The 52,148-nt window shown below is 70.0% G+C and carries 60 protein-coding genes and 6 pseudogenes (2 of these 66 only partly in view); 34 read left to right on the forward strand and 32 right to left on the reverse strand.

Annotation, left to right across the window (positions count from 1 at the left end; genetic code table 11):
* Both murJ and ABD366_RS31620 read left to right on the forward strand, forming a co-directional pair.
* A protein-coding gene (murJ, locus tag ABD366_RS31615; protein WP_324772121.1) for a murein biosynthesis integral membrane protein MurJ crosses the window boundary here: on the forward strand, positions 1 to 782 show its final stretch. It extends 901 nt beyond the left edge of the window; only the last 782 of its 1,683 coding nucleotides appear in the window; its start codon lies off the left edge, out of view; its stop codon occupies positions 780 to 782.
* 64 nt (positions 783 to 846) lie between these two features.
* Positions 847 to 2,325, forward strand: a complete 1,479-nt coding sequence (locus ABD366_RS31620) for a hypothetical protein (RefSeq protein WP_324772122.1) — start codon at positions 847 to 849, stop codon at positions 2,323 to 2,325.
* 74 nt (positions 2,326 to 2,399) lie between these two features.
* Here ABD366_RS31620 and ABD366_RS31625 read toward each other — a convergent pair whose 3' ends face one another.
* Positions 2,400 to 2,849: a spore-associated protein gene (locus tag ABD366_RS31625; RefSeq protein ID WP_324772123.1), complete on the reverse strand. Its 450-nt coding sequence runs from the start codon at positions 2,847 to 2,849 to the stop codon at positions 2,400 to 2,402.
* 179 nt (positions 2,850 to 3,028) lie between these two features.
* Between ABD366_RS31625 and ABD366_RS31630 the strand changes: the two genes are divergently transcribed.
* Positions 3,029 to 3,484, forward strand: coding sequence for a VOC family protein (locus tag ABD366_RS31630; RefSeq protein ID WP_324772124.1), 456 nt, complete (start codon positions 3,029 to 3,031; stop codon positions 3,482 to 3,484).
* Positions 3,485 to 3,657: 173 nt separating this feature from the next.
* On the opposite strand, the pseudogene ABD366_RS43580 reads toward ABD366_RS31630, so the two are convergent.
* Positions 3,658 to 3,984 (reverse strand): annotated as a pseudogene (locus ABD366_RS43580) (EamA family transporter); the annotation flags it as partial.
* On the opposite strand from ABD366_RS43580, the gene ABD366_RS31635 reads away from it, so the two are divergent.
* The gene (locus tag ABD366_RS31635) at positions 3,983 to 4,243 is read left to right on the forward strand and encodes an Lrp/AsnC ligand binding domain-containing protein (RefSeq protein ID WP_324772125.1); all 261 of its coding nucleotides are present in this window, start codon (positions 3,983 to 3,985) and stop codon (positions 4,241 to 4,243) included. The pseudogene ABD366_RS43580 and the gene ABD366_RS31635 overlap by 2 nt on opposite strands.
* Before the next feature lie 133 nt (positions 4,244 to 4,376).
* Here ABD366_RS31635 and ABD366_RS31640 read toward each other — a convergent pair whose 3' ends face one another.
* A complete protein-coding gene (locus tag ABD366_RS31640; protein ID WP_324772126.1) occupies positions 4,377 to 5,324 on the reverse strand; it encodes an alpha/beta hydrolase in 948 nt (315 codons plus the stop codon).
* Positions 5,325 to 5,399: 75 nt separating this feature from the next.
* On the opposite strand from ABD366_RS31640, the gene ABD366_RS31645 reads away from it, so the two are divergent.
* Both ABD366_RS31645 and ABD366_RS31650 read left to right on the forward strand, forming a co-directional pair.
* A complete protein-coding gene (locus tag ABD366_RS31645; protein ID WP_324772127.1) occupies positions 5,400 to 5,981 on the forward strand; it encodes a helix-turn-helix domain-containing protein in 582 nt (193 codons plus the stop codon).
* A 121-nt stretch (positions 5,982 to 6,102) separates the two neighbouring features.
* Entirely contained in the window at positions 6,103 to 7,200 is a 1,098-nt protein-coding gene (locus ABD366_RS31650; RefSeq protein ID WP_324772128.1) for a M4 family metallopeptidase, read from the forward strand.
* Here the strand turns inward: ABD366_RS31650 and ABD366_RS31655 are convergent.
* A complete protein-coding gene (locus tag ABD366_RS31655; RefSeq protein ID WP_324772129.1) occupies positions 7,195 to 7,941 on the reverse strand; it encodes a methyltransferase domain-containing protein in 747 nt (248 codons plus the stop codon). The genes ABD366_RS31650 and ABD366_RS31655 overlap by 6 nt on opposite strands.
* Before the next feature lie 20 nt (positions 7,942 to 7,961).
* On the opposite strand from ABD366_RS31655, the pseudogene ABD366_RS31660 reads away from it, so the two are divergent.
* A pseudogene (locus tag ABD366_RS31660) lies at positions 7,962 to 8,621 on the forward strand (aminotransferase class I/II-fold pyridoxal phosphate-dependent enzyme); the annotation flags it as partial.
* Here ABD366_RS31660 and ABD366_RS31665 read toward each other — a convergent pair.
* Positions 8,622 to 8,993 carry an NUDIX hydrolase gene (locus ABD366_RS31665; protein ID WP_324772130.1) on the reverse strand — a complete coding sequence of 124 codons (372 nt, stop codon included), beginning with the start codon at positions 8,991 to 8,993 and terminating at the stop codon, positions 8,622 to 8,624.
* A gap of 172 nt (positions 8,994 to 9,165) precedes the next feature.
* On the opposite strand from ABD366_RS31665, the gene ABD366_RS31670 reads away from it, so the two are divergent.
* From ABD366_RS31670 to ABD366_RS31680, 3 genes are all read left to right on the forward strand, one after another.
* A complete protein-coding gene (locus ABD366_RS31670) occupies positions 9,166 to 9,684 on the forward strand; it encodes a hypothetical protein (RefSeq protein ID WP_324772131.1) in 519 nt (172 codons plus the stop codon).
* Between the two features lie 175 nt (positions 9,685 to 9,859).
* Complete coding sequence (locus tag ABD366_RS31675) at positions 9,860 to 10,375, forward strand: GNAT family N-acetyltransferase (RefSeq protein WP_324772132.1); 516 nt, start codon at positions 9,860 to 9,862, stop codon at positions 10,373 to 10,375.
* Positions 10,376 to 10,476: 101 nt separating this feature from the next.
* The gene (locus tag ABD366_RS31680; protein ID WP_324772133.1) at positions 10,477 to 11,073 is read left to right on the forward strand and encodes a hypothetical protein; all 597 of its coding nucleotides are present in this window, start codon (positions 10,477 to 10,479) and stop codon (positions 11,071 to 11,073) included.
* Positions 11,074 to 11,095: 22 nt separating this feature from the next.
* Here ABD366_RS31680 and ABD366_RS31685 read toward each other — a convergent pair whose 3' ends face one another.
* Positions 11,096 to 12,121 (reverse strand): DNA topoisomerase IB, encoded by a 1,026-nt coding sequence (locus tag ABD366_RS31685; RefSeq protein WP_324772134.1) that lies wholly within the window; start codon positions 12,119 to 12,121, stop codon positions 11,096 to 11,098.
* Between the two features lie 20 nt (positions 12,122 to 12,141).
* A complete protein-coding gene (locus ABD366_RS31690) occupies positions 12,142 to 12,330 on the reverse strand; it encodes a hypothetical protein (RefSeq protein WP_324772135.1) in 189 nt (62 codons plus the stop codon).
* A 280-nt stretch (positions 12,331 to 12,610) separates the two neighbouring features.
* On the opposite strand from ABD366_RS31690, the gene ABD366_RS31695 reads away from it, so the two are divergent.
* Positions 12,611 to 13,351 carry a dienelactone hydrolase family protein gene (locus tag ABD366_RS31695; RefSeq protein WP_324772136.1) on the forward strand — a complete coding sequence of 247 codons (741 nt, stop codon included), beginning with the start codon at positions 12,611 to 12,613 and terminating at the stop codon, positions 13,349 to 13,351.
* 120 nt (positions 13,352 to 13,471) lie between these two features.
* On the opposite strand, the gene abc-f is transcribed toward ABD366_RS31695, so the two are convergent.
* Complete coding sequence (gene abc-f / locus ABD366_RS31700) at positions 13,472 to 15,127, reverse strand: ribosomal protection-like ABC-F family protein (protein ID WP_324772137.1); 1,656 nt, start codon at positions 15,125 to 15,127, stop codon at positions 13,472 to 13,474.
* A gap of 304 nt (positions 15,128 to 15,431) precedes the next feature.
* On the opposite strand from abc-f, the gene ABD366_RS31705 reads away from it, so the two are divergent.
* The gene (locus tag ABD366_RS31705; protein WP_324772138.1) at positions 15,432 to 16,103 is read left to right on the forward strand and encodes a class I SAM-dependent methyltransferase; all 672 of its coding nucleotides are present in this window, start codon (positions 15,432 to 15,434) and stop codon (positions 16,101 to 16,103) included.
* A gap of 80 nt (positions 16,104 to 16,183) precedes the next feature.
* On the opposite strand, the gene ABD366_RS31710 is transcribed toward ABD366_RS31705, so the two are convergent.
* Positions 16,184 to 16,579 (reverse strand): VOC family protein, encoded by a 396-nt coding sequence (locus ABD366_RS31710; RefSeq protein WP_324772139.1) that lies wholly within the window; start codon positions 16,577 to 16,579, stop codon positions 16,184 to 16,186.
* A gap of 141 nt (positions 16,580 to 16,720) precedes the next feature.
* On the opposite strand from ABD366_RS31710, the gene ABD366_RS31715 reads away from it, so the two are divergent.
* The 3 genes and pseudogenes from ABD366_RS31715 to ABD366_RS31725 all read left to right on the forward strand — a co-directional run bounded on the left by ABD366_RS31715 (position 16,721) and on the right by ABD366_RS31725 (position 19,083).
* Positions 16,721 to 17,182, forward strand: coding sequence for a hypothetical protein (locus ABD366_RS31715; protein ID WP_324772140.1), 462 nt, complete (start codon positions 16,721 to 16,723; stop codon positions 17,180 to 17,182).
* Positions 17,183 to 17,337: 155 nt separating this feature from the next.
* A pseudogene (locus ABD366_RS31720) lies at positions 17,338 to 17,784 on the forward strand (glycoside hydrolase family 25 protein); the annotation flags it as partial.
* A gap of 138 nt (positions 17,785 to 17,922) precedes the next feature.
* The gene (locus ABD366_RS31725) at positions 17,923 to 19,083 is read left to right on the forward strand and encodes a glycoside hydrolase family 3 N-terminal domain-containing protein (RefSeq protein WP_324772141.1); all 1,161 of its coding nucleotides are present in this window, start codon (positions 17,923 to 17,925) and stop codon (positions 19,081 to 19,083) included.
* A gap of 62 nt (positions 19,084 to 19,145) precedes the next feature.
* Here ABD366_RS31725 and ABD366_RS31730 read toward each other — a convergent pair whose 3' ends face one another.
* The 3 genes from ABD366_RS31730 to ABD366_RS31740 form a co-directional block, all read right to left on the reverse strand.
* Entirely contained in the window at positions 19,146 to 19,973 is an 828-nt protein-coding gene (locus ABD366_RS31730; RefSeq protein WP_324772142.1) for an SCO6745 family protein, read from the reverse strand.
* A gap of 107 nt (positions 19,974 to 20,080) precedes the next feature.
* Positions 20,081 to 20,707 carry an ATP-binding protein gene (locus ABD366_RS31735; protein ID WP_324772143.1) on the reverse strand — a complete coding sequence of 209 codons (627 nt, stop codon included), beginning with the start codon at positions 20,705 to 20,707 and terminating at the stop codon, positions 20,081 to 20,083.
* A 60-nt stretch (positions 20,708 to 20,767) separates the two neighbouring features.
* Positions 20,768 to 22,054, reverse strand: coding sequence for an oxygenase MpaB family protein (locus ABD366_RS31740; protein WP_324772144.1), 1,287 nt, complete (start codon positions 22,052 to 22,054; stop codon positions 20,768 to 20,770).
* Positions 22,055 to 22,140: 86 nt separating this feature from the next.
* Here ABD366_RS31740 and ABD366_RS31745 point away from each other — a divergent pair, with 86 nt between their 5' ends.
* The 3 genes from ABD366_RS31745 to ABD366_RS31755 all read left to right on the forward strand — a co-directional run bounded on the left by ABD366_RS31745 (position 22,141) and on the right by ABD366_RS31755 (position 23,391).
* The gene (locus ABD366_RS31745) at positions 22,141 to 22,791 is read left to right on the forward strand and encodes a TetR/AcrR family transcriptional regulator (protein WP_324772145.1); all 651 of its coding nucleotides are present in this window, start codon (positions 22,141 to 22,143) and stop codon (positions 22,789 to 22,791) included.
* A gap of 142 nt (positions 22,792 to 22,933) precedes the next feature.
* Positions 22,934 to 23,194 carry a hypothetical protein gene (locus tag ABD366_RS31750; RefSeq protein WP_324772146.1) on the forward strand — a complete coding sequence of 87 codons (261 nt, stop codon included), beginning with the start codon at positions 22,934 to 22,936 and terminating at the stop codon, positions 23,192 to 23,194.
* Entirely contained in the window at positions 23,191 to 23,391 is a 201-nt protein-coding gene (locus tag ABD366_RS31755) for a hypothetical protein (protein ID WP_324772147.1), read from the forward strand. The genes ABD366_RS31750 and ABD366_RS31755 overlap by 4 nt, the downstream gene beginning before the upstream one ends.
* Before the next feature lie 73 nt (positions 23,392 to 23,464).
* On the opposite strand, the gene ABD366_RS31760 is transcribed toward ABD366_RS31755, so the two are convergent.
* Both ABD366_RS31760 and ABD366_RS31765 read right to left on the reverse strand, forming a co-directional pair.
* On the reverse strand, positions 23,465 to 23,833 hold the full coding sequence (locus ABD366_RS31760; RefSeq protein WP_324772148.1) for a VOC family protein: 369 nt from the start codon (positions 23,831 to 23,833) through the stop codon (positions 23,465 to 23,467).
* 170 nt (positions 23,834 to 24,003) lie between these two features.
* On the reverse strand, positions 24,004 to 24,777 hold the full coding sequence (locus ABD366_RS31765; protein WP_324772149.1) for an oxidoreductase: 774 nt from the start codon (positions 24,775 to 24,777) through the stop codon (positions 24,004 to 24,006).
* A gap of 81 nt (positions 24,778 to 24,858) precedes the next feature.
* Here ABD366_RS31765 and ABD366_RS31770 point away from each other — a divergent pair, with 81 nt between their 5' ends.
* Positions 24,859 to 25,437 carry a TetR/AcrR family transcriptional regulator gene (locus ABD366_RS31770; RefSeq protein WP_324772150.1) on the forward strand — a complete coding sequence of 193 codons (579 nt, stop codon included), beginning with the start codon at positions 24,859 to 24,861 and terminating at the stop codon, positions 25,435 to 25,437.
* A 136-nt stretch (positions 25,438 to 25,573) separates the two neighbouring features.
* Here the strand turns inward: ABD366_RS31770 and ABD366_RS31775 are convergent, their stop codons facing one another.
* Complete coding sequence (locus ABD366_RS31775; RefSeq protein ID WP_324772151.1) at positions 25,574 to 25,816, reverse strand: hypothetical protein; 243 nt, start codon at positions 25,814 to 25,816, stop codon at positions 25,574 to 25,576.
* Between the two features lie 180 nt (positions 25,817 to 25,996).
* On the reverse strand, positions 25,997 to 26,365 hold the full coding sequence (locus ABD366_RS31780; protein WP_324772152.1) for a VOC family protein: 369 nt from the start codon (positions 26,363 to 26,365) through the stop codon (positions 25,997 to 25,999).
* Between the two features lie 63 nt (positions 26,366 to 26,428).
* Between ABD366_RS31780 and ABD366_RS31785 the strand changes: the two genes are divergently transcribed.
* Entirely contained in the window at positions 26,429 to 26,887 is a 459-nt protein-coding gene (locus ABD366_RS31785) for a MarR family winged helix-turn-helix transcriptional regulator (protein WP_324772153.1), read from the forward strand.
* Between the two features lie 98 nt (positions 26,888 to 26,985).
* Here ABD366_RS31785 and ABD366_RS43585 read toward each other — a convergent pair whose 3' ends face one another.
* From ABD366_RS43585 to ABD366_RS31800, 3 genes are all read right to left on the reverse strand, one after another.
* The gene (locus ABD366_RS43585) at positions 26,986 to 27,306 is read right to left on the reverse strand and encodes a hypothetical protein (RefSeq protein ID WP_411293805.1); all 321 of its coding nucleotides are present in this window, start codon (positions 27,304 to 27,306) and stop codon (positions 26,986 to 26,988) included.
* Positions 27,307 to 27,470: 164 nt separating this feature from the next.
* Positions 27,471 to 28,673, reverse strand: coding sequence for a cytochrome P450 family protein (locus ABD366_RS31795; RefSeq protein WP_324772154.1), 1,203 nt, complete (start codon positions 28,671 to 28,673; stop codon positions 27,471 to 27,473).
* Between the two features lie 289 nt (positions 28,674 to 28,962).
* Positions 28,963 to 29,511, reverse strand: coding sequence for a TetR/AcrR family transcriptional regulator (locus ABD366_RS31800; protein ID WP_324772155.1), 549 nt, complete (start codon positions 29,509 to 29,511; stop codon positions 28,963 to 28,965).
* 104 nt (positions 29,512 to 29,615) lie between these two features.
* Here ABD366_RS31800 and ABD366_RS31805 point away from each other — a divergent pair, with 104 nt between their 5' ends.
* The 3 genes and pseudogenes from ABD366_RS31805 to ABD366_RS31815 form a co-directional block, all read left to right on the forward strand.
* Complete coding sequence (locus ABD366_RS31805; protein ID WP_324772156.1) at positions 29,616 to 30,323, forward strand: MBL fold metallo-hydrolase; 708 nt, start codon at positions 29,616 to 29,618, stop codon at positions 30,321 to 30,323.
* 238 nt (positions 30,324 to 30,561) lie between these two features.
* Positions 30,562 to 31,290: an SDR family oxidoreductase gene (locus ABD366_RS31810; RefSeq protein WP_324772157.1), complete on the forward strand. Its 729-nt coding sequence runs from the start codon at positions 30,562 to 30,564 to the stop codon at positions 31,288 to 31,290.
* Positions 31,291 to 31,377: 87 nt separating this feature from the next.
* Positions 31,378 to 31,629, forward strand: a pseudogene (locus tag ABD366_RS31815) (PNPOx family protein); the annotation flags it as partial.
* An 83-nt stretch (positions 31,630 to 31,712) separates the two neighbouring features.
* Here ABD366_RS31815 and ABD366_RS31820 read toward each other — a convergent pair.
* Positions 31,713 to 32,657 (reverse strand): threonine/serine dehydratase family protein, encoded by a 945-nt coding sequence (locus tag ABD366_RS31820; protein ID WP_324772176.1) that lies wholly within the window; start codon positions 32,655 to 32,657, stop codon positions 31,713 to 31,715.
* A 168-nt stretch (positions 32,658 to 32,825) separates the two neighbouring features.
* Positions 32,826 to 33,053: pseudogene (locus ABD366_RS31825) on the reverse strand (aldo/keto reductase); the annotation flags it as partial.
* 147 nt (positions 33,054 to 33,200) lie between these two features.
* Here ABD366_RS31825 and ABD366_RS31830 point away from each other — a divergent pair.
* Positions 33,201 to 33,677, forward strand: coding sequence for a Pycsar system effector family protein (locus ABD366_RS31830; protein WP_324772158.1), 477 nt, complete (start codon positions 33,201 to 33,203; stop codon positions 33,675 to 33,677).
* A gap of 110 nt (positions 33,678 to 33,787) precedes the next feature.
* On the opposite strand, the gene ABD366_RS31835 is transcribed toward ABD366_RS31830, so the two are convergent.
* Entirely contained in the window at positions 33,788 to 34,888 is a 1,101-nt protein-coding gene (locus ABD366_RS31835) for a nuclear transport factor 2 family protein (RefSeq protein WP_324772159.1), read from the reverse strand.
* A 150-nt stretch (positions 34,889 to 35,038) separates the two neighbouring features.
* Between ABD366_RS31835 and sigJ the strand changes: the two genes are divergently transcribed.
* Complete coding sequence (sigJ, locus tag ABD366_RS31840) at positions 35,039 to 35,980, forward strand: RNA polymerase sigma factor SigJ (RefSeq protein ID WP_324772160.1); 942 nt, start codon at positions 35,039 to 35,041, stop codon at positions 35,978 to 35,980.
* A gap of 69 nt (positions 35,981 to 36,049) precedes the next feature.
* Positions 36,050 to 36,466 carry an NUDIX hydrolase gene (locus tag ABD366_RS31845; protein ID WP_324772161.1) on the forward strand — a complete coding sequence of 139 codons (417 nt, stop codon included), beginning with the start codon at positions 36,050 to 36,052 and terminating at the stop codon, positions 36,464 to 36,466.
* A gap of 133 nt (positions 36,467 to 36,599) precedes the next feature.
* On the opposite strand, the gene ABD366_RS31850 is transcribed toward ABD366_RS31845, so the two are convergent.
* The gene (locus ABD366_RS31850) at positions 36,600 to 37,448 is read right to left on the reverse strand and encodes a class I SAM-dependent methyltransferase (RefSeq protein ID WP_324772162.1); all 849 of its coding nucleotides are present in this window, start codon (positions 37,446 to 37,448) and stop codon (positions 36,600 to 36,602) included.
* 345 nt (positions 37,449 to 37,793) lie between these two features.
* Here ABD366_RS31850 and ABD366_RS31855 point away from each other — a divergent pair, with 345 nt between their 5' ends.
* A complete protein-coding gene (locus ABD366_RS31855; RefSeq protein WP_324772163.1) occupies positions 37,794 to 37,994 on the forward strand; it encodes a Clp protease N-terminal domain-containing protein in 201 nt (66 codons plus the stop codon).
* A gap of 10 nt (positions 37,995 to 38,004) precedes the next feature.
* Here the strand turns inward: ABD366_RS31855 and ABD366_RS31860 are convergent, their stop codons facing one another.
* On the reverse strand, positions 38,005 to 38,796 hold the full coding sequence (locus ABD366_RS31860) for an ABC transporter permease (protein WP_324772164.1): 792 nt from the start codon (positions 38,794 to 38,796) through the stop codon (positions 38,005 to 38,007).
* Positions 38,793 to 39,821 carry an ATP-binding cassette domain-containing protein gene (locus tag ABD366_RS31865; protein ID WP_324772165.1) on the reverse strand — a complete coding sequence of 343 codons (1,029 nt, stop codon included), beginning with the start codon at positions 39,819 to 39,821 and terminating at the stop codon, positions 38,793 to 38,795. Before ABD366_RS31865 ends, ABD366_RS31860 begins: the two co-directional genes overlap by 4 nt.
* On the opposite strand from ABD366_RS31865, the gene cas5 reads away from it, so the two are divergent.
* Entirely contained in the window at positions 39,812 to 39,976 is a 165-nt protein-coding gene (gene cas5, locus ABD366_RS43590) for a CRISPR-associated protein Cas5 (protein WP_411293806.1), read from the forward strand. The genes ABD366_RS31865 and cas5 overlap by 10 nt on opposite strands.
* On the opposite strand, the gene ABD366_RS31870 is transcribed toward cas5, so the two are convergent.
* From ABD366_RS31870 to ABD366_RS31880, 3 genes are read right to left on the reverse strand one after another with little or no spacing between them, the layout of a single operon-like run.
* Positions 39,911 to 40,237 carry a DUF1048 domain-containing protein gene (locus ABD366_RS31870; RefSeq protein WP_324772166.1) on the reverse strand — a complete coding sequence of 109 codons (327 nt, stop codon included), beginning with the start codon at positions 40,235 to 40,237 and terminating at the stop codon, positions 39,911 to 39,913. The genes cas5 and ABD366_RS31870 overlap by 66 nt on opposite strands.
* Before the next feature lies 1 nt (position 40,238).
* A complete protein-coding gene (locus tag ABD366_RS31875) occupies positions 40,239 to 40,595 on the reverse strand; it encodes a DUF1048 domain-containing protein (protein ID WP_324772168.1) in 357 nt (118 codons plus the stop codon).
* Entirely contained in the window at positions 40,592 to 40,918 is a 327-nt protein-coding gene (locus tag ABD366_RS31880; protein ID WP_324772169.1) for a PadR family transcriptional regulator, read from the reverse strand. The genes ABD366_RS31875 and ABD366_RS31880 overlap by 4 nt, the downstream gene beginning before the upstream one ends.
* Positions 40,919 to 41,362: 444 nt before the next feature.
* Here ABD366_RS31880 and ABD366_RS31885 point away from each other — a divergent pair, with 444 nt between their 5' ends.
* Entirely contained in the window at positions 41,363 to 42,967 is a 1,605-nt protein-coding gene (locus ABD366_RS31885) for a cellulase family glycosylhydrolase (protein WP_324772177.1), read from the forward strand.
* A gap of 131 nt (positions 42,968 to 43,098) precedes the next feature.
* On the opposite strand, the gene ABD366_RS31890 is transcribed toward ABD366_RS31885, so the two are convergent.
* Positions 43,099 to 44,223 carry an amidohydrolase family protein gene (locus tag ABD366_RS31890; RefSeq protein WP_324772170.1) on the reverse strand — a complete coding sequence of 375 codons (1,125 nt, stop codon included), beginning with the start codon at positions 44,221 to 44,223 and terminating at the stop codon, positions 43,099 to 43,101.
* Positions 44,220 to 44,807 carry a nuclear transport factor 2 family protein gene (locus tag ABD366_RS31895; RefSeq protein ID WP_324772171.1) on the reverse strand — a complete coding sequence of 196 codons (588 nt, stop codon included), beginning with the start codon at positions 44,805 to 44,807 and terminating at the stop codon, positions 44,220 to 44,222. The genes ABD366_RS31890 and ABD366_RS31895 overlap by 4 nt, the downstream gene beginning before the upstream one ends.
* 107 nt (positions 44,808 to 44,914) lie before the next feature.
* On the opposite strand from ABD366_RS31895, the gene ABD366_RS31900 reads away from it, so the two are divergent.
* Together ABD366_RS31900 and fabV are read left to right on the forward strand one after the other, a co-directional pair.
* A complete protein-coding gene (locus tag ABD366_RS31900; protein ID WP_324772172.1) occupies positions 44,915 to 45,787 on the forward strand; it encodes a LysR family transcriptional regulator in 873 nt (290 codons plus the stop codon).
* Between the two features lie 195 nt (positions 45,788 to 45,982).
* Positions 45,983 to 47,191 (forward strand): enoyl-[acyl-carrier-protein] reductase FabV, encoded by a 1,209-nt coding sequence (gene fabV / locus ABD366_RS31905; protein WP_324772173.1) that lies wholly within the window; start codon positions 45,983 to 45,985, stop codon positions 47,189 to 47,191.
* A 190-nt stretch (positions 47,192 to 47,381) separates the two neighbouring features.
* Here the strand turns inward: fabV and ABD366_RS31910 are convergent.
* Positions 47,382 to 47,880, reverse strand: a pseudogene (locus ABD366_RS31910) (SDR family NAD(P)-dependent oxidoreductase); the annotation flags it as partial.
* A gap of 112 nt (positions 47,881 to 47,992) precedes the next feature.
* Between ABD366_RS31910 and ABD366_RS31915 the strand changes: the two are divergent.
* The gene (locus ABD366_RS31915) at positions 47,993 to 48,214 is read left to right on the forward strand and encodes a hypothetical protein (RefSeq protein WP_324772174.1); all 222 of its coding nucleotides are present in this window, start codon (positions 47,993 to 47,995) and stop codon (positions 48,212 to 48,214) included.
* Between the two features lie 111 nt (positions 48,215 to 48,325).
* On the opposite strand, the gene ABD366_RS31920 is transcribed toward ABD366_RS31915, so the two are convergent.
* Positions 48,326 to 49,555, reverse strand: a complete 1,230-nt coding sequence (locus ABD366_RS31920; RefSeq protein ID WP_344442933.1) for a hypothetical protein — start codon at positions 49,553 to 49,555, stop codon at positions 48,326 to 48,328.
* 240 nt (positions 49,556 to 49,795) lie between these two features.
* On the opposite strand from ABD366_RS31920, the gene ABD366_RS31925 reads away from it, so the two are divergent.
* Together ABD366_RS31925 and ABD366_RS31930 are read left to right on the forward strand one after the other, a co-directional pair.
* Positions 49,796 to 50,485, forward strand: coding sequence for a hypothetical protein (locus ABD366_RS31925; RefSeq protein WP_324774241.1), 690 nt, complete (start codon positions 49,796 to 49,798; stop codon positions 50,483 to 50,485).
* Positions 50,486 to 50,867: 382 nt separating this feature from the next.
* Positions 50,868 to 52,148: the 5' portion of a hypothetical protein gene (locus ABD366_RS31930; protein WP_411293851.1), read on the forward strand. The gene runs 78 nt beyond the window's last position; 1,281 of the gene's 1,359 nt are visible here — the first part of the coding sequence; its start codon is at positions 50,868 to 50,870; its stop codon lies off the right edge, out of view.

A 52,148-nucleotide genomic window follows, 5' to 3' on the forward strand; every position in this document is an offset into this window, starting at 1 on the left:
CCCAGGCCGGCGCGGGCTACTCGGCCTACACCTATGCGCAGACCATCTGGCTGCTGCCGCAGTCGATCGTGACCGTGTCGCTGGTGACCGCACTGCTGCCGCGCATGAGCCGGGCCGCCGCGGAGGGGCGCATCCCGGACCTGCGCGGGGACCTGTCCCGGGCCCTGCGGATCAGTGGCGTGATCATCGTGCCCGCCGCCTTCCTCTTCCTCGCCCTGGGACCGCAGATCTCCTCGCTGCTGTTCGCCCACGGAGCGGCGGACGCCGCCTCCTCCCGCCCCTTGGGGTACATGCTGCAAGCGTTCGGGCTGGGGCTGATTCCGTTCGCGGCGCAGTACTTGCTGCTGCGCGGCTTCTACGCCTTCGAGGACACCCGCACCCCGTTCTTCATGGCGGCCTGGATCGCGGTCGTGAACATCGCTCTGGCCACCGCCTGCCATCTGCTGCTGCCCGCCCGCTGGGCGGTGGTCGGCATGGCCGGGGCCTACACCCTCTCCTACGTGGCCGGCCTCGCCCTCACCGCGTCTTTGCTGCGCAAGAAACTCGGGGGCCGCATCGACGACGGCGGACTGCGCCGCACCTACGTGAAACTGTTCTGCGCCGCGGGCCCGGCCGCGGGGCTGGGCTGGGCGGCAGCGCAAGCGTGCGCCGGCCTGGGAAGCGGAACGTGGCCCACGGCCGTCGCGCTGGCTGCCGGAACACTGGTGACAGCCCTGGGATATCTCATCCTCGCCGGGCTGCTGAGAATCGAAGAACTGCGGCGCCTGCCCGGGATGCGTTGAGTATGGCCGGACGCCGCAGAGAGGTGTGCTTCATGAACGGTCCTGCGCGCGGGGAGGGGCGAACATGCTGAAAGATGTCGAGGACGGGGCGCGGGCAGCAGTACTGCTCGCGGGCGGTACGCCGCTTCACGACGCGATGGTCGGTGCCGACCCCGGCGACTGGCTCGCGCTGGACGAGGGCGTGCGCGAAGTGGCCTGCTACAGCTCGCAGTACGAGCCGGAGTGGGAGCGCGTCGCCCCGCTGACCGCGGACGAGGACCTGGAGCACGCCGATGAGTCCCGGCTCGCCCTGGCGCTCTGCCACCGGAAGGGCCGGATACGTCAGAAGGCGGTGCGCTGGTCGGTCCGGCATCCGGCGCTGCTGCCGTTGCTCGTCATCCGCTGCGCCGACTGGGCGGCCCCGGTGCGGGAGACGGCTCGGCGAGCGCTGCGCGAGGTCCTGGACGCGGAGTCGGCCGTCCACCTCGCTTCGCTGATCCTGCGCGTCGGGCGCCGCGACAGAGGGGACTTCGCCGTCGAGGTGCTGGGGGAGCTGCTGGGCGGGGCTTCCCGCACGCGGCTGGGCCCTCTCTTCGCCTCTCCGGACCGTACGGTTCGGCGGTTCGCCTACCGTCTGGCCGTCGAGCGCCGGTTGTTCACCCCCGCCGAGCTGGCCCGCGCGGCTGCCCGGGATCCGGACACCGTGGTCCAGGATCTGTGTGCCACGGCGGCACTTGCCGCTCTGCGCGACAAGGAGGCGTACGCGGAGACGGATGAGGTGGCGTACGCGGACACGTATGAGGAGGCGCACTCGGACACGTATGAGGACGTGCTGTCGCCCTTGCTGAACGCGCGCAACCCCCGTACCCGTTCGGCAGGTGTCACCGGGCTGCGCCGGGCGGGGCGTGCGGAGCAGGCGGAGGCTTTCCTCGGAGACCGGTCCGGGCTGGTGCGCGCCTGCGCCCGGTACGTCGTACGTCGGCATGGCGGCGATCCGACGGCCTGGTACCGGGCGCAGTGCACCGCCCCGGAGGAACCCGGGTTGCCGCCCGGTGCGGTGATCGGGCTGGCCGAGGGCGGGGACCGTGCGGATGCCGGACTGCTGCTGCCCCTGCTCGCACACCCGGCTGCCGGGGTACGGGCCCAGGCGGTGGCCGGACTACGGCTCCTGGAGCGCACGACCACCGAGCAGCTGCGCCCGTTCCTCGACGACCCCGCCGCCGGCGTCGTACGTGAGACGGTGCTCGCCTTGCTGCCGTCCGCGAAGGATCTGCCTGCCGACTGGCTGCTGGAACGCCTCGGTGCCGAGCGGCCGCAGCACGTCCGGCGCGCAGCGTTCCGGCTGCTCGACGCGCGCGGCGGAGCTGTGGCGCCGGGAGCGGCGGCCGGACTGCTGGACGACCCGGATCCGAAGCTGCGCATGTGGGCGGAACAGTCCGTACAGCGCCGGCGTCCGTCGATGGAGGTGCAGGTCGTACGTCCTGGTCCTGCCCCTACGGGAGAGCCGACGGAGTTGCTGGCAGACCAGCCGCTCCGGGAAAGCCGCTGGGCCCCCGGCCTGTGACAGGTCGGGGGCCCAGCGCGACAGCCTGCCGGAGGGGGTGTTCACGGCGCCGGCGTTGCTGCGGACGAACGCGGTCAGCGGATCGACGTCACCCGGTGCTCCTTCAGGGCAGCACAGTTGGAGCCGTACACCGAGACGTACACGTTCTTGATGTTGCCGCCCCAGTCGACGCAGTGGCCCTTGCCGTACGCGGAGACCGGACCCGCGTACGAGGTGAAGGCGCCGTAGTCCGAGTCGCCCTGCTCGGTGTCGGGCACGTAGAGATACGCCGACATGTCGACGGCGGTGCCCGGGGAGCTGCGGATGGTGGCCACACAGTTGCGGCCGGTGGCGGAGTTGTAGGTGAGGTAGACCGTGCCGAGCGACCCGACCGGCGCGGAGTTGACGGTCTTGTAGGCGCTCCCGCAGACCTTCTGCGGTGTGGTGTTGGGCGCGGCGGAGGCCGGTGAGGCCAGGACGGCCGTGGAGCCGGCGGTCAGGGCCGCTACTGCGCCCATCGAGAGAAGAGTACGGCTGAATCGCATTATTTCCCCCTTGTTGGTCTTGGAGTACTTCCTCCTGCTTGGTGTGACATCTCTGACTCGGGAAGGGTTGTTGTGCCTTCAGTTAACTGACTGAAAGCCGTTGGCATGGCCGGAAACCGCCCGGCCGGTGCCGGACCCGAATCGGCAACAAGTCCGGGCTTGATCAGTAGAGTTGGCCGATGACCATCACCCCGAGACTTCAGCTGACCGTCGACTGCGCCGACCCGGAGCGGCTCGCGAGGTTCTGGGCCGCTGCGCTCGGGTACCAAGTCGAACCGGCGCCCGCACCGTTCGCCACCTGGCGCGCCTACTGGCTGAGCGAAGGCCTTACGGAGGAGGAGTTGGGCGAAGGCGACTGCAGCGACTCCGTCATCGATCCGAAAGGCGCCGGTCCGCGCATCTGGTTCCAGCAGGTGCCCGAGGGCAAGGTCGTGAAGAACCGGCTCCACCTCGATCTGGGCGTGGGCGGAGGACGTAGCGTTCCCTTCGGCGTGCGCAGGGAGCGAGTGCTCGCCGAGGTGGCGCGGCTGGAGACCGAGGGCGCGTCCCAGGTGCGTATCGCGGACTCTGAGGAGTCGAACTCCTTCTCCGCCCTGATGCACGATCCGGAGGAGAACGAGTTCTGCGTCCATTGAGCACTTGAGCACTTGAGCACCTGAACGACTGGTCGCCGGCTGGTGCGCAGGCGGGGGTCCCAGAGACAGGCTCTGGCGTGGCGGTCGCGGGACATAGGAGGCAGGCACGCGGCGATCATTGCGGCGAGCACCAGCGCGCATCCCGCCCACGCCATGGGTGAGAGGTGCTCGTGGAGGAGCAGTACGCCGATCAGGGCCGCCGCCAGCGGCTCGGCGAGACTGAGTGTCCCTACGGTGGTCGCCCGCACGCGGACCAGACCGGCGGTGAACAGCCAGTACGCGGCAGCCGTCGTGGCCAGGCCCAGCCAGACGATCAGCCCCAGGGTGGAGCCGTCGCCCAGGGGCGCGGAGTCGGTGACCATCCAGGGCAGCAGGGGGAGTGCGCCTACCAAGAGGGAGAGCGCGGAGAGTGTGGGCAGTTCACCGGGGCGCGTGACAGAGGTCAGATGCTTGGCGAAAACGGTGCACAGGCCGTAGCAGGTGCCGGCGGCCACGGCCATGACCAGGCCCAGCAGATCGACCCCGGCGCTGCCCGGTGCCAGCAGCAGGACGCAGCCGGCGGTCACCTCGGGCGCTCACGACTTCCTCATCCATGTGGCCGTGCCGGAGGTGGACAGCGTCTATGCGTTCGTCATCGACCGTCTCACCGAGCGCCGCGAACTTGCCGATGCGCAGACGACGATGGTCTACGAGCACGTCCAGTCCCGCTCCATCGAGCCGTCCGGCCCCGCTCCCGGCCGATCGACAAGTGGCCGCTGACCGGACGTGAGCAAGCGCGACGGCTCGACGCAGTCCCGTCTCGACCGACAGCCGACCATTGCCGTCCGGCGTCCGTCCGGCGATAGTCGGCATCCGTCCGGCATCTGTCCGGCGTCCGTCCGGTATCCGTCCGTCAGGGCGAGGTGGTTCCCCGTGCGGTCGGCAACTCACCTGCGGACGCGCCGAGTTGCGTGGTGAGCCACTCCGCCACGAGGGACAGGACTCCGGGGTCCACAGGGGTGCGTACCAGACGCGGATACGAGCGGATGCTGTGCCGCCCGCGATCGAGACGCAGTACGTGGGTCAGGTCGGGGACACGGTAGATCTCGGCTCCGCCCGGCACCAGACGCCGGATCACCTCGAGGTCATCGGGGTCGATCTGGATGTCCTTGTCGCCGGTGACCGCCAGGACGGGTGCGCGAACGGCGGCGAGGTCGGCGCGGGTGTCGTGCACGAGCATCTCGCGCATCCAGCGGGCGTTGACCGGCGCGCCGGCGATACGCGCCACGTCCGTACGGGTCTTCTTGATGCGCGCGAGAATCCTGTCGCCCACCGCACCCAGCGGGCGCCGCAGGAGGCGGAGAGAGGCGGGCAGTCCGGCGACGACGGAACGCGCCTGCCAGCGCAGGGCATCCTCACCGACTCGGGCGAAGCCGGCCAGCAGCACCGCCGCCCGTACGTTCTCCTGCGTGGCCAGCGCCATGCCGTGCAGGGCGCCCTCGCTGTGTCCGACGACGGCGAGCGCGTCCGCGCGGATGTCGGGGCGGGCGCCCAGGGCGCGCAAGGCGGCGGCCGCGTCGCGCCGGTTGTCATCGAAACCGGCCGCTTGCCAGGCGCCGGGGGTGCCGGCGACACCACGCCGGTCGTAGCGCAGGGTGGCGATGCCGGCAGCGGCGAGGACATCGGCGAGCGGTCCGCCCAGGTTCATCCGCAGCTTCGGGGTGTTGCCGTCGCGGTCCAGCGGGCCGGACCCGTGCAGCAGCAGAACCGCCGGGTGCGGACCCGGGCCCGAAGGCAGGGTCAGGGTGCCGGCCAGCGGGGTGTCGTCGTCGGCGGTGACCGTCATGTCGATGTCGGGCAAGGCTGGTCTCTCGCTATCGTCGGTTCTCACTGATCTCAACTTCAAGAACGTTATCAGATATGAGATCATAGGGTCATGCCCACCGCGAACCTCCTGCTCCACCCGGTCCGAATGCGCATTCTTCAGACGCTGCTCGGCGCCGGGGAGCTGACCACCGCCCAGCTGCGGGACCGGCTGCCCGACGTACCCCCGGCGAGCATGTACCGGCACGTCGCCACGCTCGCGCAGGCCGGCATCATCGAGGTGGTCCGGGAGAGGCCCGTGCGCGGCACGGTCGAGCGCAGCTACCGGGTGCGACAGGAGCAGGCCGTCGTGGACGACGACGCCCGTACCGCCATGACCAAGGACGATCACCGGGACGCCTTCGCCGCGTTCACCGGCGCCCTGATGTCCGACTTCGAGCGGTACCTCGCGCGGGACGACGCCGAACCGGCCCGCGAGGGCGTCCTCTACCGGCAGGGCGCGGTATGGGTGACCGACGACGAATTCGCCGCGCTCGTACAGGAGTTGGAGGCCGTCGTTGCCCGCCGTACGCACGCCGGTCCCGGAGACGGTCGCACCCGCCACATCGTCAGCCTGGTGCTCCACCCCGACAAGGTGGCGGGCGGCGACAGCGCCGAAGACGGGGGAGTGGAGCACGGACGGGGACAGGACTAGGGCGGTCGAGGTCAGGGCCGGAGCGGCATCGCTGTCCAACGAATGAGGGCCAACCACTCGATGTTATGGATTGTGGAGCCAAGCAGTGACATGACGGTCAGGTGGTGTCACATTGCACGACATGAGCCACGACAAGAGTCACGTCATGAGCCAGGTCCAGAACCCCGCCACCCCTCCAGTGTTCTGCACGATCGTGCCTCCGCACGTTCTCGACAAACTCGCCCGGTCGGAGGACTCGGCGGTCGCCGAAGCCGCCCGGCGCACCCTGGAGCACGACTCCCTCCAGCGCACCCGGCGCCGGATCACCACGCTCCGTACCGCTGCCGCGCACTCGGGAACCGTCTCCGACAAACCACAGCGCACGATCTACGACGCCGGGCACCGCGAGACCCTGCCCGGCAGCAAGGTGCACGCCGAGGGCGACGCGCCGTCCCAGGACGCCACCGTCAACCGCGCGCACGCCGGGCTGGGCGCCACGTTCGACCTCTATCTCAAGGTGTACGGGCGGCACTCCATCGACGGTGCCGGTCTGCCGCTGGACGCCACCGTCCATTACGGAGAGAAGTACGACAACGCGTTCTGGGACGGCTCCCGCATGGTCTTCGGCGACGGGGACGGCGAGCTCTTCCTGGACTTCACCATTCCCGTCGATGTCATCGGTCATGAACTCACCCACGGCGTCACCCAGCACACGGCCAATCTGGAGTACTACGGCCAGTCGGGCGCGCTCAACGAATCCGTCTCCGATGTCTTCGGCTCGCTCATCAAGCAGTACGCGCTGGGACAGTCGGCCGACGAGGCCGACTGGCTGATCGGGGCAGGCCTGCTGGGACCGGCCGTGGACCGGGGCGAGGCGCTGCGCTCGATGAAGGCGCCCGGTACCGCCTACGACGACGACGTGCTCGGCAAGGACCCGCAGCCCGCCACGATGGACGACTACGTCAAGACGTCCCAGGACAACGGCGGCGTGCACATCAACTCCGGCATCCCCAACCACGCCTTCTACCAGCTGGCCACCGACCTCGGCGGCAACGCCTGGGAACGTGCGGGCAAGATCTGGTACGCCACGCTGACCGGCGGCGAGCTGGCGAGCGACGCCGACTTCGCGGACTTCGCCCGGCTGACGGCGGCGTCGGCCCGGACGCTCTTCGGCGACGACGGGGACGAAACGCGGGCCGTGCTCAAGGCGTGGTCGTCGGTGGGTGTGCCCGCTTCATAGAGCGGGGCTGCTCGTGGTGGCGGCACCGGACGGATTCACGGCGAGGGCCTTGAAGAACGTGTAGTGGAAGGTGCCGCCGGCCTGTGCGGTGCGGTACAGGTCCCTGATCCCCCGGTCCCAGTCGTCCGCCGTCATGAGACCTGCCGCGAGCGCGTCGTTCCGGACGGATTCGACCATGGCGATGAAGGTGTGGCGTGTGAAGCCGTCGACCAGTGCGGGCCGGGTCTGGTCGGCATACACCGTGTACGGACGAACCCCGACGCCGTCGTAGCCGGCCTGAGTGAGCAGGGGGTGCAACTGCCGACCGATCAGTGCGTTTCCGCCGGCGGCGGACTGCAGTCGGATCTGGCATTCGATCGCGGCGCGGGCGTACGCGCTGTCCGGATGGAAGACGGCCGATCCATGATCTCCGTCGATCACGGTGATGGTGCCCCCCGGCCGTAGCAGGCGCCGCAGGGCGGTCAGCGCCCGTCCGGGGTCCGACAGGTGCTCCAGGACGAAGCAGGCGAAGACATGGTCGAACCGCGCGTCGGGAAAGGGTAGTTCGAAAAGATCGGCGCAGTACCACTCCACTCGTGCCCCCGGTGCGTGGGCCGCGACCCGAGCGCGGGCCTGCGCAAGAGATTCCGGGGAGCGGCCGACCGCGGTGATGTGCGCTTCAGGGCTGGCCCGGGCCAGGTGAACCGTCTGGCCGCCGACCCCGCAACCGATCTCCAGCACCCTGCTGTCGGCCGAATACACCGTGCCCGCATGCAACAACGATCACCGAGGACGACTACGACGCGGAGCATCGCTACGACCGGTCTCCCGTGCCCGCTCTGCGCTCCATGCTGCCCGACCGCGTCTGCTACGCGGGGAGTGTCTCCAAGCTCCTCGCCCCCGCACTGCGCATCGGCTGGGTACTCGCACCGCCGAAGTACCGTGACGCTCTGCTCGCCGCCAAACGTTTCGCCGACCTGGGCAACGCGGCACTACCACAGCTGGCCCTGGCCCGTTTCATGGAATCAGGCGCGACGGAACGCCAGTTGAGGCACTTGCGCTCACGTCACCGCCGCCGCCGGGACGCCATGGTCGACGCCGTCACGACTCACCTTCCCGGCGCGGTCGTGCACGGCGCCGCGGCGGTCCTGCACCTGACGATCACCTTCGACACCGAGTTCGCCGACACCGACCTTGCCGCCGCCGCGCTCACACGAGGCGTAAAGGTGCAGCCACTCTCCTGGCACGGCCAACACCCGTCCCGCCCCGGGCTGGTCCTCGGCTACGCGGCGAGCACGCCCACCGACATCAGAGAAGGTGTGTCCATCCTCGGGGCGGCCCTACGACGCATGCTCTGCACCTTGCGCTACGTAGTCCGGCGGATGGCGGATGGGGGATGGGGGACAGCGAATGGCGGGCAGCGGTCGGGCAGGTCAGTGTGATCACGGTCGTGGTTGCAGGGCGACATAGCGCTCGAAGGCCTCGCGGGCATCGGGGACGAACGCCTCATGCTTCACCAGCGCGGCGAGTTCGTCCCCCGCCAGCCAGTCGTACCAGGCGATCTCTGCGGGGTCAGGGGTGAGGAGGCCGTCCACCACGGCTTCGTGCAGGCCGAGCCAGTACGGGCTGATTGCTCCCGTGCACCTGAACTTGAACACGAAGGCAGGGCGGCGGTGTACGAGGGTCCGGCCCCGGGCGTCACGGCACACGATCGTCGCGATGCGGTGCAACCAGCGCTGCCGGATGGCTTCGCTCCGGCCGACCACGGCCAGAACTTCATCGCGGTCATCCACGCGTTCGACAAGTTCACCCATGGAGCAGACGGTGCCACACGGCACTGACAGGCGCGGTCGACTTGGTCACGGCGCGGTCGGCCTGGTCACGGCGCGGTCGGTCAAGTCCTCCCTGAGCACATGTCCCCTCCGCCGCTGGGCGGAGAGGGTCCGCCGTAGCGGACGAAGCGGGACCGCCGTGCCCGGGGCTTTCATGTACGCCATGACGACAGCCGCCACCCCTCTCCTCGCCTCCGCACCCGCGCCCGTCTGGGCCCGCCGCGCCGCCCACGCCATCGCTCTGTGCGCCGTCCCGTCCGGCCTGTGGCGCATCGCCATGGCGTCCGGTGTCTATGTGGGCTACAGCGACCAGGTGTTGCGCGAGGTCTACGGCATCCCTGGCTGGGGCATCGCGTATGTCGTCGGGCTCTCCGTCCTCGCCGAGCTGGCCGCGCTGTTTCCGCTGCTGCTCGTCAGCGGCCGGTGGCGGCCCCTGCCTCCCAGGGTCCTCTCCTCGCTGGCCTGGACCGCGTCGGGCATCTTGGTCCTGGTGACACTGTGGCAACTCGCGGTCGCCTTCACCGCGGAGAGCCAGACGTACATGGCGAGCGGTACGGCACAGACCGTCTGGGGCGTCGTCTATGCCCCGCTGTTGGCCATCCCGGCCCTGATGACAGCGGTGACCTGGTCGTACGCGAAGCGGCACCGGACGGCACGGGGGAGGCGTCAATAACGTGTTGCCCGGTCGGATGAGCCGTTGTTATCGTCACGCCAGCGCGACCGACGCGTGATCACGGATGAGGAGGTTGATGAATATGGCTGCCGTCGGCCTTCATCAGCATGCCCTCATCCGGCCCGCGCGATAAGAAAGTGCGGCCCGGGTCGTTTCCGACGACCAGGAGAGACACGTGTCTTCCCCTTCTTCACCCGGCCACGCCGACCTGACCACCAAGCGCCTCGTCCTGCGGCCCTGGACCCTGAGCGAGGCCACCGCGGTCCTCGACGGCGGCCGCTCCGCGCAGTGGGCGGACGACTTTCCCGCCGAAGGCGATCGTGTGATCGCCAGTCTCTTCGAGCAGCACCCCGCCTGGCTCGGTCCCTTCGGCCACCGTCTGATCATCGAGCGCGAAAGCGGCTTGGTGGTCGGCTCGATCGGCCTGTTCTGGCCGCCCGGCGAAGGCGTTCTCGAGATCGGCTACGGCATCGTGGCCTCCCGCCGCGCCCAGGGCTACGCCACCGAGGCGACCCGGGCCCTGGCGGAGTTCGCCCTCACCGCACCTGAGGTGCACACCGTGTCCGCCACCGTGGAACTGTCGAATCCGGCCTCGGTCCGAGTGCTGGAGAAGGCCGGCTTCCATCGGTGGACCACCGAGGAGGAAACGGCCCGGTTCCGGATCACGTCTGCGGATCTCGACCTGCGGTAATTCCCCGAGGGCCCTGGAGGCGATGCCTCCAGGGCCCGTCGCGGCGGCCGGCCTGAGCCCCCGCGCAGCCGGGTGGCGGCGGTGTGCTCGACAATGAGGTCATGGACGTGCCCGAGCTGCTCGAGTCAGCTTCCCTGCTGGTTCCGGAAGCCACCGCGACCGGGAACGACCTCACGGTGCGGGACATCTGGGACCACCTCGTCCACGACGAGTGGGAGATCGCCCTGGGCGTGTTGGAGGAGCTCGGGGACGGCCACCCGCTGCCTCTCGCGTTCTGGGAGAAGCTCGCCGACGCGGCGGAGGAACTGCGGCTCGAGCGGAGCGCGGCCTGGTGCCATTGGCGGTGTGCCGAGATCCGCCACGGTGTGATCCGGGCAGAGCTGACGCTCCGTCCCGCCGCCGAGGCGCGACGCACGACGGCGATCTCCGGCGCCGGTGTCCTGCGGCCCATGTGGGACATCGGACACCTCTCGCCCACCGGTGAGCGTGCGGTCAGCATCGCCGCGCTCTGGGTCGAGGACATGCCCTGTCTGGAGCCGGGCGGGCGCGCCACGGTCCGACTCGTCCCCCTCACCCCGTCCCAGTGGACGCACGTCCGGCCCGGCCGGTGGATCACCATGTACGAGGACCGAACCGTGGCCGGCACCGCAGTCGTCCTGGAGGTTCATCGTCCGGCCGCTGCCGGACCCGCGGAATGACGCAGACCGGTCACCGACCGCCTCACGCCAGCAGCCGCAGTACCGCCTCCTCGATGGGCCCCTGGGTCGCAGGATGGCCGAACATGGCGCCGTCGCCCAGCTGATCGAGGGCACCGGCGATCGTGCGGCCCTGGTCGAACAGCTCGATGATCCGCGGGTTGATGTAGGAGGCCCGACACACCGCGGGCGTATTGCCCAAGTACTCGCTGACCTCGCGGACGGCGCGCGTGACGGCGCTCTTGCGTGCGGTACGGGACTCTTTGGCGACCCGGGCGGACACGGCGAGGGCGACTGCCGCGAGAACGGTGGCGTGCCAGGTGCGGAAGTCCTTGGCGGTGATGTCCTTGCCCGCGCTGTCGCGCAGATAGTCGTTGAGTTCGGCGGCGTCCAGCTCGTGCCAGGACCCGCCCTGCCAATAGGCGAACAGGCGTTGGCTGTCACCGCTCCGGCGCAGCAGGGCGCGCAGAACCTTGCAGGCGGGCGGATCGACGAACGCGCGGCTCTGCGTCTTGGAGTACTTCGCCGGATACGTGAGGCAGACCTCTCCCGTCTGGCAGGAGGCATGTTCCTTCAGCAGGGTGGTCAGCCCATACGTGCCGTTGTCCCGTCGGTAGGACTCATTGCCGATACGGAAGAAACCGAGGTCGAGGAGGCGGACCGCACAGGCGAGCACACGTTCCCGGCAGAGTCCGCGGCGGTCGAGGTCCTGCGTCACCTGCGCGCGCACATCGGGGAGTGCACGGGCGACCTCCAGCACGTGGTCGTGCTTCGCCAGCTCCTGCCGCTCGCGGAACTGCGGGTGGTACAGGTACTGGCGCCTGCCCGCGGCGTCGGTGCCGACGGCCTGCAAGTGACCGTTGGGCCACGGACAGATCCAGACGTCCTGCCAGGCCGGGGGGATGACGAGCTCCCTCAGGCGTTCCTTCTCCCCGGAGTCGGTGATGGGGCGGCCCGAGGCATCCACGTACCGAAATCCACGTCCCGAACGGACTCGGGTGATTCCGGGTCTTTCGATGTGGCTCGTCCGCAGTCGCGGCTTCTCACGCATGTTCCGCCCGGTCCTTCCCTTCAGGAGTCGGGGTGCGCGGCGTCCTTGAGTCTCCATCCGTGGCCGGTGCACCCCTCGGGCGGCGGCGGGAAGCGATGACCGCGTACGTCGGTGCTGTAGCCGTGATGCTGCCGGCAGTCGCACTCGTAGATCCCCGAATCGGGGACGATCTCGCCTGGGTGGTGCACCTGGTTCGGGTTCTCGTTCATAAGCCCGGTCTAAGGCCGAGCCCGCCCTTCGCGCGACCCGGGTGCGCCGGACGGGGACCTGTCCAAGTTTCCCGGGCCGGCGGTGTCCGGTGACCGGAGCGTCCGCAAAAGCTGTTGGCGGACCGCGGCGGCCGTTGTTAACCTCCCGGAGGCCGTGCGAGAGAACGAGGAGGTGGTACCCGTGAACGCAGTATCAACATGGGTGCTCCCCTCCGGGGTCACGGTCGGGCGGTAGGTCGTCCGGGAGCGCCGTTCATGGGCACTTCCGAAAGGCACGACCATGCAGTTCACCTCTGAAAAGCGTCTCGACGACGGCGTCATCGAGCGCGCATTCACCCTCGGAAAGATCCCCGGCATCCTGTGGACACCCGCATCCGCATCCGCAGCGGCTCCGACACCGCTGATCCTGCTCGGCCACCCTCCGCTCGGACTGGACACGATGTACCCCCGGCTGGTGGGACGGGCCCGAAGCGTCGCGGCGGACGGTTTCGCCGCAGCCACGATCGAGCTCCCCGGAAGCGGTGACCGGCCCCGCCGGCCCGCCGTCGAGCAGGCCCGCGCCGACCTGCGCCGGACGCTGGAGGCCGGGGAGCCGGTCGGCGACGAGATCATCGACGCCCTCATCCTCCCGCTCGTCGAGACGTCGGTCCCGGAATGGCGGACCGCACTCGACGCGCTCCTGTCGCTGCCCGAGATCGGCGGCCCGGTCGGCTACTCGGGCGGAGTGATCTCCATCGGCGTCCGCCTTGCGGCGGTCGAGCCGCGCATCGTGGCCGCCAATCTCTTCGCCGGGAGTTTCGTGCCGCGCGCCACGTTCGAGGAGGCCCGCCGGGTCACCATTCCGCTGCACGTCCTGTTGCAGTGGGACGACGCGGGGAACGACCGGCAGGCCGCCCTTGACCTGTTCGACGCCTTCGGCTCCAAGGAGAAGACGCTGCACGCCAACATGGGCGGGCACACCGGTGTCCCGCCGTACGCGGGGGAGGCCGTGGCCGGGTTCTTCGCCCGGCATCTGAGCTAGCCCCCCGGATCCCCCCCGGATGCCCCGCAAAGATCACAGCCCCGATCACCGCCCGCCGTCGATCCGGGAGCGGGCGGTAATCGGTGGCGGCCAGGCAGGCGCGGGAGCATCCCGCCCGTGTCAGCGCCTGCGGCCCGCATGCAGCTCCAGCCGTTCCCCCTCGAACCGTGAGCGGAAGCCGCGATCGTGCGAGACCGCGACCACCGCGCCCGGGTAGGCGACCAGCGCGCTCTGTAGGTCCTCGATCAGGTCGAGGGCGATGTGGTTCGTCGGCTCGTCGAGGACGAGGAGGTCCGCGGGCCGGGTCACCAAGGTCGCGATCTGCAGCCGTCGCTGCTGTCCCGCGGACAGGGCGGCAACCGGAACATGTAGGTCCGCCGCACGGAACAGCCCCAGTGCCAACAGCTGTTCGGCGTACTCGTCCGGCAGCCCGGGCCGCCCGGCGGCGAACGCGGCGAGCAGCGGGAGCCGGGTGGAGTGCACGGGCAGTTCCTGTGCGAGGTAGCCGATCCGCGCCCGGCGGCGGACCGCGCCCGCGTCCGGCTCCTGGTCGCCCGCCAGGACACGCAGCAGCGTCGTCTTGCCCGCGCCGTTCCCGCCCGTGATCAGCAGTCGCTGTCCGGGCGCGACGGTCAACAGTCCTTCCAGGCAGAGGCGTTCACCGACCTGTACGTTGTCGAGCTCGGCGAGAGGGCCCTGGACCGGGCCGCCCTCTGCCACCGACAGTGCCGTGGTGAAACGTAGCGGCGCCGTCGGCTCGGCCACCGGGTTGCGCCGCAGCAGGGCCAGGCGCTCCCTCGCCGAGCGCACCTGGCCGCCGAGCTTCGCCTCGCTGGACCGGCGGTGCTTGCCGAAGCCCTGCTTCGGGTCACGGCCGGTGGTGGCGAGCCGCCGGTCCGCGGCCGCGAGCAGCTCCTCCGTGCGGGCCACCTCCTCGACCCAGTCCGCATACCGCTGCTCCGCTCCGCGCCGGTCGGCGGCCTTCGCGGCGCGGTAGCCGGCCCAGCCGTCGCCGTAGCGGCGCACGGTGCGCTCGTCCCGGTCGACCTCGAGGATCGTGGTGGCGATGCGCTCCAGGAAACCGCGGTCATGGGTGACCGCGACGACGGTGCCGCGGTGGGCGCGCAAGTGGCCCTCCAGCCAGTGCACGGCCGCCGCGTCGAGGTGGTTCGTCGGTTCGTCCAGAAGCAGCAGTTCGGGGGCGGCCGCCAGGACGCAGGCGAGCGCGAGCCGGGACTGCTCGCCGCCGGACAGCGAGGCGAGCGGGCGCTCGCGGGTGATGCGGGCGAGTCCGAGACCGTGCATCGCGGCATCGACCCGGACGTCCGCCTCGTAGCCGCCGCGTTCCTCGTAGTCGGTCAACAGCTCGCCGTATGCGGCGAGTTCGGCGTCCGAGGCGTCGGTGAGCGACTCCTCCGCCGCCCGTAGCCGTTGTTCCATGTCGCGTAGTTCGGACAGGGCGAGGTCGACGGCCTCCTGCACGGTGCGGGACGCGTCCAGGTCGAGGGTCTGGGCGAGGTGGCCGACTCCGCCGGGGAAGTCGACGGTGATCTCCCCGGTGTCCGGCATCTCGGCCGCGGCGAGCAGCCGCAGCAGGGTGGACTTGCCGGAACCGTTCTCCCCGACGACGGCGGCCTTCTCACCCGGCCGGACGGTGAAGGAGACCTGGTCGAGGACGGTGCGGGTGCCGTAGGACTTGGTGACGTCGCGCACGGACAACTGCGCCACGGCAACGGGTACGACGGAGGGCAGGGCGGTAGGGGCGCGATCGCGCATATGGCTTTCCTAGGCATGCGAAGGGTCTACGGGTCCACGGACGGCGGAAACGGCGGCGTCGGCCGTGCCGGACTCAGACGAAGAAGTAGAGGAAAGCCATGTCCTCACCGTAACAAGACGGAGCGTCTCGCCGCAATCGATTATGTGCCGCGCGTCAGACGCGGCCCGCTTTGCCGGTCCGGCAACTTTGTGTGCCGTTCGGGGCGGGCCCGGGCATCATCGACAGCGCGCCCCGCACGCCGGGGCGGGTCAGGTCGGACGACCAGTGGTGCGGCACGGCACCCTGAGCAACGGGAGGCATCCGATGGCGGGACACCACGAGCACAGTCAGGTCGGCACGCAGGAGGAGCAGGCGGCCGCCGCGATGTTCGAACCGGCGGGCTGGGACGAGCGGTACGCGGGGCAGGAGCGGTTCTGGAGCGGCGAGGCCAACCCGCAACTGGTCGCAGCCGCCGGTGAACTCGCCCCCGGGACCGCGCTCGACGTCGGTTGCGGAGAGGGCGGCGACGTCGTCTGGCTGGCACGGCAGGGCTGGCACGTGACGGGCGCCGATTTCTCGGCCGAGGGCCTCGCCCGTGCCGCCCGTCATGCCGAGGAGGCCGGTGTGGCCGACCGTGTCGACTGGTGGCAGGTCGACGCCCGGTCCTTCGACGCCGGTGAGCGTTCGTACGACCTGGTCACGAGCCACTATCTGCACGCCCCCGACGGCGGCATGGTCGAGGTGACCCGCCGCCTCGCGACCGCTGTCGCTCCCGGCGGACTGCTCCTGGTCGTCGGCCATGCGCCCACCCACGAGTTCACGCAGCTGTCCGAGAGTCACCGCAAGGCCATGTTCCTGGCCGCGGAACTCCTTCCCGGCCTGCCGGACGACTTCGAGCCCGTCGTCGTGAAGCAGCACCCGCGCACGCTCAAGCGGGACAGCGGCCCGGTCGAAGCCGAGGACTCGGTCCTGCTGGCCCGCCGCGCGGCACGCTGAACACCTTCTGCGTCGCCCCGGCAAGGGTGCCCCGCCCTGTGAACGACACGGTGCGTCGCCGCGCCGGCCGCTGAGTTCATTCACTCCCTCAGGATCTGCGCGATCTCCCACACGTTGCCCGCCGGGTCGGCGAACGCGGCCGTGCGCCGGCCCCACGGACGGTCGATGGGCCCGTTGAGCAGCGGGACGCCGTGCTGTTCGAGTTCGGTGCAGACGGCGTCGGCGTCGGCCACCTCGATGGTGTGCAGGGCGCGCGGGCCGGTGTCGGGGCCGCCGACGGAGGAGGGGGTGACGAGCTCGGGCGCCTTGGCCACGGCCAGCACATTGATCATGAGGTTGTCGAACCTGACCACGGCGGAGTCCTGATTCTCGTAGATCACCTCCAGGCCGAACACATCTGTGTAGAAAGCCTTCGTGGCGGCCAGGTCCTCGGCGAACAGGGTGATGACCTCGAGCTTGCTCAGACCTTTGATCATGTCTCTCTCCTCCTCGTGATGACGTTGCCGACCCTACGGATCGCCACTGACAATTCCGCAGGACGAGGAACGCCGACCACGCCGATCACGCCGACCCCGTGACGGGAGCGGGGGCGGGGAACTGGGGAACCGAGGAACGGGTTGGGCGCCTTGCTCGCCGTTCCGGTGTGGGTCGTCGCGGTGGTGGTGAAGCTGGTCTCGGTCGTTCTGCCCGGCCGGCGTCCTCACTGGGGGAGGGACTTGCTGCGCTGGAGCGCGGCGATGTCGGCGGCGGCGGCCGTGATCGTCTACGTCATCGGACTCGGCAAGGTTCAATGGGACGCCCACGAGGCGCAGTCCGGGGCCGGTTCGTCCCCCGCAGCCCCTTGCCGCTCCCTGCCCCCCGGCACGCTCGACCAACTTGCCGGGCACGAGCCGTCCTACCTGCCGCTCGGCTTCGACTGTGTTCTGGACAGCGGGCAGATCGTCGCGGGCAGCGGCGGCTACAACCTGCTGAACGTGCTGGCCGTCGCCTGCGCACTGACGGCGATGGTGTTGGTCATCGCTACGGGCTTCCTGGACGAGTTCTCCCGCCGGGCGCCCCGCCCGGACGCCGCCACATAGAGAAACTTCTGCTGATGTCCGTCCGTCTGTGCAGCTCACCGGAGTCCGGATGGGTGTAGACCACCAACGAGCCGGAAAACTGTTTACCGAGCACCCGTCCCCTGGGGTGGCACGAGCGCCGCACTGATCCTCAGCCCGATGTCGGGCACGGCCTCTTCAAGGCGGACACCCGGCAGTTGAAGCTCGAAGCGGCGCCGGACACGAACCTCCTGGCGAACCCCGAGGGCATCGACGTCTCCAACTGGCAGGGCAGCATCAACTGGGACGCGGTCCGCGGCGCGGGCATCGAGTTCGCCTGGATGAAGGCGACCGAGGGCACCACGTACAAGGCCCGCACCGGCCGCGACGTCGTGATCTGCACCAGCCCGAGCTGGTGGAACTCCTGCACCGGCGGCTGGACCGGCATGTCCACGAGGAGCCCGCTGTGGGTGGCCCACTGGACCTCCGCGGGCAGCCCCGGCATCCCGCAGGGCTTCCCGTACTGGACCGTCTGGCAGTACACGTCCACCGGCTCGGTGAGCGGCATCTCCGGGAACGTGGACCGCGACCGCTTCAGCGGCGACCGCTCCCGCCTGCTGGCCCTGGCCAACAACACTCCGTGACAGCGGATGCCGACCACGGAGGTGTGACCCCGGCATGATCGGTACCGCGGGCCGGAGCAGACCCACCGCACTGCTCCGGCCCGCGGTACGGGCCGCCGGCCCGCACCGACGCCACGACAGTTCGCGAAGGAGCACGTCATGACGCACGTCATGAGTTCGACGCCGGAGCCTCTCAGCAGGCGCGGCGCTCTGCTCGCGGGAACGGCGGCCCTGGCCACCGGACTGGGCCTCGCGGGCAGCACGGCCGCGGCCGTGCCGGTCCCCGAAAGGTCGCCTTCCCCTCTGCCCGCCCTGACTCCGGCCCAGCGCGCCGGGCGATGCGTCATTCACTCCTACCCGGGACTCACGCCACCGGCCGCGCTGATGGACGCGATCAAGGAGGGCCGTACGGCCGGGGTGATCTTCTTCGCGGAGAACATCGAGAGCCTGAGCCAGATCGGGGACGTCGTCCGGGCGATGAACGAGGCGCACGCCTCCGGCCCCGGGACCGCCCCGTTGCTGCTGATGACCGATCAGGAGGGCGGCAAGGTGCGCCGCCTGCCGGGCGAGCCCGTCATGTCCGCGAAGGATGTCGGCGCCTCGACGGAACGGGAATCGAAGGCCGAGTCCACCGGCAGCGCAGCCGGCCTCAACCTCGCGGGCGTCGGCATGAACGTCAACCTGGCCCCGGTGCTCGACGTCCACCGCACGACCGGGGACTTCGCCGACCGGTACGGGCGGTCGTACAGCAAGGATCCCGAGACGGTCGGCACCTGCGGCTCGGCCTTCATCACCGCCCAGCAGAACGTGGGGGTGGCGGCCACCGCCAAGCACTTCCCCGGCCTCGGCCCCGCCGCCGCGGACCAGAACACCGACCTGGGGCCCGTCACCCTCACCACGTCCGCGTCCACGCTGCGTGGCGTGGACGAGATGCCGTACCGAGCGGCGATCTCCGCCGGGACCAAGCTCGTCATGCTGTCCTGGGCCGTCTACCGGGCGCTGGACGCCGGCCGGCCCGCCGGACTGTCCCCGACCGTCGTCGGCGCGCTGCGGAACCGGCTCGGGTTCACGGGCGTGACGATCACCGACGCCTTGGAGGCCAAGGCACTTGCCGCCTACGGCAGTACGGCGAGGCGTGCCGTACTGGCGGCCGCGGCCGGCATGGACCTGCTGCTGTGCTCGGCCCGCGACGTCACCCAGGGGGAGGAGGCGGCGACCGCACTGGCCGAGGCCCTGGAGGACGGCACCCTCGACCCGGCCGTCTTCGAGGCGGGCGCCGCGCGTGTCGACGCCCTCCGCGCCGGAGTACGGCGGGTGTGACGGCGGTGGCCGTGCCCGGCCATACGCGAAATCGCCAGGGCCGCGGGCGGTGCCTCGGCTCGTCACTGTGATCCCGAGGCCGCCAGTGCCGCGGTGAGGGGTTCGAGTTCGGCGACCAGTTCGTCGAGTTCGGCGGGTGACAGGGCCTCGTACGGCGGGGCGGCGAGTTCGTCGGTAAGAGCTTCGACGCGTTGCTTGGTCTCGCGGCCGAGGTCGGTGAACCGGCCGTCGGTGTCGACCAGCCCGCGTTCGCGCAGGCCGTCCATGACCGCGGCCAGCCGCTTCTTCGGCAGGTGATGGATGCGCCCGAACGTCTCCGGCGGGTGGATGCCCTGCGCCAGCGCGTCGAGGACATGGGCTTCCGTGCCGCCGATGCGCGCGCCGACGAGAGCGGCGATGTGCCCGTCGGCGCGGTGCTCGCGCAGCATCGTCGCGGAATGCCACAGCCGGGCCACCGGGTCGCTCGGCACCGGAAGGGTGCGCATCCCGGCGTACATCATCCGGCCTTCTGTGGGCGCGCTCGTCGCGGCTTTGGTGGTCAGGTCGGCGGCGCGCACCAGGCCCGGGGAACCGGCCAGTTCATCGCCGAGGATCCGCCGAACGGACGCCGCACTGCCCCGCTCCCGCGCGGCGACGGACTCCTCGGGCGGGATCTTCTCCCACGCACTCGGGATGTGCCGCGCGGCCTCCCCCTCGGCGAAGTTGTAGAAGGCCGCGTGCACGACCTGCGCCGGCACCCGCCCCAGCGGCGCGGCACGGCCGGCGAAGTAGCCGTCCCAGTACGTGCGGTGGCCGAGCGCGGCCAGCTCCTCGTTGCACTCGTCGGCGAGGTAGGTGACCAGGCAGATCGGCTCAAGGAGCTCGAACATGCGGCGGGCGGTGGCAGTCATGGCCCACATCATGCCTGCGGTCACACCCCTTTGAGCCCCTTTGAGCAGATGCGCGGACAGGCGCGCTGCGGCCTGTGAACACGGTGCGGGCCGGGGGAGCGAACGCTTCAGGTGGTGCGGTGATCGTCCACGTCGACGGACAGATGCGGCCATGACGCGGTCAGTTGTGCCAGGTGATGGCGCGTTGCGCGGCCGGCGATGAGCAGTGACCGGTCGGGGAGGAAGCGGACACTGGTCCCGGTCGTGCCGTCGTCGGGGACCGGTTGCAAGTCGGTGCTGGGCACACCGTGTTCGTACCGCTGGGTCCAGGAACCATTGCTGCGCCGGTTGGTGTGGACGAGCCAGGTGCTGAGTGCCGCGAGGGTCGACATGCCCCGCCGGTGGTGTCCGTCGGGCAGCAGCGGTGCGTCCGCGCGGTCGAAGAAGCGGACGTCCTCTGTCGCGATGACAGGCTTCTTCACGAACTCGCCGTGCTCGTCGAGACGTGTGTCGGTGCCTCGGCCGTCGTCCGTGACGGTCACGGAGCCGTCGTCGTGCAGGGTGATGCGGCAGTGCCCGCCACCGTTGCACTCGGCCTCGTCGGCCGCGTAGGCGACGACTTCGAGGATGAGATGGGGGAGGCCGCCGGGAGCGAAGACGGCCGGGTCGCGCCGGATGCGCGCGAGATGATCGAGGTCGACTGTGCTCGCCCAGTCGTGCGTCGTAGTGCGCCAGGCAGCCCTTGGTTCGTCCATGCAAGGAGTATGCGGAGCGCGGAGGGTGTGTGCGCCGGTGGCCGCTATGAGCCGCGGTCGTCAGACGTCGAGCGCCGCGACGTCCTGCGTCTGTTCGTGGAAGTGTCGCCGCAAATGCCGTTCTACGAATCGATCGCCGCGTCGCTCAAGGTGTGCGCGACCCGCTTCGCTGCGGCCGAGTATCTGGTAGCGCAGGAGGTTGGCGGCTATGACGGGCGGGACGGCCCAGGGCAGCGTGGGCGGCAGGTGCAGGTCACGCATGCCCTGGCGGCCGAGGAAGTAGCGCAGCATGCTCAGCAGCCGGGCGCGGGCGTAGGCGCGGCGTACTCGGGCGAAGCGGTCGAAGTGCAAGTGACGCTGCGCTTCGACCAGTGCGCCTGCCAGGGGCGGGCCGGCCGGTCCGCCATAGTTCTGGGTCAGCAGCAAGTGGTAGTTGAGATCGTGTTGTTGCGACTCGCGATCACAGAGCCAGTCCTCGTCCACGCCCATCAGATGGCCGACGTACTTCCACAGATGCATGAGGGCACGTGACTCCGCGCGGCTCACGCGCACGCCGAGAAGGCGGACCCCGAACAGTTGCACGGCGTTGAACAGGCCCAGAGTGGAGGCGAGATCGGACTGGTTGACCGGAAGTCCCCAGCGCTCGGTGTCCCATCGGCTGGAACTGCCGTGCTCGAACTGCTGGTTGACCAGGGCGTGCATGAGGCGGACATGCACCGTCAGACGGAAACCCTCGCCTGTGCGGCGCAGGGCGTCGGGGGTGGTGACCGCCGTCGCCCACTTCTGGGTCTCGGCGATCCTGCGCAGGGCGGAGTCGCCGAGCAGGCCGCCCGTCTCGACCAGCAACCGCGGCGGTCCGTCGAACCGGTACGAGCCGATCAGCGCGAGTTGCAGCATCACGTCAGCCGCGTTGCGTCCGAGTCTGCGCGCCACCCGGCAGCCCTCGTCGATCAGGTCGAAGTCCACCCAGCCCGGCACCGGGTCGACCGCGGCGAAGAAGTCCCGAAGGGCCCGGGGCGGGTTGGCCACCGAGTCGATGCCGTCGGCGAGCGCGCGCCGGAACTGCCGCATCGTGACCTTGTCGGGATGCGCGGCGTCGGTGAGGCGCAGGGCGCTCGCCAGGGCCGCGCCGATCTCGTCCCGTGCTGTCAGCCGCTCGCCGATGGTGGCGAGAAGCCGGTCGTCGACGCGGCCGCGGCTCGCGCGCAGAAGGCGCAGCGGCCGCCCCAGGCGACGGTTGAGACGCTCGGTCTCACAGAAGCGTCGAGGGTACGTGGACCGTTCGGTCTCACGGAAGCGTCGAGGGTACGTGGACGGGGGCGTCGTCGTCCGATTCGGCTCGGACAAGGGCTCTCGCGGTGAAGGCTCGTGTGCGACCATGAGTCGATGCTGACGGCCTCTCATATTCGCGTTCAACTCGTCTTCTGATGCCCATGTCATCGCCCGGGAGCGACGCCCGGCGCGCGCCGCGTACTCGCGTTTCCCCGCGCAGAACTCCGCGCCAGGAGCGGTCGCGGGCGACGGTGGAGCGCATCCTGGAAGCCGGCGAGCAGGTCCTGGCCGAGCACGGCTACGAGGGCGCGTCGACCAGCCGCATAGCGACGACGGCCGGCCTCAGCCCCGGCTCGCTCTACCAGTACTTCCCGCACAAGGACGCGATCGTCCTCTCCGTGCTGGAGCGCTACAGCGACCAACTGGTGGCCGGGGTCACCGCCCAGATGACGGGCCAGTTCGAGCAGCCCGCGCCGGTGATCGTCCGTGCCACCCTCGCCACCCTCCTCGACGGCCTCGATGTCGAGCCCCAGTTCCTGCGCGCCGCCATCGTGCACGGCCCGCAGCTGGACGACGGCCGTGCCCTGCGGGTCTTCGAGGACCGCATCGGCGAACTGGTCCTCGCGTATCTCACCACCCGACGTGAGGAACTGCGCCCGGACGTCTCCCTGCCCACGGCGGCATGGATGCTGGTCCGCACGGTCGAGCATCTGACGGTCCGCTACCTCCTGGACCGCCCACCCATCCCCAGGGACCTCTTCCTGGGGGAGCTGACTCAAATGTCGCTGAACTACCTCAGAGGTACGACCTGACCTCTCGCGGGTCGCCGGCGAGCGTGCACACCGCGTACCCGGACGTGTTCTCGTAATAGTGTCCTGGGACCGTACGTCGATCGGGATGTGCGCGTCAGAGCGGACGAGAACGGCTCCGGAGGGAGCCACCGGAGGGGGAGTGATGACGGATCAGCGGCCCGACCCGCTCGTGCGGGTGGTCGAGCGGGTCATCGAAGAGCATCTGCCCGGCGGAACCGAAGGCGTCGACATCGGCGGCCTGGCCCACGCTGTCGTACGCCGGGTCCGCCAGGAACAGGACCTCGAGCGGCTGGCCGGGCAGGACGACAAGCTCGCGGCCCTCCTCGACGAACGCGTCGCCGACGACAAGGGTCGCGTCGACGCTTATACGCATCGCGCCGCCGACGACGAGGGTCGCGCATGAGCCGCGAGACGTCCGATTCCTGGGCTTTCGTTCACCGCTGGATCGTGCACGGCCTGGTGGGTGTGCTGCTCGGCGGGACGGCAGGGTTCCTGATGGGCGGTGCATCCGGCTTGCTCGTCGGCACACTCATGGGCGCCATGGCCAGCTGCGTCACGATCACCAGCGGTCGCCGCCCGCAGGACCCCCCGGAGTCCTGACCATGATGTTTTGTCCCGCACCGGCGAGTCTAGGTGGGTGAGTCGGGGGCGACGTGGCGGCGATAGTTGCCTTTTAGGCCGGGCGCATGCAGAAGGGGTGGCCGGCCGGGCTGGCGTAGACCCGGCTGCCGGTACGGGTTCCCGGGGCGACGTCATCGGTGGGCCGGAGCCGCGTGGCACCGGCCTCGGTGGCCGTGCGGTCGGCGGTCGCGAGGTCGTCGACGCCGAAGTCGAGGTGCAGCTGCTGGGAGGTGCCGTCCGGCCAGTCCGGGGCGGCGTGCCCCGGGGCCGACTGGACGACGACCACCGGGAGGCCGGGGGCCTGGATGAAGTGGTGGCTCGGCGTGCGGGTGATCGACCCGCCGAGCAGCCGGTGCCAGAACGCGCTCTCCGTCTCGACCTCGGCGGCGTCGATGATCACGGAAGTCAGGGTGATGGGCATGGGGGTGTCCTTTTCTTCGTGCCGGTTGCTGCTCGGACGGTCCGGTTCGTGTGCTTCGGGTGGTCGGATCGAGGCGTTTCGGACGGTCGGCGTCATGTACTTCGGACGGTCGGGTCGAGGCGCTTCGGACGATCCGGTTCATGTGCTTCGGACCGTCCGGATGATGCGCCTCAGACGGTCGGGATGATGCCGCCGTCGACGCGGAACTGTGCTCCGGTGAGCCACTTCGCGCGCCCGGAGGCGAGGAACGCGATCATTTCGGCGACATCCTCGGGGTTTCCCGGGCGGCCCATCGGAACCTTGAGGTGGTCGACGATCTGCCGCGTCATCTCGTCCGGGGTGACGCCCTGCTGTTCGGCCATGTGCCGCAGATGGGCGGTGGCGCCGTCGGTGACGACGAAGCCGGGAAGGACGCAGACCACACGCACCCCGTGCTCGCCGACCTCGGTGGCCAGTTCGCGGCTGTAGGTGTTGAGCGCCGCCTTGGCGGCGGCGTAGGACGCCTCGCTGCGCTGCGGCAGTTGGCTGGCGATCGAGGAGACGTGCACGACGACACCGGAGCCCCGCTCGACCATGCCCGGGACCAGGGCCCGGTCCAGCCGCACGGCGCTGAGGAGGTTCATCTCCAGATCCGCACGCCAGGACTCATCCGAGCGGGCCAGGGTCGGCGCCGGCGCGCTGATCGCGCCCGCGTTGTTCACGAGCACGTCCACCCCGCCCACGCGGTCGACGACCTGGCGACCGAGTTCCGCCACGCCGGTCTCCGTCGAGAGGTCCGCAGCGATGAAGGCGGCTCCAATTTCTTCCTCGGGCCGGGTGCGGGAGGCCGTCAGCACGGTCGCGCCCGCGGCGGTGAAGCGGCGGACGGTCGCCGCGCCCAGGCCGCGGCTGCCGCCGGTGACCAGTACTCGCAGACCGTCCAGACCCTCGTCCGTGATCGGCATAGGGATCTCTCCTCCGTAAGATGAACCTGACTCCGGAAACCATACACAAAACGGAGTCGGACTCACCTTATGGAGGTTCTCTTGCCGGCATCACGACCGCTGCGTGCCGACGCGCGGCGCAACCGCGAGGCACTGCTGTCCGCTGCCCGCCAGGCGTTCCTCGGCGGCGACACCGACGCGCACGTGGAGGAGATCGCCCGTAGTGCGGGGGTCGCCGTCGGAACGCTCTACCGCCACTTCGAGACCCGTGAGGCGCTGATCGAGGAGGTCTACCGCAAGGAGGTCGACGACCTGTGCGCCGCGCCCGCCGATCTGCTGGACCGGCACGCCCCGGACGAGGCGTTGCGGCGTTTCTTGCTGCTGCTCGTGGATCACGCGGCCGTGGGGAAGGGGATGTCCGTCGTGCTGGAGAGCATCATGGCGACGGACTCGCCGGTCTTCGACGACGCGCGTACCCGTATGGCGAACGCCCTCACCCGGCTCCTCGAGGCGGGCACTGCCGCCGGCACCGTCCGCGACGACGTCACCGGCTCCACCCTGCTGCGGGCCTTGGGGGGCATCTGCGGGATGCGCGCCACGGAGGGCTGGCTCGACGAAGCCCGCCAGATCACCGCCCTCCTCTTCGACGGCCTGCGTTACGGCGCCCGGCGGGCGACCTGAGTGCTTTCCGGGGTGGCGGGGCGGTAGGCGTTCATGGGTGTCTGTGGTCAACTCCCGGGAGCGGCGCGACCTCCCGGCACTCGCTGTGCCGAAGTTCAGGGCCGCTCGGCGGCACGAACCACTGGGTGCGTGCCCTCTAGTCGTCCACGCACTTGGGGTACTTCGAGCCGCGGTTGCAGTCGTGGTAGTCGTATTTACTGACCCGGAACTTCTTCTCCGAGCCGCCCTTCTCGGGGTCGACGACCAAGTAGAACTTCTTGCCGTTCCTGACCTTGTCGGAGACCTTGCCTTCCGGTCCGCGGTCGAAGTTCTGCGCACATCCGGCGAGCGCGAGGGCGGTGACCACCGCAAGTACGGGGGTGAGGGCGAGGCGACGCATGTCATGCTCCGATCAGATCTGAAAGACCGGGGCAGTCTAGGGGGCGGACGGGCGGATGGGGCAAGCGTGGGTGCAGTCGAGACGACACTCTTGAACGCCCACGCCCACGCCCACGCCCACGCCCATGCCCATGCCCATGCCCACGCCCACGAGTGGGGATCGTGGGTGGTGTTCGGCTTGTCAGGTGCGGTCGTGGAGAGTGACGTGGTAGCCGTCGGGGTCGGCGAAGGTGAATGTCCAGCCGAAGGGGCCGTCGATCGGCGCGGAGACGATGGTGTGACCGTCGGCGACGAGAGCGTCGTGAATGGCCTGGACGTCGGTGGCGTGGAGCCAGATCGCGGCACCGATGCCGGGCCGGGTGACGGATGCGAGATCGGTGCCGGGAACGACGTCACGCAGTGCGAACGCGATCGGCTTCGTCTCGAAGACGACGGCGTGCGGAGGCCCGGCCTGCGAACGGACGAGGCCGAGGTACTGCTCGTAGAACGCCTGCGAGGCGTCGAGGTCGCGCGCTTGGAGCGAGATGAAGTCGGGGCCGGTGGCGGGCATGATGATGCTCCTTCTCTCCGTGTCAGCTTTCTGACACGGAGCAATGTATGTCAGAATCCTGACATGAGACAAGACGATGCCGGCGTCGACCTGGAGACGTCACTGGGCTACCTGCTGAAAGAGGCGTCGAGCGCCTTGCGCGTGGCCATGGAGGAGGTGCTGCGGCCGCTCGGGATGAGCGTGACGCACTACTCCTGCCTCGAACTGCTGGCTCAGCGGCCGGGTTTGTCGAACTCCGAGCTCGCACGTGGCGCGTTCGTCACACGGCAGACGATGAACGTGCTGCTCCAGGCCCTGGAACGAGACGGCTACGTGACCAGGCCTACGGCAGCGCCGGTCGGGAAGGTTCTTCCCGCGCGGCTCACGCCTCGCGGCCGGCGGAGCCTGGAGAAGGCGACCGCGGCGGTCCGGTCCGTCGAGGTGAGAATGCTGGCCGGCATGACCGGGACCGAGCAGTCAGCCGCGTTCCGCAGCCTCCGGAGCATGATTCATTCCCTGCGCGACGGCAGTGACGGCGCATAGCTCGTTCCTCGGGGCACGCCGGAGCTTCCGGACGGCGGAAGGGACGTGGGGACGGGCTGGGGCGGAGGGCAGGTCCTGCGCGGCCGCAACGTGGTGTTCTACCTGGGCGGTGTGGTGGTCTCGGGCTTCGGCAGCTCGGCCATGGCCCTGGCAGCCGGCGTGTGGACCAAAGCGCGCGCGGGGTCGGACAGCCTGGCCGCACCGACGACCTTCTGCGTGTGGGCGCCCCTTCTGCTCGGCCCGCTGATCGGCACCCTGGCCGACCGCGCGTGTCGGCGGCCGGCGAAGTCGAGGATGTCCTCTTCGGTGAGGGTGCTGCTGCCGAAGACGTGCACGGCACCCGGCACGTACTCCTCGAAGTACCGGTCCTCGATGGGGCGGGCGAAGTTGTCGGTGGCGGCAGGAACGGTCGTCGTCACGGACGCCCTCTCGCTCGGTTCCCCGCCGATGCGACGGGTGGGGTGGACGATGGGGCGTACGGTAACGGACGGACCGTCGGCGGAACGCCCGCGTGAACCCGGATCCATCGGCCCCGCGTACGCAGGCGCACCCCTTACCTCACTCGCACCACCGGGACCGGTACCTACCAGCGCACCGGCAGCTCTTGCAGGCCGCGCATGAGACTGGCCCGCCACTCGGGTGTGCCGTCCCCGTCGAAAGCCAGTCGGGGGAAGCGTTCCAGCAGGATGCGCAGGGCCAGCGTCGCCTCCAGGCGGGCCAGCGGGGCGCCCAGGCAGTGGTGCAGGCCGTGGCCGAAGGCGAGGTGGGCGCGGGTCGTGGCCGCGTCGCGGCGGATGTCGAACCGGTCGGGGGCGGGGAACCGAGCGGGGTCGCGGTTCGCGGCGGCGATGGAGAGCACGACCCGCGCACCCGCCGGTATGTGGACGCCCCCGAGGTCGACCGGCTCGACGGCGTAGCGGTACGTGCCCGCGGGCGCGGGGGATTCGAAGCGGAGCGTCTCCTCCACGGCACCCTCCAGCAAGTCCGGTTCGGCGCGCAGGGCAGCGAGCTGCTCGGGATGGCTCAGCAGCAGGTGAACGGAGTTGGCGATGAGGTTGACGGTCGTCTCGTGCCCCGCGACGAGCAGCAGGAAGGCCATACCGAGCAACTCCTCCGGCGTCAGCCGGTCGGCGCCGTCGCTGTCGTGGGTACGGACCAGAGCGTGCAGCAGATCGCTCTCCGCCGCGTTCCGCTGTTGCCGCTTCTGCTCCGCCAGCCCCGCGAGGTAGACGGCCATCTCCTGCGAGGCTTGGGCGGACTGCTCGGGATCGTCGAGCGCGACGACCTTCGTCGACCATGCGCGGAAGGCGGCCCGGTCGGCGTCCGGCACGCCGAGCAGCTCGCAGATGATGGTGAGCGGCAGCGGGTAGGCGTACGAGGCCACCAGGTCGGTACGACCGTCGGCGGCCACGGCATCCAGGAGGGTGCCGGCCGCCTCCTGGACGCGGGGGCGCAGCGCCTGGACGCGGCGGGCGGTGAACTCGCGGGCCACCAGGGTCCGCAGGCGGGTGTGGTCGGGCGGGTCGGCCTGGAGCATGTTGCGGCCCACGGCGTACAGCCCGTCGTCCTCGAAGTCGGCGGAGTGCCGCACGTCATTGCGCATCCGGGGATCGGCGAACGCGGCGCGCACCTCCGCATGTCCCACCACCAGCCACGACTCGTCCCCGGTGGGAAAACGCACGTGGTGGACGGGGCCGCGGGGCCGCAGTGCGCTGAAGACGGAGTAGGGGTCGACGACGAAGTCATCGGTGAGATCGGCGAGTTGGACAGTGGGGTGCTGGCGCATGGCGACTCCCGGACAGAAGTGGGGATCCCTCCCCGTTTACTTGTCGAGGGCGACCGTAACATGAAGCGGGGAAGGCTCCCCGTTTGGGTGCGTGGGTGCGTGGGTGCGTGGCAGCGTGGGGGTATGGGGGTGCGGGGGCGTCATTGCCACACTCGCTTTCGCTGGAGCGGGAACGGATGCTGCGCACGCTTTTCGGCTAAGCGGGGTTCGCCCTCGAAGGCGCCGGTCACGCCGCGCTGACGAATCCAGTCCGAGCGCGGCGACACCTCGGCAACCACTCCGCGCACCGTCACCCTGGGGTGACGTGCCCGGGGGAGGGGGTGAGAGCCCGGTGTATGCGGGCAAGGCCGTACTCGAAAGCGCGCTCGAGGTCGCCGTCGAGCCGGAAGGATCCGTTGAGTTCCATCTCGATGAACCCGGTGACCCAGGCCGTCAACAGGCGCGCGGCATCGAGTGCTTCACGCTCGCCCACGAGTTCCCGCATGACGCGCAACACCGGCCGGGATGCGTGGGCGAGTGTCCGAGGCGGTACGTAGGTCGAGTGCATGAGCCGGAAACCTTCCGGCCGGGCGGTGGCGAACTGCCGATAGCGGCGGGCCAGTTCCTCAAGCGAACCGTCGGTTGTCTCCAAGGACTCGGCCAGGTCCTCGACCGTGGCCTGCGCCACGGCGGCCAGCAAGGCCGCACGGTTGGCGACGTGCTTGTAGAGCGACGGGGCCTTCACCCCGACCCGCTCGGCAACACCCTGCATGGTCAGCCCCCGTTGACCGCGTTCCTCCAGCAGGGCACGCCCGGCGGCGATGATCGCGTCGAAGGATGTCTTCTCGGGAGTTGGCATGGTGCGCCCTGTCGCTTCGAAAGCTATTGACCATAGCCATCATAGCTAAGTACTTTAGCCATCCAATTCGGTGGTCCCGCAGCTCTGCCATCAGGAGAGAACTCATGAGAATCGCCCCCCATGTGTACCGTCTCGGCAATGACTTAGTGGCGTGCTACCTCGTCGACACCCCTGAAGGCATCACGCTCATCGACGCGGGGCTTCCCGGCCACTGGCGTGACCTGCAGCTCGAACTGCGCAGCCTGGGCAAGTCCGTCGAGGACATCCGCGGCCTCGTACTGACGCACGGCGATTCCGACCACATCGGCTTTGCCGAGCGGCTGCGCAGTGAGTGCGGCGTACCCGTGTTCGTGCACGCGGCGGACGCCGTTCGTGCCCGTACCGGGAAGAAGCCGAAGACTCCCGCGGGGCCGATGAGACTGGGGCCGGCCCTCTCCTTCTTCGGGTACTCGCTCCGCAAGAACGCCCTGCGCACCCGGTACATCGGCGAGGTGACCGAGGTCGAGGACGGCGCCGTGCTGGACCTGCCGGGAAAGCCGGTGATCGTGGGCATGCCGGGACACTCCCCGGGAAGCGTGGCGGTGCATGTGCCGCTCGCCGACGCGGTCTTCGTCGGTGACGCGCTCACCACCCGGCACGTCCTCACCGGCCGCTCCGGACCGCAGCCGGCTCCGTTCACGGACGACCCGGCCGAGGCCGACCTGTCGCTCGATCGGATCGCCCGACTGGAAGCGTCCTGGGTACTCCCCGGCCACGGCACTCCCTGGCGCGTCTCTCCGGCCGAGGTGGGCGAGAAGATCAGAAAGGTGTGACGTCAGCCGGCGGGTGCGGGTGCGGGTGCGGGTGTGAGTGCGGGTGGCTGCCCCTCCGTCAGGCCGCGATGTGTTGCCGCCGTGCCGCCTTTCCCGCCGGCCGCCTCACCCCCGAACTCCTGGCGGGCAGCCCAGCGCCGCGGTCCCGCACGTACGCCCGCATTCTCGCCCCTCGACCTCACCGTCGCAGCCGCCACCCCGCACCACAACTTCCCCACCAGGGGCCAGGAGTACCGACTTGAGACTTGACGATCACCGCGTGGTCATCACCTCCGCCGGCCGCGATTTCGGACGCTCTCTGGCCATCCGTCTCGCGGACCTCGGCGCCGAGGTCTTCCTCTCCGCGCGCACGCGCGCCGCCGCCGAACGCGTCCGCGACGAGATACGCGGCCGAGGACATCAGCAGGTCCACGCCTTCACCTGCGACCTGACGGACCCGGCCTCGATCCGCGACTTCGCCGCTGACGTCGGCCGGCACACCGACCACATCGATGTGCTGATCAACAACGGATCCCGCTATCTCCACGGACCGGACCTCCTGTCCGCCTCCGACGCCGATGTCGTCGACACCCTCGCCTCCGGCGCCACCGGCACTGTCCTGACCGTGAAGAACTTCCTTCCTCTGCTCCTCAACTCGGACAAGCCCGATGTGGTGAACATGGTGTCCGCCTGCGGAACGGCCGGTCATCATCGCTCGGACGCGCACGACGCCTTCTACGCGGCCAAGAGCGCCCAGGCAGGGTTCGCAGAGATCCTCTCCAAGCGGCTGCGGCCCCAGGGGGTCCGGGTGATCTCCCTCTACCCGCCGGACTTCGACAACCCCGATCCGCTCTCCGAGGACTGGGAGACCACACCGCGCGAGGCCCAGGACGCTCTTACCGCGCAGTCGCTCGTGGAATGCATCCTCTTTGCCGTCGCCCAGCCCCGTGACTGCTTCATCAAGGCCTTCCACTTCGAACAGGTCTGACGCACGCCCGGCACGTCCTGCATCCCGGTGGGTGGCACCGCTTGTCCGGCAGCCTCTGCACCAGCCGCAGTTCCAGGAGACGAGCTCATGCCACCACCGCAGAAACCGCCCCGCCCGCGCCCTCCGCTGCCGCGGGGCCGGCGGCGACGCCTCGCGCGCCTGCCCCTCGCCCTCTACCGCGCGGGGCTCGGCCCGCTCTTCGGCAGGCGACTGCTGCTCCTTCACCACACGGGCCGGTCCAGCGGACTGGACCGGCAGGTGGTCCTGGAAGTCGTCGCGTCCGACGCCGAGCGGGGCAGCTGGTCCCTGGCCTCCGGCTTCGGACCCAGAGCCGCCTGGTAGCAGAACCTCCGCGCCACCCCGAGCACGACCATGGATACGTGGCTGACCAGCTCCAGCTCCAGCTCCTGGGGACGCTGGAGCTACTCCTCGTATGCGATGACGTCGTCCACGGTCGCGTTGCCGCCGCAGATGACGAGGCCGAGGCGGGTGCGCGTACCGGTCTTGGTGAGGACGCGGCGGGCGGCCGGGAGGAGGCAGGACGCCGCCGGCTCCGCCCAGACCTTGGCGTGCTCGGCCAGTTCCCGCACGCCCGCGAAGGCCTCCGCCTCCGGCACGACCAGCACCTCGTCGACCAGGTCGCGCACCATCGTGTACGTCAGCGGGGACACGGTGGGCGCGCCGAGCGTGGTGATCCGTGAGTCCACGTCCACCTGCACCGGCCCGCCGTGGGCCAGCGCCTGCGTCATCGCGTCGGCACCGGTGGTTTCCACGCCCCATACGCGCACGTCCGGCCGTCGCGCCCGCAGTGCCGCCGCCACACCGGCGATAAGCCCGCCTCCGCCGATGGATACGAGGACGTCCGTCAACGGGCCTGCGTCCGCTGCGAGTTCCAGTCCCACGGTGCCCTGCCCGGCGATCACCACCGGGTCGGCGAACGGGTGCAGCAGCGTGAGCCCGCCGGCCTCCAACTCCTCCGTGAGGGCGAAGGCCTCGGCCATGGTGGCGGTCAACCGGACGTCGGCGCCGGCGGCCCGGGCGATATCCACGGAGCGGGCCGGCGCGGTGCGCGGCATGACCACCGTGGCCCGCACTCCCAGGACGGCCGACATCTCGGCCACCGCGATGCCGTGGTTGCCGCCGGACACCGCGACCACACCGGCCGCACGCTGTTCGTCGGTCAGTGTGAGCAACTTCGCGACGGCGCCCCGCGCCTTGAACGAGCCGCTGCGCTGCAGAAGTTCGAGCTTGAGGGTGACCGGCACACCGAGCAGTGCGGTCAGTCCCGGGCTGGGCAGCGTGGGAGTGCGCACCACGTGCCCCGCGATCTGTGCCGCGGCGGCTTCCAACTCTTCGACGCCGATCATCATGTGCCCCCGGGGCATGTCGTAGGCCGTGTCCGAGTGCACGATACGTGGGGGTGCCCCGGCAGCGGTGCAGGGTCCGGGCAGGAAGGCCGGAAGCTGCGGCCCGGACGGACACGCCCCAGGCCACGGCATCCAGCGCGTTCAGCAGACAGGCAGCGGCGGTCGGCATCAGGGTGCGGTGTGGTCGATCGAATCGAGGAGCTGGAGTTCTGCTTCCGTCAATCGGAGTGCGCCCGCTGCCACATTGGCGTCGAGGTGTGCGGGGTTGCCCGTGCCGGGGATGGCCAGTACATGCGGGCCCTGTCGCAGGATCCAGGCCAGCCGCACCTGTGCCGGTGAGGGGCCATGGGCGTCGGCGACGGCGCGAACCTCGTCGTGTTCGGCCAGAACGGCTCCCTACCGGCCCACTCACCGGAGGGGCTCTTGGCGGGGCCGGCCTGACCGGCGATGCCGCATTCCGAAGCCGCTCTTACAGGAAGCCGCTCAACGCAGGAAACCGCACAGCCGCTTCTTCGCGTCTTGTCATCCGGGGACGGAGATCTTATGACGCAGGAACCCGATAGAGGCACCGAGCGCGAGTCGAAGAACCTGGACGAGGCTCTGACCACGCTGATGAGCGAACTCGTCCGCGCGGACGCCAAGGCAAACACTGTGCTCGCGCTGACCAGCCTGGGGCTGGTCTTCCTTGCTACCCGGGGCGGATACGGAACCCAACCACGCGCAGTCCTGGTTGTAGGCGCTCTTGGTACTTCCTGCCTGGTGATTGCCACCGTGCTTCTGGTGATCACTGTGCGCCCCGTACAGATCAGCAATCCTGAGCTGGAGGACTGGACGCGCTGGGCCACGTTGGAACCGGCGGCGCTCCTTGCCCATATGCGGGTGGATCTGCGGGCGAAAAGGGTCGTCGCTCTCGCCCGTCTGCTGCGGATCAAATTCCGGCGACTGCAATACGGGGTCAGTTTCATCCTGGCCGGGCTCGTCCTGCTGATGGCTGCCGTAGTTCTGTCGCTGGTCCTGTAGGCCCATGTCCACCTATCGGCTCAGCTGGGACATGGCGGGAGCGCGGTCACCGACTCCAGTTGACCTGACCTGTGTGCTCGGTCCGGTATCCATACGGCTCCCGCGCCGGGTCAGTATCCGATGGGTTCTCGTAGAAGCAGCACGGTGGCGCGTCCCGGGCGGGGTTCCGCGTTGAGGACGAGCAAGCGGTTGACGGCGCTGGGCATTCCGTACGCCGCTTGGGCGCGGGCGTTCTCCAGGGGGAGGGCGTGCTCCTCGACGCGGCGCAGAGCGGTGCTCAGGTCAGGCACCACTTTCTGCGCGCCGACGACCCAGATCGCTCGGGCGGCGCCGCCCGCGTTGGCAGGGAGCTGGCTGCCGCTGCCCGAGGCGAGGACGAGCGAGCCGGCCTCGGTGACCGCGGCGACGCTGTTGACGACGAAGTCGGGGCCGGCGACCAGCCGTCGGATCTCGTCGGCGCCGGTGGCCCGGTCGATGGTCAGGATGCGGGGCCTGACGGCGTCGTAGCGGCCGCCGGCGTTGATGTCCTCGTCGATGCCGGACAGACGCAGTGTCTCGCTGGCTCCGGTGAGCACGCTGGCGCCTTCGGGGATCAGGTCCTTGCAGCGGGCCCGCGCCTGTGCGGCGTCGTCGAGGATCTCGGCGGCGAAGCCGTTCGCGCGCAGCGCACCGGCCACCCGCTCAAGGCGTTCGGCCGACGCCGCCTCGGTGAAAGGCACCGATCGGGCGGCCGTGGCGCCTGCCGGGCCGACCTCAGCCTCCGGCTTCTGCGCCGGGCGAGGAGCCGTGCCCGCCAGCGGGGAGGTGTCGAGGTACCTGACCTCGTACACCCGCTCGGCGAACTTCCAGCCTTCGTCGGTGCGCCGGTAACGGTCGTGATAGACCGCGTAGTTGAGGCCTTGGCGCCCGTCGAGGGCCCGGGCGAGTTCCTGGATGTAGGCGCGGCCGGTCGCCGTGTCGCCGTCGAGCTGGATCGTGCCGGGGTGAGTGGTCTGTACGAAGAAGTCCCACTGGCTCTGCAACTCCTCGCCCCCGGCCCGGATCTCCTCGCGGCCGACCTGCTCCACGGGGATGTTGGGCATGCGCAGAACCCCGTCCGGGGTGAACAGCGACGCCAGGCGGGGCCGGTCCCGCATCATCGCCGCGTCGGTGAACTCGCCGCGCAGCGCCTCGATCTCGACACGGTCCGCGATGACCTGGAAGTCGTTCATCGAAGTCCCCTCTCCCTCGTGATGTCGTCCTCACCGGTACGACAACGCAGCCCCGCAGAATGTGAGGCAGCCCGTCGGCCTCACATTCCGGTGCGCTGTTCTGTCGTATCCGGTAGAGGCACAGAAGCGAGCGAGGGAGACGGCCGGACCATGACGACCACCAGAGCCGAGCCCGGCGACGGCCGGGACGACCCGGGACTCGGCGCGATCATGAGTGAGCGGCGTCAGCTGATCAACCTCGCCTATCGGCTTCTCGGGTCTCTCGTCGACGCCGAGGACGTCGTGCAGGAGACCTACGCCCGCTGGTACGCCATGTCCGCTACGGAGCGGCGGGCCATCGAGTCGCCGGGCGCCTGGCTGATGACGGTTGCCGGCCGTATCTGTCTCAACCTGCTCGGCTCGGCGCGGGCCAGGCGGGAGACATACGTAGGCGAGTGGATTCCGGAGCCGCTGCCGGAACCCACGGAGTGGATCACCGGCCGCTCCGGGTCCGGTGCGATCGACCCGGCCGACCGGGTCACCTTCGACGAGTCGGTGACGATGGCCTTCCTGGTCGTCCTCGAGGCGATGACCCCGGCCGAGCGTGTCGCGTTCGTCCTGCACGACGTCTTCCGCTACCCCTTCGGCGAGGTCGCCGGGATCGTCGGCCGTTCACCGGCGGCCTGCCGTCAACTGGCCTCGTCAGCCCGCCGGCGCATCCGCACGGCGCAGAGCCCGGCGGGTCCGGGCGCGGGGCAGGCCGGCATCGTCCGGCAGTTCAGGACGGCGTGGGAGGCCAAGGACATCGGCGCCCTGATCGGCCTGCTCGACCCCGACGCCATCGCGACCGCCGACGGCGGCGGACTCGCCGTCACCCATCTGCATCCGATTGTGGGCGGCGAGCAGATCGCCCGCGCCTACGCCGAGATCGCCAGAGTGGCGGGCGACCGCACCACGTTCCTGGAGTGCACGGTCAGTGGTCTGCCCGGCTTGGTGGCGCGGCAGGACGGCATCCTCGTGACCGTGTTCGCGTTCGAGATCGTGGGCGACCGGATCAGGCACATCTGGGCGGTGAGAAACCCCGAGAAGCTCCGTCCCTGGCAGGGCAGTTGAGGAGCGCGCGGGACCACGTTCTGAGCGTGCGATCGGTGGGCGGGCGTCGCGGGACTGCACAATGCGGGGATGGATCACGAAGTCATGAGGGTCGTCGCGGCGGCCGTGGTCGAGGACGGGAAGCTGCTCGTCGTCAGCAAGCAGGCCGCACCGGACGTCTTCTACATTCCGGGCGGCAAGCCCGAGCCGGGCGAGCAGGCCGAAGAAACCCTGCAACGGGAGCTGCGGGAAGAACTGGGCGTGGTGCCCGGCGCACTCGAGCACCTGGCGGTCGTGGAGGAGATTGCGGCGCTGGAACGCGTTCCCATGCACTTGACGGTCTTCTCGACGACCCTGATCGGGGAACCGGTGCCCGCGGCCGAACTGGCCGCGCTGCGCTGGACCGACGGAAAGGACCCGGACCTGCGGTTGGCCCCGGCCGTCGAGCACCACCTGCTGCCGTTGCTGCGCAGCAGGGGCGTGCTCGGGGCACACGGGGTGGGGTGAGGCGGCCCGGGGCACCCGCGGTAACCCAATGGGCGCCGAGCTGCCGTACTTGTGGGTCCGTCGAGACCGCGGAGAGAAACTGAGTCGTCCCTCGCCCGCCCCGACTGCCGGCCGGGCCGCGGCCCGGCCGGCTTCAGAGGTCGGGCCGTGACCCGTGACCGACGCGCTGTCCGACCCGCAGAACACTCAGATAACGACGGGACGCCCGGTCACCCATGCGCGTGCGGATGCGCTCGGCGATGGCATCGAGCAAAGGCTCACGGACATCCCGCTCGAGCCTTCGATACGGTGACAACGAGCGCAGGTGATCGGCGAAGCCGTCACCGTCGAACCACTGAACGGTCGGGTACCAGCGCACGATCGTCGGGCCGAACAATGCTCCGGGACCGTCGACCACACCCCACCCCTCGTCGGAGGCGCGCACCTCGTCCTCCAGCGGCGGATGGCCCCAGTCGGGGTTCCCCGGACAGAATTGCTCGTGGAGATCGGCGGTCTCGGCGTACACCTCCGGCTCTCCTGGTCGGCGGACGACGACGTGGCCGAGCAGCGCCATCCATCCATGGGGCCGGAGCACGTCGTGTGCGCGCTGCCAGCCGGTCGACGGATCGACCCAGTGCCACGACGAGGCGGCCACAAGAACCTCGAAGCGTCGGCCGCGGTCGTCCCACTCCTCGAACGTCGACCTCTCGACGTCGACGTCACGGAAGGACGCGAGCCGCCGACGAGCGAGTACGGCCATGTCCGCGCCCGGCTCGACGGCGGTCACCGTGCATCCGAGCGCTGCCAGTGAGCGCGTCGCCTGACCGGTACCGCAGCCCACTTCCAGGACCGACGCGTCCTTGTCCGTGCCGGTGACGGCGACAAGGTCCGCAAACAGCTCGTCGGGGTACCCGGGCCGGACCCGGTCGTAGAGTTCAGCCACCTCGTTGAACACGCGGCCGAGGTTGCGTGGACGGGATCGCATCTCCGGGTCGTCAGACACGAGGACACATCCTATGCGGCTTGAGGAGTGACGATCCGGCTGGCGCCCGGCCAGACCTACTGACCCCGTTACGAGTGAGCGGAGCAGAGCAGCAGACGCAGTTGTTTTGGGGCGGATCAATCGGCGGGACACATCAGTAAGCGTCGGTGGTAGCGATCGGGCAGGGTGGGTGGATGTCTGAGTCGTTCTTGCCCGGAGGCTTTGTCAATGCGGTTGTTCGTGTCGGGGAGACGGCGCGGCGTCCGGCCTCGGCTCGTACGGAGTTCGTGGGTGATCTGCTGAGGTTGCTGGAAACCAGGGGCTGGAGTGGTGCTCCGCGGTATCTCGGGGTGGACGGCGAAGGCCGTGAGGTCCTCGGTTGCGCCGTACTCCCGCAAGGCCATCGCCCTCGCCGAGGCGCGGTCCGAGCAGAGCGGCTCCGACCGCATCGACTGCCACGACCTGCTGATCGGCCTTGCCCGGGTCGGCCGCGGGGTCGCCGCCGACGTCCTGGCCGAGGCCGGTTTCGACCCGGCCGAGCTCGACGCCATACCTGCCGGCGCCTGAGTCCGTCCGCCTACTTCGGGTCGCGGTTGAACTGCGTGGTCGCCCAGCGGTACCCGAGCGCGCTCAGTCCGACGCACCAGGCGAGCGCGAGCCAGCCGTTGTTGCCGATCTCGGTGCCGAGGAGGAGGCCGCGCAGGGTTTCGATGGCGGGTGTGAAGGGCTGATACTCGGCGATCGGCCGGAACCAGCCGGGCATGGTGTCTGCCGGGATGAAGGCGCTGGAGATGAGGGGGAGGAGGATCAGCGGCATGGCCATGTTGCTGGCCGCCTCCGGGTTCGGACTGGCCAGCCCCATGCCGACCGCGATCCAGGTGAGCGCCAGCGCGAAGAGAACGATGAGCCCGAGTGCTGCCAGCCACTCCAGGGCGGTCGCATCCGTGGACCGGAATCCGATGGCCACGCCGAAGGCGCCGACGAGGACCACGCTCATGACGGATTGCAGCACGCCGCCGACGACATGCCCGACGAGTACTGACGGGCGGTGGACCGCCATGGTGCGAAAACGGGCGATGAGGCCCTCGGCCATGTCCATGGACACGTACACCGCGGATCCGATCACGGTGCTGCCGATGGTCATCAGGAGCAGGCCCGGGACGATGTAGGCGATGTAGTCGGAGCGGTCGGCGGCGGCGGCGCCTATACCTGTGCTCATCACGTCGCCGAAGATGTAGACGAAGAGCAGCAGCATCATGATCGGCGTGAGCAGCAGGTTGAGGGTCCCGGACGGGTAGCGGCGCGCGTGCAGCAGGTTGCGGCGCAGCATCGTGTTCGAGTCGCGTACGGCGAGAGCGAGGGAGCTCATCGGGCGTTCTCCTCGGGCTGGTCGGGAGCGTCGGCGCCGGCGGTCGCAGTGGGGCTGTCGGTCAGGGCGAAGAACACGTTGTCGAGGTCGGGGGTGTGCACGGTGAGCTCGTCCGCCTCGATGCCCGCGGCGTCCAACTGGTCGAGGACAGCGCGCAGTTCGCGCTGGCTCCCGTCGCTGGGAATGGACAGCGACAGCGCCTCGTCGTCCCGGGTGATCTCGCGCAGCGCGCCGGCGGCGGACCGGTACGCGGCCGGGTCGGTGAAGCGGAGCCTGACGTGCCCGCCGGGGATCATCCGCTTGAGTTCCTCGGCGGTGCCCTCGGCGGCGATGGTGCCGTCGTTCAACACCGCGATGCGGTCGGCGAGTTCGTCGGCCTCCTCCAAATACTGGGTGGTGAGGAAGACGGTGACGCCGTCGGTGACGAGGTCGCGGATGATGCCCCACATGGTGTGACGTGAGCGTGGGTCGAGGCCGGTGGTCGGCTCGTCGAGGAAGATGATCCGCGGGCTGCCGACCAGCGTCATCGCGAGGTCGAGGCGGCGCTTCATGCCGCCGGAGTAGGTGGACGCGGGCTTCTTCGCAGCCTCCACCAGGCCGAAACGGGCGAGGAGTTCGGCGGCGGCGCGCTTGCCCTCCTCCTTGGACAGGTGATGCAGGTCGGCCATGAGGAGCATGTTCTCCTCGCCGGTGATCAGTCCGTCGATGGCCGAGAACTGGCCGGTGACACCGATCACCGCACGGGCCGCCTGTGGGTCGGTGGCCAGGTCGTGCCCGCCGACGTGCAGGTCGCCGGCGTCGGCGGTGACGAGCGTGGAGAGGACCTTCACGGCGGTGGTCTTGCCCGCACCGTTCGGGCCGAGCAGTGCGAACACGGACCCGGCCGGGACGTGCAGATCTATGCCGCCGAGGACGAGCTTGTCTCCGTACGACTTGCGTAACCCGATCGCGGAGACGGCGGGGGCGACGGTCGGCGACGGAGGCCCGTCACCTTGCATGGATGTGGACATGACAGATGAAGGCATGGACTGCTTCCTTTCGAAACCGCACGTCAGCGGGCGAACGACCCGTGTATCCGGGCTACGGCTATGCCCACTCACGTGCGGTGAGGTGGTTACTTCCCGGCCGTACCGGGGTCATTGCCGAGGGACTCCTGATAGAGGTCCGCGTAGGTGCGTGAGTCTTTGATCAGGTCGTCGCAGAACGCGGCGACGTCGGTGCCGATGAGCTCCAGGACCCCCTTGCCCGCGGCGGCGCCCTCCTCGAAGAAGTCGACTACCCCGGGGAGCAGCGGCCCGTCCGGCAGGTCGATCGGGCCGACCTTGAACAGGTACTTCAGCATCTCCTTGTAGACGATCTGGTAGTCCGGCGGGAGCGCCTTGATCCGTGCGACGTGCGCCCGCCACTGCTTCTTGCCCTCGATGACGTCCCGGATGCCCACGTCAGCCTCCCAACCGGCTCAGTTTGCGTGCGACGTTCCTGTTCAACTGCGCGCGCCACCGGTCGCGGTAGGTCCGGGCACCTTCGCCGCCGGCCAGTGCCGTGCAGAAGCCCTGGATGTCGTCGCCGAGGACTTCCTGGATGCTCTGTCCGTCCGCCGCTGTCTCTTCGAGCAGCCCCAGAGCCGCGTCGAGGATCGGCATCAAGTTGCGCCCGGTGAAGTCCCCGTGGGGGAAGAGGTGGCCCTTGATCTGCTCCCACGCCGCCCGGTAATCGTCCGGCAGGGCCGCGGCCCGCGCTTCGAACGCCTTCCAGTCCCTGGTGAGATCGCTGCCTGTGATGGTTTCCCAGAAGTTCATCTCCCGCCCTCCCTGAGCCTGTCGATGCGTGATGAGACGTACTGCCATTTCGTCCAGAACTTCGCGAGTTCCTCGCGTCCGGCGTCGTTGAGTGCGTAGAACTTGCGCGGCGGGCCGACCCCGGAGGGCCGCTTCGTCACCTGGACGAGTTTGTTCCTCTCCAGCCGCAGCAGGATGGTGTAGACCGTCCCCTCGACGACGTCGGCGAAGCCGAGTTCGTTCAGCTGACGGGTGATGGCGTAGCCGTAGGTGTCCTCGCGGCCGATGATTTCGAGCACGCACCCTTCGAGCGTGCCTTTCAGCATCTCCGTCAGGTCGTCCATCCCGAGTCCTTCCCGGTCCCAGCGGTGGTACTGCGTAGTACCGAGTACCGGTACAACGTATCACCGAGTAGTGGAAGGCGCCAGCATCCGGCGCGCGAGGGGGGCGGGCTTCTCGGGCCGTGAAGCGGGAGGGGCGGGCTTCTGAGGCCGCGAAGCCAGAGGGGCGGGCTTCTCGGGCCGTAAAGCGAGAGGGGCGGGGCTGCTCCAACCCTGTCGTCCCCGACCGCTCCACCCCCGTCCCGACCGCACGGTCACCGCGCCGATCGCCAGTCGCGCCCACCCCACCCTCTTGACGTGCCCCTGTCGGCCCTGGCTATATGGGAGCGCTCCCATCAGCTCGTCGCGCCAACACCTTCCTCGCCCCTCACCCCCTCCGGAGCCACAGTGAGAAGAAGAAGTGCGACCACGAACAACCCCGCCACCGCGGTCAGCGCGGCCCTGGCCATGCTTCTCGGCCTGCTCGCCCTGGCCCCCTCCGCCCACGCCGGCCCTCCCGCCGCGCTGCGCCAGACGGCCGCGACCGGCCTGCACATCAGCGACGGCCGCCTCGTCGAAGGCAACGGCAACGACTTCGTCATGCGCGGCGTCAACCACGCCCACACCTGGTACCCGGGCCAGACCCAGTCGCTCGCCGACATCAAGGCGCTCGGCGCCAACAGTGTGCGCGTCGTCCTCTCCGACGGATACCGCTGGAGCCGCAACAGCCCGCAGGACGTGGCCGCCGTCGTCGCCGACTGCAAGGCCAACCGCCTGATCTGCGTCCTGGAGGTGCACGACACCACCGGCTATGGCGAGGACGCCGCCGCGGGCACGCTCGACCACGCCGCCGACTACTGGATCAGCCTCAAGGACGTCCTGGCCGGCGAAGAGGACTACGTCGTCATCAACATCGGCAACGAACCCTGGGGCAACACCGACCCGGCCGGCTGGACAGCCCCGACCATCGCCGCACTCCAGAAGCTGCGTACAGCTGGATTCGCGCACACGATCATGGTGGACGCGCCCAACTGGGGCCAGGACTGGCAGAACGTCATGAAGACCAACGCGCAGCAGGTCTACGACGCCGACCCGACCGGCAACCTCATCTTCTCGATCCACATGTACAGCGTCTACGACACGGCCCAGGAGATCACCGACTACCTCAAAGCCTTCGTCGACGCAGAACTGCCCATCCTGGTAGGGGAGTTCGGTGGACCGGCCGATCAGTGGGGCGACCCCGACGAGGACACCATGATGGCCACCGCCGAACAGCTCGACCTCGGCTATCTGGCCTGGTCCTGGAGCGGCAACACCGACCCCGTTCTCGACCTGGCGATCGGCTTCGACCCGGCGCAACTCAGCTCCTGGGGCGAACGCATCTTCCACGGTGCCAACGGCATCGCCCAGACCTCCCGCGAAGCCACGGTCTTCGGCTCCACCGCCCCCGACGCCCAGGCCCCCACGGCCCCCGGCGCCCCGACGGCCTCGGGCGTCTCAGCCACCTCGGCCACCCTGACCTGGCCCGCCGCCACGGACAACATCGGCGTCACCGGCTACGAAGTGGTCCGCGTCGCCGGCGCCACGGAAACCACCGTCGCCTCCACCACGACCACCAGGGTCACCGTCGAGTCGTTGACCCCCGCCACGGCGTACACCTTCGCCGTGTACGCCAAGGACGCGGCGGGCAACCGCTCCGCCCGCTCGGCCGCGGTCACCGTCACGACCGACAAGGACACCGGCACCCCGGGCGCGGGCTGCTCCGTCGGCTACCGCGTCGTCAACGCATGGCCGAGCGGCTTCCAGGGCGAGATCACCATCCGTAACACCGGCACCGGCGCCATCAACGGCTGGAACCTCGGCTTCGCCTTCTCGGCAGGCCAGACCATCAGCAACATGTGGGGCGGCACCCCGACCCAGAAGGGCGCCGACGTGACGGTCGCCGCCGCCTCGTACACCGCCACGATCCCCGTCGGCGGTACGGCCACGGTCGGTTTCACCGGCACCAGCTCCACCACCAACCCGGCCCCGACGACGTTCACCCTTAACGGCACCGCCTGCACCTCCCTGTGACGCACCACCTCGCCCCGGCCGACCGGCCGGGGCGAGGGAGCCGAACCCGGCGGGGCTCACACCGGCGGAGGGCGCCGCGCTCGCCCGTGCCACGCGGGTGTGCAGGGTGTGCTCCCCGATGGTGATCAGCTTTATCGTGTCGCCTCCGGCGCGGTGTGGTCGGCTGCGTCGACGCCGCCGCCGGTGATCCACACGCGCCGGATCGCGCGGGTCGCGTCGATGTCCGTGGTCGGTGTGCCCTCGACCAGCAGCAGGTCGGCGCGCAGCCCGGGGCGGACGGCGCCGCGGTCACCGAGGCCGAACGCCACGGCGGCTGTGCCGGTTGCGGCGCGCAGCGCCTCCGTCGGACGCAGCCCGGCCTCGACCAGAAGGCCGAGTTCGTCGTGCAGGCTGCTGCCGTACGGAACCGAGGCGTGGACGCCCGGCGCGTCGTTGGCGTCGGTCCCGGCCACGAGCACGGCGCCGGCGCGATGCAGCGCGCCGACCGCCGCACACGCGTTGTCGTAGCTCAGCCCCGGCACGGCAAGATGGGCGGCGGCGCCACGCATCATGGTCAGCGTGGGCACCACCACGCGGCCCGCGTCGACGATCGCCCGCACGGCGTCTTCGTCGAGGGCGGCGTCCAGAGGAGCGTGGGTGAGGACGTCGACCCCGGCCGCGGAGGCCAGCGCCACGGCGCCGGTGTTGCCGGCGTGTGCCACCACGCGCAGTCCCGAGGCATGCGCGGCCTGGACCGCGGCGCGCGCGGTCTCGCGTTCCAGGCCGCCCTCTCCGGGCCGTTCGAAGATCAGCTTCAGGTGGTCGATGCCCTCCTCCACCTGCGCGGCGACGCGTGAGCGCGCCTGGTCGGCGGTGGACACCAGGTTCTCTCGGGGGAAGGCGGGCATACGGGAGTGCGTGCCGGCGGGACCGGCCAGCGGGGCGCCGCTGCTGCGGAGGTCGCACCCGGCAGCGGCCGCCCGCAGTTCCTGTACGAAAGCCGGGGGCCAGGTCCCCATGTCCAACGCGGTGGTGACGCCCCATCGGGCGAGCTCTACCAGCTGCTGCGGTGAGCTGAAATGCACATGCGCGTCGATCAGGCCGGGCAGCAGCGTCGCGCCGGACCCGTCGACGTGTTCACCGACAGGGGCCGTGGCCGCCTGATCCGCAGGGGCGACCCGCGTGATCAACGCGCCTTCGAAGGTGACGTCGTAGCGGCCGTCGAGCAGGTCCGTGCCGTCGAAGACCGCGGCATCGGTGACGGTGGTCGTCGTCATGCGGACTCCGCCAGCCAGTCGAAGGCGGACCCCTTGATCTTCTCTTCCAGTGTGCTGCCCCTGGTGGCGAAGGTACGGGTCACCGGGAAGCCGCTGAGCTCCAACAGGTGGGCGAGGGCCGCGTACTCGCGCGGGTGCTTCGCCACCGCCGAACGGTCGACGTCCACCGGGCCGCGGGGGAAGGTGAAGCCGGCGAAGTCGTAGACGCTCTTGCGGTCGCAGATGCGCCAGACGCCGTCGCGGCGCTCCAGCCGGTCGATGAACCGGTTGTGGCCGTCGCAGCCCAGGTCGAGGCTGACGTTCTCGCCGATGATGACGGCATTGGTCTCGCTCACCGCACGGCTGCCGTCGCCGGAGAAGGTCACCACGGGTGCGGTGATCAGGTGCTTGGTGCGGAAGTCGGAGGCGCCCATACGCGCGGAAGCCTCGACGAAGTCGTGGGCCAGGCCTTCGAACCAGGTGATCTCGATCCGGGCGTCCAAGTGGAACAGATCCCGCAGGCGGTCCCACTGACCGTGGTCGCGATGGATCCAGCCGGTCATCAGGTCGGCGATGTCCTGGCGGTCCTGAAGTGTCGCTGTCATGCCTCCATGCTGCGACGCGATCGTCGATCGGTCCAACGGATGGATACGATGGATCAATCGTTTTCAGCGATGGTTCTTCGATGGCAGAGCTGCGAATGGAGTTACGAGTGGAACTTCGACACCTGCGCTACTTCGTGGCCGTCGCGGAGGAACGGCACTTCGGTCGGGCCGCGGTCAGGCTGCACGTCACGCAGTCCACGCTCAGCACTCAGGTGCAGGCGCTGGAGAAAGAAGTAGGGGGCCCGCTGTTCCGGCGCACCAGCCGGCGGGTGGAGCTCACCGAGGCGGGGGAGCTGATGCTGACCCACGCCCGCGTCACGCTCGCGCAGGCGGACCACACGGTGCAGGTCGCACGCAGGTCGATCGAGGGGAAGACCGGGCTGGTGCGGATCGGCTTCTCCGGTGTCGCCGTGCTGCAGGGCGTCCTCACCGCGGACATGCACGCGTTCCGGCGGACCCACCCCGGGACGGAGCTGTGCCTGACCGAGATACCCCCGGCCGAGCAGGTCAAGGCGGTGCGCGAAGGCACCCTGGACGTCGGCTACTGCCCGCGTCTGGGCCTCGGCGACACCGACGGCCTGACGCTGCGCAGCCGCGCCGCGACCACGCTCTCGGTCGCACTCCGCCAGGACCATGAACTGGCCGCTGCCGCCACCATCTCCGTTGCCGAGCTGGCCCGTTGGGATCTGGTGGTGTACGCGACCGAGGACGAGGAGGCGCAGGTGCTCGCCCAGCTCGGGCCGGCCGTCGGCCACCCCCGCTCCCGCGTCCACCCGGTCACCGGCACCCTGGGGGCGCTCGCCTTCGCCGCCGCCGGCGTGGGCGTGGCGGTCGTTCCCACCTCCACGACCCGCATCGACCTCCCGGATCTCACCTACCGTCCCCTCGACGACGCCTCCGGCCCGGACCTGCTGGTCGTCAGCAGGTCGGACGAGCTGTCAGGCGCTGTCCGCGCCTTCCTCGACCGGTCATGGGGTTGAGCGGCGAGAAGCACATGAGCAGACGCCAGATGCCGGCACACGTAGTGCCACAGACCTAGTGGGAACCCTCCAAGACCGGCTGAACATCGTTGTGCCGGGTCAGGATCGCTGTGTTCGTTCGTACGGCCGCAGACTTGCGGGAGGCCGCGGCGGTCGTCGCGGCCTTGTCCGTGACGACACCTGGGATATCGCACCGTGAGTGAACGCGTCATCGCGCCCAAGAACCGGGGCTTCCTGTTTCTCGACTCCCACCCCGGCGGCTGCGAGCAGCTGGTGGAGGAGATGTGGCGGGCCGTCCCCGCCCAGGCGCCCGCCGGGGGCGAAGGGCCGGTGGCTCTGATCATCGGTTCGTCCGCGGGCTACGGCCTGGCCGCCACGATCGCGGGCCTGGCCCGTGTCGGTATCCGTGGCATCGGCGTGTGCTTCGAGAAGGCGCCCGCGCGCCGCACCGGCACAGCCGGCTGGTATCGCACGGCCGCCACCGCCCGGCTCGCGCAACAGCACGGGCGGGACATGGTGTTCCTCAACGGCGACGCATTCAGCGACACGATGAAGGAGCAGGTCGCCGGCCTCCTGGCCGACCGGTTCGGGGGACGGCTCGACTACCTGATCTACTCAGTGGCCGCGCCTCGCCGCACCGACCCCGACACCGGCAACGTATACGCCTCGGTCCTCAAACCGGTCGGCTCACCGCACACCACGAAGACCCTCGTCTTCGATGAGCACGGCGTCCCGGAGGTCAAGAAGGTCACGACCGCGCCGGCCGAGGGCGACGACATCGAACAGACCGTGGCGGTGATGGGCGGCGCGGACTGGGAACGCTGGATCACATTCCTCGCCGACCGGTCCCTGCTCGCCGACGGTTTCACCACCGCCGCCCTGTCCTACATAGGCTCACCGCTCACCGCGGCGATCTACCGGCAGGGCACCATCGGTGCCGCGAAGGCCCATCTCGAAGCCACCGCACGCACGTTGGACGAACGCCTCGGCAAGACCGTCGGCGGCCGCGCCGTGACCTCGGTCAACGCGGCAGCCGTCACCCAGTCCTCCACCGCCATCCCCGGCATCGCCCTGTACGTGGGGCTGCTGCGCGGCGTCCTCGGCGACGCCATGGTGGCCCCGATCGGTCAACTGGTCCAGCTGTGGGACCAACTGACCGACGCCCGCCCGCTCGTCCTCGACGACGAGGGCCGACTCCGCCTCGACACCTGGGAACTCGACTCCGCCGCGCAGCAAGCGGTCGCCGACCGCTGGTCCACCGCCACCAGCGACACCATCAGCGACCTCGCCGACCTCGACTGGTTCAGCGGCGAAGTCCGCCGCCTCTACGGCTTCTCTGTCCCCGGCATCGACTACACCACCGCCGTCGAAACGGACGTCGCCTGGCCCACCCCGACCGCCTGATCTGCGCCGCCGCCCTGCGCTGCGCCGCACTGCTCTGTGCTGTCGGACGCCTGCGGAAACGCGGAGGTTTCCCGCCGTACTCGGGCCCGAAAGGCGCTACTGACCGCTGTCTCGGCCTGGTTGCCCCCCCTGTCCGCCTCCAGGCGGGCGCCGACGTTCGCACAGCGCCCATGATCTGTCCGGGTGGACCCTAGGCCCGCAGGTCCTTGCGGAAGACCGTGGAGCTGCGTCGGACCGTCATGCCCACCCGTAGATACAGGTCGAGTGCTCCGGTGTCCGAGTGCGTCCAGAGCGTGCAGGAACGTCGGCCTGCCCGGTGGAAGGCGCGGAAGGGGCCCCACTGACCACCGCCGTGGGCGGTGAGCCCGCCGTCGACGGGAATGTCGGCGCCGGTGATGAACGCGGCGGCGCCCGAGAGCAGGAACGCGACGAGCGCGGTGACGTCGTCGACGCTGCCCGTGCGCCTCAGCGGGGTCTCGCGCACGTTCGCCTCCCGAAAGGCGGAAGGCGGGGTCCGCGGAGGCGGACATCTCGGTGTCGATGAACCCGGGATGGATGGTGTTCACCCGGATCCCGCGCGGCCCGAGCTCCAGTGCCGCGGTGCGGGCCAGGCCACGAAGCGCCCATTTGCTGGAGGTAAAGGTGACCGGGTAGGGCGCGGTGAGCGCGGCAGAGGAGCCCACGTTGAGCCCTCAGTGGCCAATCAGCTCTGGACCGACCGCGGCTCCTCAGAGTCCGACCCCGGAGCCTCGAACCTCGCCGCCACCTGATGAAGGCGGACGACGTCAGCACCGATGGTTCATGTGGTTCTTCCTCGCGGTGCAGGCGGTCTTCCTGCTCTGGATCGTCCTGGGGGCACGCTCCGGTGGGCCTTCTGACTGCGGCACTCTGGACGCTCAGACCTGCAACGACGCCGCCAACGCGGGAACCGCTGTCGGTGTTGGACTGATCATCGTCCTCTGGACCGTCGTCGACATCATCCTCGGTATCACCTATGCCGTGGTCCGCCTCGCGCGCCGGTGAAGCAGCCGGCGGGTGACGATCCGAGTGCGCGCCAACCGCCTGGGAGTTTCAAGCTGGGCGGGCCTCCGCTCGCTTCGCCCCGTTTCCGAACTGAGGCCCGTAACGCTGTGATCAGGCGCGCGGGCCCGGGTCGGGGGCCGGTGTGCGCGGGGCGGCGACCGTCAGCGCCACGGCCAGCAGGGCGGCGAGCGCGGCGAGGACCGCCGCGAGGGCGGGGAGCGGCGCGGGGACGCCCGCGGGCTGCAGCACCTGCGAGAGCGAGCCGGAGCCGAGCCGGTCCTCGACGAGATGTCCGACGGCCAGCGCACCGGCCACCAAGACGCTCAACACGGCCGCGGAGAGCGAGCGGCTCAGGAGGAGCGCGAGGCCCGACGCGGCGCAGAGGGCGCTGACCCCGATCGCGGCGGCAATGCTGAAGGCGGACTCCTGCGACCAGTCCATCGGGAGGTGGGCCGCTGCGCAGAGCAGCATCAGCAGGCCCGCGGCGCGCCGCATCCACGTCTGGGGAGTGGTGGCGTTCTGCTTCTTCTTCTGCTGCGAGGCTTCCGTCTGCGTGGCGGGGGTCGGCTCGGCGGGCGGTGTGGCCGGCGCGGCCGGTGCGACCGGTGTGGATCGCAGCACGGGCGCACCGCCGCCCCTGTCCTCACCCAGGTTGCCGACGAGCTGCACCAGGTCCTCTACGGACCTGCCCGTGGCGGCGGCGTGCACCGCTTCGGCACTGCTGTGCGCCTCGTCCGGGAAAGAGGAGAGCAACTGGATGAGGCGGGTGACGTCCGGGACGGGCCGCTGTTCCGCGGCGTGCCGGATGGCCTCGTCCATGTGGTCCACGGGGTGCTCGGGCGGGCCGAGGAGTTCCACCAGCCGGGTGACGTCGTCAACGGAGCGGGCGACAGCGGCCAGACGGAGGACGGACGCGGCGGTCGGCGCACCGTCGGGTGTCTGCTCCAGGCGGGTCGCCAGATCGGCGATGTCCTCCAGGGGCCGCGTCATCACGGCGATGTGCAGGAGCTCCTCCACCGTCTCGGCCCCGGCGTCGGGGGCCGCCGCGGGGAACGGCGGAGCGGCGGGCTCAGCCGCGGGCGCGGGCGCGCGGGCAGGGGCGGGGGCGGGGGCGCCCCACTCCTGGGTCATGCCAAAGTCGATGTCGCGGGCGTGGTGCGGCGCCTCGTCCCGCGGCGCGTCGGTCGTGCCGCCGTCCGTTGCCTGCGGCCATGACGGCGGCCGGACAGGAAGCGGGGGCGGGGCGCCGAGCTGCGCAGTGCCCCAGTGGACCGGCTTCGCGACCAGAGGTTCGCCGGTCTCGGAAACCTCGGGCTCGGCAGAGAATGACTCAGCGGCCATCTTCGCATCTCCATTTCAGCGGGCGTCCTCTCCCCGCGCATGAGCGTCATTCCGTTGTATGCACGCTTCTTTCGCTCCGCCACTGGAGGCGCCGTGTGGACCGCCGTGTGGACCCGTCGGCGAGCCGCGCCTCCGCGACGGCGGGACACGAGCAGTTCCGACGGGGCGTGGCGGCGTCCTACAGGGAAGCGTGATCCGGGCAGGTGGGGGCAGTCGTGGCGGATGAGAGATGCGCGGGTCGTGCAGTTGGTCGAGCGGGCTGCGGCGGCGGGGGAGGAGGCGGGTCTGCCGCACCGCCTGTGCCAGGCGATGTGCGAGGGCTTGGGGATGGACGGAGCCTCGATGTCCCTGCTGACCCATACCGAGGCGCGTCAGTTGCTGTGTGCCAGCGGGGATGAGGCGCTGCGCCTGGAGGAGTTGCAGTTCGAGTCGCAGGAGGGGCCATGCATGGCGGCCTCCGAGTCCGGGATGCCCGTGGTGTGCCTGGACCCCGCCGAATACCTCACCCTGTGGCCGGTCTTCGGGTCCCGTCTGCGGGAGGAACTTCCCCGGGTGGCCCTTGTCCTCGCGGTGCCGCTCACACCCTCCGGCGCCAGAAAGCCGATCGGTGCGGTGGACTTGCTGCGGCACACTCCTTGGCGGCCGGGCGAGGACCCCGTACCCGAAGCCGTCGCGGCCGCCGAGGCCGTCGCCGACGTCCTGCTGCGCCGCGCGCTGCGGCACTTCGGCGGCGCGGAACCCCTTCCCTGGGAGCCGGCCGACATGATCGACGCCCACTGGGGCAGGACCCGCCGGGCCGCCGGGCGCCTGGCCGCCCGCCGCGACATCGCCATCCCGGACGCGCTGGCCCTGCTGCGGGCCCGCGCGTTCGCCACCGGCCGCCCCCTGCCGCAGGTGTGCGCCGACCTCTTCGACGAGCCGAGCGGCTGACCCGGCTCGTAGCGAGCAGCCGACCGGGCCCGGCTCGTAGCGAGCAGCCGACCGAACCCTGGTCGTAGGGTCGTAGCGGGCAGGCGACCAGGCCCGGGCGCGCGGCACCTGACTCCCGGGAGTAAACCCCGTAGACGCACCACCGCAGCGGACGTCGCCACGACGCGAGCGCGAACACTATGAACGTATCGATCAGGCTCTGGCCCCCCGACCACCGGCTCCCTAACATCGCAGCGCATGACGCGACGGTGCGTCCGCGAAAGCAAGGAGCCGCGTTTTGTATCCCTTCGCAGCACGGTCCGGCACATCCCGAGGGCTCCGGCCGCGGCGGCGCCGCTCCAGCTGGCAGGCACTGTGCGTCGCAGGAGTGGTCGTCGGCGCGATCCCGCAGGCCGCCGCCGCTCAGACGGACACGACAAGGCCGCCCTCCGTACCGTGTCCATCGGCCCTGGCGGACAAGGCCACGTGTTATAGCGGGCAGGACAGCAACGGCGCGTACTACACCATCGCCGTCCCCGAGCAGTGGAACGGGTCACTGGTCGTCCACGCCCACGGCGGACCCGACCTCGGTGACGACTCCGACCCGAGCCGCAGCGCCGAAGACCTCGAGCGCTGGGCGGTCATGGTCGACGAGGGGTACGCATGGGCCGGCTCGTCGTACCGCCGGGGAGGCTACGGCACCCGCATGGCCGCGGCCGACACCGAGAACGTGCGCCGCGTGTTCCGGTCCGCGTTCGGTACGCCGGAGAGGACGTACGTACACGGCCAGTCGTGGGGCGGTGACGTGGCGGCCAAGGTGGTGGAGACCTACGGCAAGAAGAACGGACCGTACGACGGTGCCCTGCTCACCAACGGCGTGCTCGGCGGTGGCTCGCGAGGCTACGACTACCGGGTCGACCTGCGCGTGGTCTACCAGTACTACTGCCGAAATCACCCGCGCTCCACCGAACCGCAGTATCCGCTCTGGCAGGGGCTGAGGGCCGGATCGAGCATGACCGCGCAAGGCTTGCGCGCCCGCTTGCAGGAGTGCACCGGCTTCGCGTCCGACTCCGAGGAGCGCACCGCGCTGCAGCAGCGCAATCTTGACGACATCCTCGCCGTCACGAAAATTCCTGAGCGCACGCTCGAGTCCCATCTGCGCTTCGCGACCTTTACCTTTCGCGACATCACCCACAACCGGCTCGGCGATCGCAATCCGTTCGGCAACAAGGGTGTGCGCTACTCCGGTTCGCACGACGACAAGGCACTCAACGCGGGAGTGGGACGCTACTCCGCCGATCCGTCGGCCCGGCGTGACCTGTCCTACGACAGTGATCTCACCGGTGACGTCTCCATCCCGGTACTCACCTTGCACGCCATCGACGATCCGACGGCGTTCGTCGAGCAAGAGGCGGCCTACCGTGCCACTCTCCGGGGCGCCGGTCACGGCAAGAACCTCGTGCAGACCTTTTCGGACGAGCAAGAGCACAGTGGGCTGAGCAACTCCGAGTACGCCAACTCCATTGCGGCACTTGACGATTGGGTGCGCAAGGGCAAGAAGCCCACGCCGAGTTCGGTCGCGTCGTCCTGCCCGGACTTCGACCGTGTGTACGGCACCGGGTGCTTCTACCAGCCTGACTTCACCCCTCAGCCCTATCTCTCCCGGGTCGAACCGCGGCCCGGA

The sequence above is a fragment of the Streptomyces kunmingensis genome, from assembly GCF_039533535.1.
Taxonomy (GTDB): Bacteria; Actinomycetota; Actinomycetes; order Streptomycetales; family Streptomycetaceae; genus Streptomyces; species Streptomyces kunmingensis.

What these genes read in the sequence shown, in the direction of transcription:
- ABD366_RS31765 (WP_324772149.1), bottom strand. Translation starts at nt 24,777, where the DNA reads ATGCCGATCACGGACGAGGGTCTGGACGGTCTGCGAGTACTGGTCACC.
- ABD366_RS31780 (WP_324772152.1), bottom strand. Translation starts at nt 26,365, where the DNA reads ATGCCCGCCACCGGCCCCGACTTCATCTCGCTCCAAGCGCGCGACCTC.
- ABD366_RS31835 (WP_324772159.1), bottom strand. Translation starts at nt 34,888, where the DNA reads ATGAACGACTTCCAGGTCATCGCGGACCGTGTCGAGATCGAGGCGCTG.
- ABD366_RS31915 (WP_324772174.1), top strand. Translation starts at nt 47,993, where the DNA reads ATGTGGTTCTTCCTCGCGGTGCAGGCGGTCTTCCTGCTCTGGATCGTC.
- ABD366_RS31750 (WP_324772146.1), top strand. Translation starts at nt 22,934, where the DNA reads ATGACGGATCAGCGGCCCGACCCGCTCGTGCGGGTGGTCGAGCGGGTC.
- ABD366_RS31785 (WP_324772153.1), top strand. Translation starts at nt 26,429, where the DNA reads ATGAGACAAGACGATGCCGGCGTCGACCTGGAGACGTCACTGGGCTAC.
- ABD366_RS31685 (WP_324772134.1), bottom strand. Translation starts at nt 12,121, where the DNA reads ATGCGTGAGAAGCCGCGACTGCGGACGAGCCACATCGAAAGACCCGGA.
- ABD366_RS31670 (WP_324772131.1), top strand. Translation starts at nt 9,166, where the DNA reads ATGTACGCCATGACGACAGCCGCCACCCCTCTCCTCGCCTCCGCACCC.
- ABD366_RS31695 (WP_324772136.1), top strand. Translation starts at nt 12,611, where the DNA reads ATGCAGTTCACCTCTGAAAAGCGTCTCGACGACGGCGTCATCGAGCGC.
- ABD366_RS31830 (WP_324772158.1), top strand. Translation starts at nt 33,201, where the DNA reads ATGACGCAGGAACCCGATAGAGGCACCGAGCGCGAGTCGAAGAACCTG.
- ABD366_RS31885 (WP_324772177.1), top strand. Translation starts at nt 41,363, where the DNA reads ATGCTTCTCGGCCTGCTCGCCCTGGCCCCCTCCGCCCACGCCGGCCCT.
- abc-f (WP_324772137.1), bottom strand. Translation starts at nt 15,127, where the DNA reads ATGCGCGATCGCGCCCCTACCGCCCTGCCCTCCGTCGTACCCGTTGCC.
- ABD366_RS31920 (WP_344442933.1), bottom strand. Translation starts at nt 49,555, where the DNA reads ATGGCCGCTGAGTCATTCTCTGCCGAGCCCGAGGTTTCCGAGACCGGC.
- ABD366_RS31725 (WP_324772141.1), top strand. Translation starts at nt 17,923, where the DNA reads ATGACGCACGTCATGAGTTCGACGCCGGAGCCTCTCAGCAGGCGCGGC.
- ABD366_RS31620 (WP_324772122.1), top strand. Translation starts at nt 847, where the DNA reads ATGCTGAAAGATGTCGAGGACGGGGCGCGGGCAGCAGTACTGCTCGCG.
- ABD366_RS31645 (WP_324772127.1), top strand. Translation starts at nt 5,400, where the DNA reads ATGCCCACCGCGAACCTCCTGCTCCACCCGGTCCGAATGCGCATTCTT.
- ABD366_RS31680 (WP_324772133.1), top strand. Translation starts at nt 10,477, where the DNA reads ATGGACGTGCCCGAGCTGCTCGAGTCAGCTTCCCTGCTGGTTCCGGAA.
- ABD366_RS31710 (WP_324772139.1), bottom strand. Translation starts at nt 16,579, where the DNA reads ATGATCAAAGGTCTGAGCAAGCTCGAGGTCATCACCCTGTTCGCCGAG.
- ABD366_RS31860 (WP_324772164.1), bottom strand. Translation starts at nt 38,796, where the DNA reads ATGAGCTCCCTCGCTCTCGCCGTACGCGACTCGAACACGATGCTGCGC.
- ABD366_RS31775 (WP_324772151.1), bottom strand. Translation starts at nt 25,816, where the DNA reads ATGCGTCGCCTCGCCCTCACCCCCGTACTTGCGGTGGTCACCGCCCTC.
- ABD366_RS31665 (WP_324772130.1), bottom strand. Translation starts at nt 8,993, where the DNA reads ATGGGTGAACTTGTCGAACGCGTGGATGACCGCGATGAAGTTCTGGCC.
- ABD366_RS31635 (WP_324772125.1), top strand. Translation starts at nt 3,983, where the DNA reads ATGACCAGGCCCAGCAGATCGACCCCGGCGCTGCCCGGTGCCAGCAGC.
- cas5 (WP_411293806.1), top strand. Translation starts at nt 39,812, where the DNA reads ATGAAGGCATGGACTGCTTCCTTTCGAAACCGCACGTCAGCGGGCGAA.
- ABD366_RS31795 (WP_324772154.1), bottom strand. Translation starts at nt 28,673, where the DNA reads ATGCGCCAGCACCCCACTGTCCAACTCGCCGATCTCACCGATGACTTC.
- ABD366_RS31820 (WP_324772176.1), bottom strand. Translation starts at nt 32,657, where the DNA reads ATGATCGGCGTCGAAGAGTTGGAAGCCGCCGCGGCACAGATCGCGGGG.
- ABD366_RS31705 (WP_324772138.1), top strand. Translation starts at nt 15,432, where the DNA reads ATGGCGGGACACCACGAGCACAGTCAGGTCGGCACGCAGGAGGAGCAG.
- ABD366_RS31895 (WP_324772171.1), bottom strand. Translation starts at nt 44,807, where the DNA reads ATGACAGCGACACTTCAGGACCGCCAGGACATCGCCGACCTGATGACC.
- ABD366_RS31760 (WP_324772148.1), bottom strand. Translation starts at nt 23,833, where the DNA reads ATGCCCATCACCCTGACTTCCGTGATCATCGACGCCGCCGAGGTCGAG.
- sigJ (WP_324772160.1), top strand. Translation starts at nt 35,039, where the DNA reads ATGACGACCACCAGAGCCGAGCCCGGCGACGGCCGGGACGACCCGGGA.
- ABD366_RS31800 (WP_324772155.1), bottom strand. Translation starts at nt 29,511, where the DNA reads ATGCCAACTCCCGAGAAGACATCCTTCGACGCGATCATCGCCGCCGGG.
- ABD366_RS31875 (WP_324772168.1), bottom strand. Translation starts at nt 40,595, where the DNA reads ATGAACTTCTGGGAAACCATCACAGGCAGCGATCTCACCAGGGACTGG.
- ABD366_RS31650 (WP_324772128.1), top strand. Translation starts at nt 6,103, where the DNA reads ATGAGCCACGACAAGAGTCACGTCATGAGCCAGGTCCAGAACCCCGCC.
- ABD366_RS31730 (WP_324772142.1), bottom strand. Translation starts at nt 19,973, where the DNA reads ATGACTGCCACCGCCCGCCGCATGTTCGAGCTCCTTGAGCCGATCTGC.
- ABD366_RS31845 (WP_324772161.1), top strand. Translation starts at nt 36,050, where the DNA reads ATGGATCACGAAGTCATGAGGGTCGTCGCGGCGGCCGTGGTCGAGGAC.
- ABD366_RS31745 (WP_324772145.1), top strand. Translation starts at nt 22,141, where the DNA reads ATGTCATCGCCCGGGAGCGACGCCCGGCGCGCGCCGCGTACTCGCGTT.
- ABD366_RS31755 (WP_324772147.1), top strand. Translation starts at nt 23,191, where the DNA reads ATGAGCCGCGAGACGTCCGATTCCTGGGCTTTCGTTCACCGCTGGATC.
- ABD366_RS31865 (WP_324772165.1), bottom strand. Translation starts at nt 39,821, where the DNA reads ATGCCTTCATCTGTCATGTCCACATCCATGCAAGGTGACGGGCCTCCG.
- ABD366_RS31880 (WP_324772169.1), bottom strand. Translation starts at nt 40,918, where the DNA reads ATGGACGACCTGACGGAGATGCTGAAAGGCACGCTCGAAGGGTGCGTG.
- ABD366_RS31630 (WP_324772124.1), top strand. Translation starts at nt 3,029, where the DNA reads ATGACCATCACCCCGAGACTTCAGCTGACCGTCGACTGCGCCGACCCG.
- ABD366_RS31735 (WP_324772143.1), bottom strand. Translation starts at nt 20,707, where the DNA reads ATGGACGAACCAAGGGCTGCCTGGCGCACTACGACGCACGACTGGGCG.
- ABD366_RS31690 (WP_324772135.1), bottom strand. Translation starts at nt 12,330, where the DNA reads ATGAACGAGAACCCGAACCAGGTGCACCACCCAGGCGAGATCGTCCCC.
- ABD366_RS31625 (WP_324772123.1), bottom strand. Translation starts at nt 2,849, where the DNA reads ATGCGATTCAGCCGTACTCTTCTCTCGATGGGCGCAGTAGCGGCCCTG.
- ABD366_RS31805 (WP_324772156.1), top strand. Translation starts at nt 29,616, where the DNA reads ATGAGAATCGCCCCCCATGTGTACCGTCTCGGCAATGACTTAGTGGCG.
- ABD366_RS31890 (WP_324772170.1), bottom strand. Translation starts at nt 44,223, where the DNA reads ATGACGACGACCACCGTCACCGATGCCGCGGTCTTCGACGGCACGGAC.